The sequence below is a fragment of the Chromobacterium sinusclupearum genome (assembly GCF_002902845.1).
Lineage (GTDB): Bacteria > Pseudomonadota > Gammaproteobacteria > Burkholderiales > Chromobacteriaceae > Chromobacterium > Chromobacterium sinusclupearum.
In genome coordinates this window covers 220,825-274,960 of record NZ_PPTF01000073.1, presented here as the reverse complement: position 1 = coordinate 274,960, position 54,136 = coordinate 220,825, and the positions used below count along the sequence as shown (strand labels likewise).

General features: G+C 64.0%; 62 protein-coding genes (2 of these 62 running past the window's edge). 27 read left to right on the top strand and 35 right to left on the bottom strand.

From position 1 onward, the window contains the following. The 4 genes from C2134_RS17020 to C2134_RS17005 form a co-directional block, all read right to left on the bottom strand. A protein-coding gene (locus tag C2134_RS17020) for a sensor domain-containing phosphodiesterase (RefSeq protein WP_103321297.1) crosses the window boundary here: on the bottom strand, positions 1–347 show its beginning. The gene continues 856 nt to the left of window position 1, outside the view; the window shows 347 of its 1,203 coding nt (coding positions 1–347); its start codon is at positions 345–347; its stop codon lies off the left edge, out of view. Between the two features lie 167 nt (positions 348–514). After that, positions 515–1,501, bottom strand: a complete 987-nt coding sequence (locus C2134_RS17015) for a Tim44 domain-containing protein (protein WP_103321296.1) — start codon at positions 1,499–1,501, stop codon at positions 515–517. A gap of 52 nt (positions 1,502–1,553) precedes the next feature. Further along, positions 1,554–2,252, bottom strand: coding sequence for a tRNA (N6-threonylcarbamoyladenosine(37)-N6)-methyltransferase TrmO (gene tsaA, locus C2134_RS17010; RefSeq protein WP_103321295.1), 699 nt, complete (start codon positions 2,250–2,252; stop codon positions 1,554–1,556). Positions 2,253–2,322: 70 nt separating this feature from the next. Then, on the bottom strand, positions 2,323–3,081 hold the full coding sequence (locus C2134_RS17005; RefSeq protein WP_103321294.1) for a GNAT family N-acetyltransferase: 759 nt from the start codon (positions 3,079–3,081) through the stop codon (positions 2,323–2,325). A 191-nt stretch (positions 3,082–3,272) separates the two neighbouring features. Between C2134_RS17005 and mnmG the strand changes: the two genes are divergently transcribed. The 14 genes from mnmG to glmU all read left to right on the top strand — a co-directional run bounded on the left by mnmG (position 3,273) and on the right by glmU (position 16,084). Continuing rightward, positions 3,273–5,171 (top strand): tRNA uridine-5-carboxymethylaminomethyl(34) synthesis enzyme MnmG, encoded by a 1,899-nt coding sequence (gene mnmG, locus C2134_RS17000; RefSeq protein WP_103321293.1) that lies wholly within the window; start codon positions 3,273–3,275, stop codon positions 5,169–5,171. After that, positions 5,168–5,797 carry a 16S rRNA (guanine(527)-N(7))-methyltransferase RsmG gene (gene rsmG, locus C2134_RS16995; protein ID WP_043620377.1) on the top strand — a complete coding sequence of 210 codons (630 nt, stop codon included), beginning with the start codon at positions 5,168–5,170 and terminating at the stop codon, positions 5,795–5,797. The genes mnmG and rsmG overlap by 4 nt, the downstream gene beginning before the upstream one ends. After that, positions 5,794–6,585, top strand: a complete 792-nt coding sequence (locus C2134_RS16990; RefSeq protein ID WP_103321292.1) for a ParA family protein — start codon at positions 5,794–5,796, stop codon at positions 6,583–6,585. Before rsmG ends, C2134_RS16990 begins: the two co-directional genes overlap by 4 nt. A gap of 4 nt (positions 6,586–6,589) precedes the next feature. Beyond that, the gene (locus C2134_RS16985; RefSeq protein ID WP_103321291.1) at positions 6,590–7,447 is read left to right on the top strand and encodes a ParB/RepB/Spo0J family partition protein; all 858 of its coding nucleotides are present in this window, start codon (positions 6,590–6,592) and stop codon (positions 7,445–7,447) included. Positions 7,448–7,538: 91 nt separating this feature from the next. Next, the gene (locus C2134_RS16980; protein ID WP_103321290.1) at positions 7,539–7,901 is read left to right on the top strand and encodes an ATP synthase subunit I; all 363 of its coding nucleotides are present in this window, start codon (positions 7,539–7,541) and stop codon (positions 7,899–7,901) included. Between the two features lie 10 nt (positions 7,902–7,911). Then, positions 7,912–8,724: a F0F1 ATP synthase subunit A gene (gene atpB / locus C2134_RS16975; RefSeq protein ID WP_103321289.1), complete on the top strand. Its 813-nt coding sequence runs from the start codon at positions 7,912–7,914 to the stop codon at positions 8,722–8,724. A gap of 65 nt (positions 8,725–8,789) precedes the next feature. Then, positions 8,790–9,077, top strand: a complete 288-nt coding sequence (gene atpE / locus C2134_RS16970) for a F0F1 ATP synthase subunit C (RefSeq protein WP_021474885.1) — start codon at positions 8,790–8,792, stop codon at positions 9,075–9,077. Between the two features lie 58 nt (positions 9,078–9,135). Beyond that, on the top strand, positions 9,136–9,606 hold the full coding sequence (locus tag C2134_RS16965) for a F0F1 ATP synthase subunit B (protein WP_043620360.1): 471 nt from the start codon (positions 9,136–9,138) through the stop codon (positions 9,604–9,606). 7 nt (positions 9,607–9,613) lie between these two features. Further along, positions 9,614–10,150, top strand: a complete 537-nt coding sequence (locus C2134_RS16960; RefSeq protein WP_103321288.1) for a F0F1 ATP synthase subunit delta — start codon at positions 9,614–9,616, stop codon at positions 10,148–10,150. A gap of 8 nt (positions 10,151–10,158) precedes the next feature. Further along, positions 10,159–11,703, top strand: a complete 1,545-nt coding sequence (gene atpA / locus C2134_RS16955; RefSeq protein ID WP_043620354.1) for a F0F1 ATP synthase subunit alpha — start codon at positions 10,159–10,161, stop codon at positions 11,701–11,703. Between the two features lie 39 nt (positions 11,704–11,742). Then, positions 11,743–12,609 (top strand): F0F1 ATP synthase subunit gamma, encoded by an 867-nt coding sequence (gene atpG, locus C2134_RS16950; protein ID WP_103321287.1) that lies wholly within the window; start codon positions 11,743–11,745, stop codon positions 12,607–12,609. 41 nt (positions 12,610–12,650) lie between these two features. Further along, the gene (gene atpD / locus C2134_RS16945) at positions 12,651–14,048 is read left to right on the top strand and encodes a F0F1 ATP synthase subunit beta (RefSeq protein ID WP_103321286.1); all 1,398 of its coding nucleotides are present in this window, start codon (positions 12,651–12,653) and stop codon (positions 14,046–14,048) included. A gap of 11 nt (positions 14,049–14,059) precedes the next feature. Then, positions 14,060–14,482, top strand: coding sequence for a F0F1 ATP synthase subunit epsilon (locus C2134_RS16940; RefSeq protein WP_043620348.1), 423 nt, complete (start codon positions 14,060–14,062; stop codon positions 14,480–14,482). A 237-nt stretch (positions 14,483–14,719) separates the two neighbouring features. Then, a complete protein-coding gene (gene glmU, locus C2134_RS16935) occupies positions 14,720–16,084 on the top strand; it encodes a bifunctional UDP-N-acetylglucosamine diphosphorylase/glucosamine-1-phosphate N-acetyltransferase GlmU (RefSeq protein ID WP_103321285.1) in 1,365 nt (454 codons plus the stop codon). A gap of 120 nt (positions 16,085–16,204) precedes the next feature. On the opposite strand, the gene C2134_RS16930 is transcribed toward glmU, so the two are convergent. Then, on the bottom strand, positions 16,205–16,588 hold the full coding sequence (locus tag C2134_RS16930; RefSeq protein WP_103321284.1) for a nuclear transport factor 2 family protein: 384 nt from the start codon (positions 16,586–16,588) through the stop codon (positions 16,205–16,207). Positions 16,589–16,721: 133 nt separating this feature from the next. Between C2134_RS16930 and C2134_RS16925 the strand changes: the two genes are divergently transcribed. Beyond that, positions 16,722–17,513, top strand: a complete 792-nt coding sequence (locus C2134_RS16925; RefSeq protein ID WP_103321283.1) for a DeoR/GlpR family DNA-binding transcription regulator — start codon at positions 16,722–16,724, stop codon at positions 17,511–17,513. Beyond that, a complete protein-coding gene (gene glmS, locus C2134_RS16920) occupies positions 17,514–19,343 on the top strand; it encodes a glutamine--fructose-6-phosphate transaminase (isomerizing) (protein ID WP_103321282.1) in 1,830 nt (609 codons plus the stop codon). A 193-nt stretch (positions 19,344–19,536) separates the two neighbouring features. Here glmS and C2134_RS16915 read toward each other — a convergent pair whose 3' ends face one another. Further along, on the bottom strand, positions 19,537–19,995 hold the full coding sequence (locus C2134_RS16915; protein WP_103321281.1) for a hypothetical protein: 459 nt from the start codon (positions 19,993–19,995) through the stop codon (positions 19,537–19,539). Positions 19,996–20,173: 178 nt separating this feature from the next. On the opposite strand from C2134_RS16915, the gene C2134_RS16910 reads away from it, so the two are divergent. The 3 genes from C2134_RS16910 to C2134_RS16900 all read left to right on the top strand — a co-directional run bounded on the left by C2134_RS16910 (position 20,174) and on the right by C2134_RS16900 (position 21,932). Continuing rightward, positions 20,174–20,632 (top strand): MarR family winged helix-turn-helix transcriptional regulator, encoded by a 459-nt coding sequence (locus C2134_RS16910; protein WP_103321280.1) that lies wholly within the window; start codon positions 20,174–20,176, stop codon positions 20,630–20,632. 189 nt (positions 20,633–20,821) lie between these two features. Next, the gene (locus C2134_RS16905) at positions 20,822–21,529 is read left to right on the top strand and encodes a pirin family protein (RefSeq protein WP_103321279.1); all 708 of its coding nucleotides are present in this window, start codon (positions 20,822–20,824) and stop codon (positions 21,527–21,529) included. Positions 21,530–21,548: 19 nt separating this feature from the next. After that, positions 21,549–21,932 carry an OsmC family protein gene (locus tag C2134_RS16900; protein ID WP_103321278.1) on the top strand — a complete coding sequence of 128 codons (384 nt, stop codon included), beginning with the start codon at positions 21,549–21,551 and terminating at the stop codon, positions 21,930–21,932. Between the two features lie 6 nt (positions 21,933–21,938). On the opposite strand, the gene C2134_RS16895 is transcribed toward C2134_RS16900, so the two are convergent. The 5 genes from C2134_RS16895 to C2134_RS16875 form a co-directional block, all read right to left on the bottom strand. Continuing rightward, a complete protein-coding gene (locus C2134_RS16895) occupies positions 21,939–22,853 on the bottom strand; it encodes a LysR family transcriptional regulator (protein WP_103321277.1) in 915 nt (304 codons plus the stop codon). 142 nt (positions 22,854–22,995) lie between these two features. Then, positions 22,996–23,724 (bottom strand): substrate-binding periplasmic protein, encoded by a 729-nt coding sequence (locus C2134_RS16890; protein ID WP_158248797.1) that lies wholly within the window; start codon positions 23,722–23,724, stop codon positions 22,996–22,998. Between the two features lie 115 nt (positions 23,725–23,839). Further along, positions 23,840–25,033, bottom strand: coding sequence for a DUF3734 domain-containing protein (locus C2134_RS16885; RefSeq protein ID WP_103321275.1), 1,194 nt, complete (start codon positions 25,031–25,033; stop codon positions 23,840–23,842). A 9-nt stretch (positions 25,034–25,042) separates the two neighbouring features. Next, on the bottom strand, positions 25,043–25,825 hold the full coding sequence (locus tag C2134_RS16880) for a 3-hydroxybutyrate dehydrogenase (protein ID WP_103321274.1): 783 nt from the start codon (positions 25,823–25,825) through the stop codon (positions 25,043–25,045). A 187-nt stretch (positions 25,826–26,012) separates the two neighbouring features. Continuing rightward, a complete protein-coding gene (locus C2134_RS16875) occupies positions 26,013–26,885 on the bottom strand; it encodes a LysR substrate-binding domain-containing protein (protein WP_103321273.1) in 873 nt (290 codons plus the stop codon). A gap of 224 nt (positions 26,886–27,109) precedes the next feature. Here C2134_RS16875 and C2134_RS16870 point away from each other — a divergent pair, with 224 nt between their 5' ends. The 3 genes from C2134_RS16870 (at position 27,110) to C2134_RS16860 (ending at position 29,561) form a co-directional block, all read left to right on the top strand. Beyond that, positions 27,110–28,303, top strand: coding sequence for an MFS transporter (locus C2134_RS16870; protein WP_103321272.1), 1,194 nt, complete (start codon positions 27,110–27,112; stop codon positions 28,301–28,303). A 49-nt stretch (positions 28,304–28,352) separates the two neighbouring features. Beyond that, on the top strand, positions 28,353–29,156 hold the full coding sequence (gene dkgB, locus C2134_RS16865; protein ID WP_103321271.1) for a 2,5-didehydrogluconate reductase DkgB: 804 nt from the start codon (positions 28,353–28,355) through the stop codon (positions 29,154–29,156). A 63-nt stretch (positions 29,157–29,219) separates the two neighbouring features. Next, positions 29,220–29,561: an FKBP-type peptidyl-prolyl cis-trans isomerase gene (locus C2134_RS16860; RefSeq protein WP_103321270.1), complete on the top strand. Its 342-nt coding sequence runs from the start codon at positions 29,220–29,222 to the stop codon at positions 29,559–29,561. A 60-nt stretch (positions 29,562–29,621) separates the two neighbouring features. On the opposite strand, the gene C2134_RS16855 is transcribed toward C2134_RS16860, so the two are convergent. The 4 genes from C2134_RS16855 to C2134_RS16840 all read right to left on the bottom strand — a co-directional run bounded on the left by C2134_RS16855 (position 29,622) and on the right by C2134_RS16840 (position 35,631). Further along, positions 29,622–31,256 (bottom strand): hypothetical protein, encoded by a 1,635-nt coding sequence (locus C2134_RS16855; RefSeq protein WP_146042192.1) that lies wholly within the window; start codon positions 31,254–31,256, stop codon positions 29,622–29,624. Positions 31,257–31,462: 206 nt separating this feature from the next. Then, positions 31,463–33,007 (bottom strand): DHA2 family efflux MFS transporter permease subunit, encoded by a 1,545-nt coding sequence (locus C2134_RS16850; protein WP_103321268.1) that lies wholly within the window; start codon positions 33,005–33,007, stop codon positions 31,463–31,465. Between the two features lie 7 nt (positions 33,008–33,014). Beyond that, the gene (locus C2134_RS16845; RefSeq protein WP_304529173.1) at positions 33,015–34,157 is read right to left on the bottom strand and encodes an HlyD family secretion protein; all 1,143 of its coding nucleotides are present in this window, start codon (positions 34,155–34,157) and stop codon (positions 33,015–33,017) included. Between the two features lie 34 nt (positions 34,158–34,191). Continuing rightward, positions 34,192–35,631: an efflux transporter outer membrane subunit gene (locus tag C2134_RS16840; RefSeq protein WP_103321267.1), complete on the bottom strand. Its 1,440-nt coding sequence runs from the start codon at positions 35,629–35,631 to the stop codon at positions 34,192–34,194. 112 nt (positions 35,632–35,743) lie between these two features. On the opposite strand from C2134_RS16840, the gene C2134_RS16835 reads away from it, so the two are divergent. Continuing rightward, positions 35,744–36,352, top strand: a complete 609-nt coding sequence (locus C2134_RS16835; protein ID WP_103321266.1) for a TetR/AcrR family transcriptional regulator — start codon at positions 35,744–35,746, stop codon at positions 36,350–36,352. Between the two features lie 31 nt (positions 36,353–36,383). On the opposite strand, the gene C2134_RS21755 is transcribed toward C2134_RS16835, so the two are convergent. The 10 genes from C2134_RS21755 to C2134_RS16785 all read right to left on the bottom strand — a co-directional run bounded on the left by C2134_RS21755 (position 36,384) and on the right by C2134_RS16785 (position 43,897). Further along, positions 36,384–36,518 (bottom strand): TIGR02450 family Trp-rich protein, encoded by a 135-nt coding sequence (locus tag C2134_RS21755; RefSeq protein WP_199179966.1) that lies wholly within the window; start codon positions 36,516–36,518, stop codon positions 36,384–36,386. A gap of 350 nt (positions 36,519–36,868) precedes the next feature. Continuing rightward, entirely contained in the window at positions 36,869–37,405 is a 537-nt protein-coding gene (locus C2134_RS16825) for a lipocalin family protein (RefSeq protein WP_083340924.1), read from the bottom strand. A 67-nt stretch (positions 37,406–37,472) separates the two neighbouring features. After that, positions 37,473–38,744, bottom strand: a complete 1,272-nt coding sequence (locus tag C2134_RS16820; RefSeq protein WP_103321264.1) for a DASH family cryptochrome — start codon at positions 38,742–38,744, stop codon at positions 37,473–37,475. After that, the gene (locus tag C2134_RS22230; protein ID WP_103321263.1) at positions 38,741–38,899 is read right to left on the bottom strand and encodes a DUF2256 domain-containing protein; all 159 of its coding nucleotides are present in this window, start codon (positions 38,897–38,899) and stop codon (positions 38,741–38,743) included. Before C2134_RS22230 ends, C2134_RS16820 begins: the two co-directional genes overlap by 4 nt. Next, complete coding sequence (locus C2134_RS16810; RefSeq protein WP_103321262.1) at positions 38,896–39,333, bottom strand: nuclear transport factor 2 family protein; 438 nt, start codon at positions 39,331–39,333, stop codon at positions 38,896–38,898. The genes C2134_RS22230 and C2134_RS16810 overlap by 4 nt, the downstream gene beginning before the upstream one ends. Continuing rightward, entirely contained in the window at positions 39,333–40,109 is a 777-nt protein-coding gene (locus C2134_RS16805; RefSeq protein WP_103321261.1) for an SDR family NAD(P)-dependent oxidoreductase, read from the bottom strand. The genes C2134_RS16810 and C2134_RS16805 overlap by 1 nt, the downstream gene beginning before the upstream one ends. Continuing rightward, entirely contained in the window at positions 40,106–40,639 is a 534-nt protein-coding gene (locus C2134_RS16800; RefSeq protein ID WP_103321260.1) for a DUF3833 domain-containing protein, read from the bottom strand. The genes C2134_RS16805 and C2134_RS16800 overlap by 4 nt, the downstream gene beginning before the upstream one ends. 3 nt (positions 40,640–40,642) lie before the next feature. After that, positions 40,643–41,845, bottom strand: coding sequence for an SAM-dependent methyltransferase (locus tag C2134_RS16795; protein ID WP_103321259.1), 1,203 nt, complete (start codon positions 41,843–41,845; stop codon positions 40,643–40,645). Beyond that, positions 41,842–42,618 (bottom strand): DUF1365 domain-containing protein, encoded by a 777-nt coding sequence (locus C2134_RS16790; protein ID WP_103321258.1) that lies wholly within the window; start codon positions 42,616–42,618, stop codon positions 41,842–41,844. The genes C2134_RS16795 and C2134_RS16790 overlap by 4 nt, the downstream gene beginning before the upstream one ends. 1 nt (position 42,619) lies before the next feature. Continuing rightward, entirely contained in the window at positions 42,620–43,897 is a 1,278-nt protein-coding gene (locus C2134_RS16785) for an NAD(P)/FAD-dependent oxidoreductase (protein WP_103321257.1), read from the bottom strand. Between the two features lie 120 nt (positions 43,898–44,017). Between C2134_RS16785 and C2134_RS16780 the strand changes: the two genes are divergently transcribed. The 3 genes from C2134_RS16780 to C2134_RS16770 all read left to right on the top strand — a co-directional run bounded on the left by C2134_RS16780 (position 44,018) and on the right by C2134_RS16770 (position 47,346). Then, complete coding sequence (locus tag C2134_RS16780; RefSeq protein WP_103321256.1) at positions 44,018–44,638, top strand: TetR/AcrR family transcriptional regulator; 621 nt, start codon at positions 44,018–44,020, stop codon at positions 44,636–44,638. 53 nt (positions 44,639–44,691) lie between these two features. Next, on the top strand, positions 44,692–45,198 hold the full coding sequence (locus C2134_RS16775) for a DinB family protein (protein WP_103321255.1): 507 nt from the start codon (positions 44,692–44,694) through the stop codon (positions 45,196–45,198). Between the two features lie 129 nt (positions 45,199–45,327). Beyond that, positions 45,328–47,346: a methyl-accepting chemotaxis protein gene (locus tag C2134_RS16770; RefSeq protein WP_103321254.1), complete on the top strand. Its 2,019-nt coding sequence runs from the start codon at positions 45,328–45,330 to the stop codon at positions 47,344–47,346. A 349-nt stretch (positions 47,347–47,695) separates the two neighbouring features. Here C2134_RS16770 and C2134_RS16765 read toward each other — a convergent pair whose 3' ends face one another. Continuing rightward, positions 47,696–48,334 (bottom strand): NAD(P)-dependent oxidoreductase, encoded by a 639-nt coding sequence (locus C2134_RS16765; RefSeq protein ID WP_103321253.1) that lies wholly within the window; start codon positions 48,332–48,334, stop codon positions 47,696–47,698. Between the two features lie 133 nt (positions 48,335–48,467). On the opposite strand from C2134_RS16765, the gene C2134_RS16760 reads away from it, so the two are divergent. After that, the gene (locus C2134_RS16760) at positions 48,468–49,385 is read left to right on the top strand and encodes a LysR family transcriptional regulator (protein ID WP_233196488.1); all 918 of its coding nucleotides are present in this window, start codon (positions 48,468–48,470) and stop codon (positions 49,383–49,385) included. On the opposite strand, the gene C2134_RS16755 is transcribed toward C2134_RS16760, so the two are convergent. The 9 genes from C2134_RS16755 to C2134_RS16715 form a co-directional block, all read right to left on the bottom strand. After that, positions 49,346–50,302, bottom strand: a complete 957-nt coding sequence (locus C2134_RS16755; RefSeq protein WP_103321251.1) for a LysR family transcriptional regulator — start codon at positions 50,300–50,302, stop codon at positions 49,346–49,348. The two genes, C2134_RS16760 and C2134_RS16755, sit on opposite strands and share 40 nt — an antisense overlap. 409 nt (positions 50,303–50,711) lie before the next feature. Continuing rightward, entirely contained in the window at positions 50,712–51,038 is a 327-nt protein-coding gene (locus C2134_RS16750; protein WP_071109856.1) for a RebB family R body protein, read from the bottom strand. A 29-nt stretch (positions 51,039–51,067) separates the two neighbouring features. Next, positions 51,068–51,391 carry a RebB family R body protein gene (locus tag C2134_RS16745; protein ID WP_071109857.1) on the bottom strand — a complete coding sequence of 108 codons (324 nt, stop codon included), beginning with the start codon at positions 51,389–51,391 and terminating at the stop codon, positions 51,068–51,070. Between the two features lie 23 nt (positions 51,392–51,414). Further along, positions 51,415–51,738, bottom strand: a complete 324-nt coding sequence (locus C2134_RS16740; protein ID WP_071109858.1) for a RebB family R body protein — start codon at positions 51,736–51,738, stop codon at positions 51,415–51,417. Between the two features lie 31 nt (positions 51,739–51,769). Then, the gene (locus tag C2134_RS16735; protein ID WP_103321250.1) at positions 51,770–52,096 is read right to left on the bottom strand and encodes a RebB family R body protein; all 327 of its coding nucleotides are present in this window, start codon (positions 52,094–52,096) and stop codon (positions 51,770–51,772) included. 332 nt (positions 52,097–52,428) lie between these two features. Next, complete coding sequence (locus tag C2134_RS16730; RefSeq protein WP_071109860.1) at positions 52,429–52,752, bottom strand: RebB family R body protein; 324 nt, start codon at positions 52,750–52,752, stop codon at positions 52,429–52,431. Between the two features lie 77 nt (positions 52,753–52,829). Continuing rightward, positions 52,830–53,546 (bottom strand): hypothetical protein, encoded by a 717-nt coding sequence (locus C2134_RS16725; RefSeq protein WP_071109861.1) that lies wholly within the window; start codon positions 53,544–53,546, stop codon positions 52,830–52,832. Next, positions 53,539–53,739: a hypothetical protein gene (locus tag C2134_RS16720; RefSeq protein ID WP_071109862.1), complete on the bottom strand. Its 201-nt coding sequence runs from the start codon at positions 53,737–53,739 to the stop codon at positions 53,539–53,541. Before C2134_RS16720 ends, C2134_RS16725 begins: the two co-directional genes overlap by 8 nt. 95 nt (positions 53,740–53,834) lie before the next feature. Then, a protein-coding gene (locus C2134_RS16715; protein WP_103321249.1) for a lysozyme crosses the window boundary here: on the bottom strand, positions 53,835–54,136 show its 3' portion. Its footprint extends 139 nt past the window's final position; only the last 302 of its 441 coding nucleotides appear in the window; its start codon lies beyond the right edge, outside the window; its stop codon occupies positions 53,835–53,837.

The window sequence follows — 54,136 nt, the reverse complement described above, 5'->3', positions numbered from 1 at the left end:
ACTACTTGGTGCGGTTCCAGTCCGGCCTGGCGGATGTTGTTGACCAGCGCCATCGCCCGGTCGGGACGCGACAGCGAAGCGGCGTCGATGTTCAGGAACAGCCAGCGCGGGTGCTCGGACTCCAGCTTGAGGAAGCGCTGGATGTGGGCCAGGCTGACGGCGACGTCCAGCTGATGCCGCTGCTCGGGGGATATGGCGGTGTAGAAGGCTTCGGCGGGCGTGAGCGCGTCCTTGCCTTGCTCGGCTCGCAGCAACGCCTCCACGCCTATGCTGCGTCGATGCGCCAGGCTGTAGACGGGCTGGAAATGGCTGCCGATTTTCAGGCCGGCGTGCTCGAAAGCTGTCATCGCGATGCGGTCTCCCTGTCAGCGGGTTCTTGTTTGACCCGTCCCGCCTTACAAGCAAGCGGCATTCCAGTTTAGTGCATGGACATGAAAATAAAAAACGGGCCTCACGGCCCGTCGTCAACGAGTGTTAAGCGCGACCGGAACGCAACAGCGTCCGCGCGCCGCGTTTAGTCCTGCTGAATGCCCGCCACCAGCCAGCGTCCGCCGGTGCTGCCATCCTTGATGTAATGCCAGATTTCGCTGAACGGCACGACCGGCGCGCCCACTTCCTCGCTCACCTGGCCGGAGAAGCGCACGCTGGCGATGTAACGGCCGTCTTCCACCGTGGCGTCGGCCAGCTGGCAGTCAAGCTGCGAGAAGTCCGCCACGCCGCTGTTGCTGGAGATGTCGCCGATCAGCGCGTTGAACAGGTCCGGCGTCATGTACTTGCGCACTTCTTCCATGCTGTCCGGCGTGTTCAGGCTTTGCAGGTGCAGGAAGGTGGCCTTGGCCTGGCGCAGGAAGTTCGGCGTTTCGGTGCCGTCGGGCAGGCGAGTCTGCGGCGCCGCCTGCGCGGCGTTGAAACCGCCGCCGAAGCCCTGGCTGTTGCCGCCGTTCATGCCGGAGCCGATTTTCGGAATCGGATCGAAGCCGCGCGGCTGTTCGGCCATGCCTTGCGGCATGCCGGCCGGTTGCGGCGCATTGGCGCCCGGCGCGCCGGCCTTGCGGCGGAAGAACATGAAGCCGCCTACCAGCAGCAGGCCCAGCAGGGCCAGCATGCCCCACGGCATGCCGCTATCCTTTTGCTGTTGCGCCGGCGCGGCGTTGCCTGCCGCGTCCTGAGGCGCCGCTTGCTGATTGGCGTGCTGCTTGTCGCTGCCGGCGGAGCCCAGCATGTAGCCGGCGGCCGCGCCTGCCGCGCCTGCGGCCAGCGCGGTGCCGATGCCCGGGCCGCTCTTCTGCGGTTGAGCCTGTGCCGGGGCGGCAGCCGGAGCCGGCACGCCGGCGGACTGCGGCGCCTGGGCCGGCGTGCTCGGTTGATAGGTACGGGTGGGCGTGGAGCGCTGCATGCCTGCGCTCTTGCCCTTGCCCAGGCGCGCGGCCTCGGCAAACGGTGTAGCCAACACGGAAACCATGGTGAAGGCGAGTACGATCGTCTTCGCGCGAGTGGTCATTTTCTTTGTCCTGAGTGGTTTAGTTGCCCGAGTAAGACCGGGAAGATGCGATTTAGTTTTGGTTTTCTTGCAGAATTTCAAGCACCGTCGCCTTGTTGGCAACGATGCCGAAGCGGACATTGTAGCAATACAGCATCACGCCGTAGACGCGTTGCGGATCGTCCTGATAGGCCGGGCGCGGGTCTTGGGCCAACACTTGCTCCACCAGCGTCGCGAAGCCGGGCGGCGGCTCAAGCTCGGTCAATTGGCGCAGGGCGGCGTCGCTCCATTCTACCCGCAGCAGCGGCGGCGGGCCGTCTACAAAGCCGCCTGCCGCATCGGGGCGCGACTCGACGAAGGGAATGTAAGGTTTGATGTCCAGCACCGGCGTGCCGTCCAGCAGGTCGGCCCCGGCCAGTTGCAGCGACACGCCGCCTTCCGTCGAGACCGAAACCAGCTCCACCAGCGACAGCCCCAAGGGATTGGGGCGGTGGGTGGAGCGGCTGGCGAACACCCCCACCTTGGCGTTGCCGCCCAGCCGCGGCGGCCGCACCAGCGGCTGCCAGCCGCGTTCCAGCGTCTGGTGGAACACAAAGCTGATCCAGACATGGGAGAAGGCCTCCAGCCCGCGCACGCAGTCTGGATGGTTGTAAGGCGGCAGCAGCTGCAGTGTGACGCCGGCAGCCGTCGCCAGCGAGGGCTGGCGCGGGATGCCGAATTTTTCCCGATACGGCGAGTGGATCACGCCTATCGGTTCAAAGGTGTAGTTCATGCCGCGATTGTAGCATTCCGTCTAGGCATGAACCCCGTCGCCGTCCGTCTGGCGTTGCCCGCTGGCTGGCTCAGGCGGCGGCGCCGACAAAATGCTTGTTGTAGCGCGCGTTCAGCCGGCTCATCGGTAGCAGCATGAAGAAGTCGGCGCAGTTGAAGTCCGGGTCCCAGGCCGGTTCGCCGCAGACATGGGCGCCGGCGCGCAGATAGCCCTTGATCAGCGGCGGCAGCGGCACCGGGGCGCTGTCGTCGACAACGCGGTCCAGCTGCAGCGGCAGGTGGGGGAAGACGCGCCATTCCGGCGGCGACAGGTACTGGCCTTCCAGCTGGCGGTAGAGGCTGACCGCCTGATGCCCGCCGTCGGTCAGCGACACGCTGGCGCAGCCGGCCAGATAGGCGCCGTTCTGGCTGGCGACGTAATCGGCCAGGCCGGACCACAACAGCGCGATCACCGCGCCGGAGCGGAAGTCGCGGTGCACGCAGGAGCGGCCCACTTCGATCAGGTTGTCGCGCAGGTGGGACAGGCGGGAGAGGTCGAATTCATGTTCGGAATACAGGCTGGGCGCGCGGCGGGCGGCGGTAGGAGAGAGCATGCGGTAGGTGCCCACCACCATGCCGGTATTGTGGTCCTCTACGATCAGGTGGTCGCACAGCTCGTCGTATTCGTCGCAGTCTATGCCCAGATCGTGGGAGGCCAGTTCGGCGCCCATTTCGCCGGCAAACACTTCGAAGCGCAGTTTCTGCGCGCGGCGAATATCTTCGGCGCTCTGCGCCAGGCGGACCGCCAGTCGCGGTTTGCTTCTGCTTGCAAGTTGTTCATTTAGCAGCATGTTTTGCCCCTCGTCGTGATGAGCTTATGCTAGGTGTCGAGTTTGACAATGCGATGTCCAAAACATGACCTTGTGGTGACTGTGGCTTGACGATATGGTGACGGCCGCGGGTTTATTGAAATCAAGGACTTATCAGTCAAACGGATTTGGCGTAAAATAGGCCGTTTTTCCGCTTGATTTGCTCTTTCGCCATGATTTATCCGACAAGCTACGACGTGATAGTGGTGGGCGGCGGTCACGCCGGCACCGAGGCCGCGCTGGCCGCAGCGCGCATGGGCTGCAATACGCTCCTTCTGACGCACAACATCGAGACCCTGGGGCAGATGTCGTGCAATCCGTCGATCGGCGGCATCGGCAAGGGCCATCTGGTGAAAGAGGTGGACGCGCTGGGCGGCGCCATGGCGCTGGCCACCGACATCGGCGGCATCCAGTTCCGCACGCTGAACGCGTCCAAAGGCCCGGCGGTGCGCGCCACGCGCGCCCAGGCCGACCGCATCCTGTACAAGGCCGCCATCCGCGAGATGCTGGAAAACCAGCCCAATCTGACGCTGTTCCAGCAGCCGGTGGATGATCTGCTGATCGAAGGCGACCGCGTCGCCGGCGCCATCACCGCCATCGGCATCACTTTCCGCGCCAAGACCGTAGTGCTGACCGCCGGCACCTTCCTGTCCGGCAAAATTCACGTCGGCATGGAAAACTACACAGGCGGCCGCGCCGGCGACCAGGCCGCCAGCACGCTGGGCGCGCGTCTGCGCGAGCTGGACCTGCCGGTGGGCCGGCTCAAAACCGGCACGCCGCCGCGCATCGACGGCCGCAGCGTGGATTTCAGCGTGATGGAAGAGCAGCCGGGCGACACGCCTGAGCCGGTGTTCTCCTACCGCGGCAAGCGCGAGATGCATCCCAAGCAGCTGCCGTGCTGGATCACCCACACCAACGAGCGCACGCACGACATCATCCGCGGCGGCTTTGACCGCAGTCCGATGTTCACCGGCGTGATCGAAGGCGTGGGCCCGCGCTACTGCCCGTCCATCGAAGACAAGATCAACCGCTTCGCCGACAAGGACAGCCATCAGGTGTTCCTGGAGCCGGAAGGCCTGACCACGCACGAGTTCTACCCCAACGGGATTTCCACCAGCCTGCCGTTCGACATCCAGCTGGCGGCCGTGCGCTCGATCCGCGGCATGGAAAACGCCCACATCCTGCGTCCCGGCTACGCCATCGAATACGATTATTTCGACCCGCGCGGCCTGAAGGCCTCGCTGGAAACCAAGGCCATCCAGGGCCTGTTCTTCGCCGGCCAGATCAACGGCACCACCGGCTATGAAGAAGCCGCCGCGCAGGGCCTGCTGGCCGGCCTGAACGCCGGCCTGTTCGCCCGCGAGCAGGACGCTTGGTGCCCGCGCCGCGACGAGGCCTATCTGGGCGTGCTGGTGGACGACCTGATCACCAAGGGCGTGTCCGAGCCGTACCGCATGTTCACCAGCCGCGCCGAGTTCCGCCTCCAATTGCGGGAAGACAACGCCGACCTGCGCCTGACCGAGATGGGCCGCAAGCTGGGCGTGGTGGGCGACGCGCAGTGGGATGCCTTCTGCAGGAAGCGCGATGCGGTGGAGGCCGAGAAGGCGCGCCTCGCCGCCACCTGGGTGCATCCGGCCAAGCTGCAGGACCCGGCCGCCTTGGAAAAGGTGCTGGGCAAGCAGATCGAACGCGAATACACGCTGCAGGACCTGCTGAAGCGCCCGAATGTGCCGTACCGCGAGCTGATGACGGTGCCGGAAGCCGCCGCCGGCGCGCCGGAACTGGCCGACGAGGTTGCCGAGCAGGTGGAAATTCAGGTCAAATACCAGGGATACATCAATCGCCAGAACGAAGAGCTGGCGCGCCGCGATAATCTGGAAGACATCCGTCTGCCGGGCGACATCGATTATGGCCTGGTCAAGGGCCTGTCCAAGGAAGTGCAGCAGAAGCTGAACCAGCAGCGTCCGGAGACGCTGGGCCAGGCTTCGCGCATCCAGGGCATCACCCCGGCCGCCATCGCCCTGCTGATGGTGCACCTGAAGCGTGGCTTCACCGACGCGAAGACCGCATGACACAACATATTGCCGAATTGAAACAAGGGCTGGCGCAACTGGCGCTGGAGCTGACCGAACCGCAGCTGGACCTGCTGGAGCGCTACCTGGCGCTCTTGGTCAAGTGGAACCAGACTTACAATCTCACCGCCATCCGCCAGGAAGAGCGCATGGTCAGCTATCATCTGTTGGACAGCCTGAGCCTGGTGCCGCATCTGCAGGGCGGCAGCCGCATGCTGGACGTGGGCTCCGGCGGCGGCATGCCGGGCATCCCCACCGCCATCGCGCGGCCGGACCTGCAAGTGGTGCTGCTGGATTCGAATCACAAGAAAACCACCTTCCTGCGCCAGGTGGTGCTGGAGCTGGGCCTGCCGAATGTGCAGGTGATGACCGACCGGGTGGAGGCGTACCAGCCGGAGCAAAAGTTCGATCGCATCACCAGCCGCGCGTTCTCGGAGCTGTCCGAGTTCGTCAAGCTGACCCGCCACTTGATGGCCGAAGGCGGCCAGTATGTGGCGATGAAGGGCGTGTATCCGTATGAGGAAATCGCCTTGCTGCCGCAAGGCGTGGCGGTTTCGGAGGTGCTGCCGGTAACGGTGCCGGGGCTGGACGCCGAACGCCATCTGGTGAGGATGGTGCTGCAATGAATCCACGCGTGATCGCGGTGGCCAACCAGAAGGGCGGGGTGGGCAAGACCACCACCGTCGTCAATCTGGCGGCCGGTTTGGCCGAGCTGGGCCGGCGGGTGCTGATCGTCGATCTGGACCCGCAGGGCAATGCCACGATGGGCAGCGGCATCGCCAAGCAGTCGCTGGAGAAATCCGGCTACGACGTGCTGCTGGGCGAGGCGACTGTCGAGGAGGCGCGGCAGGACGCCAAGGCCGGCGGTTTTCATGTGTTGCCGGCCAACCGCAATCTCGGCGGCGCCGAACTGGAGCTGGTCAACGAGCTGGCGCGCGAAGCGCGGCTGAAGAACGCCTTGGCCGAGGTGGCCGGCCAGTACGATTACGTGCTGATCGACTGCCCGCCGTCGCTGAACCTGCTGACGCTGAACGGCCTGGTGGCCGCCGACAGCGTGTTGATCCCCATGGTTTGCGAGTACTACGCGCTGGAAGGCTTGTCCGATCTGGTGGCCACCCTGCGCAAGGTTCGCACCGCGGTCAATCCTAGGATCGAGATCATGGGTTTGCTGCGCACCATGTTCGACGCCCGCAACAATTTGTCGCAGCAGGTATCGGAACAGCTGGCGCGCCACTTCGGCGACAAGGTGTTCCAGACCGTCATCCCGCGCAATGTGCGCCTGGCCGAGGCGCCCAGCCACGGCCTGCCGGGTTTGTCGTATGACCGCAATTCCCGCGGCGCGCAGGCCTATCTGGCGCTGTCGCAGGAATTGGTTGAACGACTCGAACCCGCCACCGCAACTCCCACCGTCTGACACTATGGCCAAACTCAAAGGATTGGGGCGCGGACTCGACGCGCTCCTGTCCACCGTTGATGCGGTGGACGACAGACTTTCCACGCTTCCGATAGACAGCATCCGCCCCGGCAAGTACCAGCCCCGCAGTTTCATGGATGAAGCGGCGCTGGATGAGCTGGCGGCCTCCATTCGCGTGCAGGGCATCATCCAGCCGCTGATCGTGCGCGAACTGGGCCTGGGCGACTACGAACTGATCGCCGGCGAGCGCCGCTGGCGCGCCTCGCGCAAGGCCGGCCTGGTCGAAGTGCCGGTGGTGATCAAGAGCGTGCCGGACGAGGCCGCGCTGGCGATGGCGCTGATCGAGAACATCCAGCGGCAGGAACTGGACCCGATCGAAGAAGCGCAGGGCATCAAGCGCCTGATCGACGAGTTCGGCCTGACCCACGAAGCGGCCGCCGACGCCGTTGGCCGCTCGCGCAGCGCGGTGTCGAATCTGCTGCGCCTGTTGGTGCTGCCGCAGCCGCTGCAGCAGATGATGCACGAGGGCAAGTTGGAGATGGGCCACGCCCGCGCGCTGTTGTCCCTGCCCACGGTTTCCCAGCTGGAACTGGCGAACGAGGTGGTGCGCAAGGGCATGTCGGTGCGCGAGGTGGAGCGCCGGGTGCAGCAGCGTGTTGCGCAAAAAGAGACAGTTTCTCCGCAGCAAAAGCACGCCGATCCAGACGTTTCCAGGCTGGAGGAGCAGGTTTCGGACGCCATCGGCGCCCGGGTCAGCATTCGTCATGCCAACGGCGGCAACGGCAAGCTGATCATAGAATATGCCAGCCTGGACGAACTCGATTCGCTATTGGCCAAGCTGCAAAAAAATCCTCAAAAATGAGCTTGTTGCAGCGCAAAAAACACTATTGCGCAAAGTTGACGCAACGCAAATGCGAAGCCTATAATCCAGCGGTTTTTTTGCACTGGCGATCATGGTCTATCAGGAAGTGAAGCGGGTGCTGCGACTACAAGCCAGCCTGGTCGGTCTGGCTGTAGTCGTTTCGCTACTCCTCAGTGGCGGCAATGTGGCCGTCGCCGTGTCCGCGGTGTTGGGCGGACTGGCGGTGCTCGGGCCGGCGCTGGTTTATGCCAGGATTGCTTATGCCAAACGTCATGTGCCGCCCGCGGCCTTGATCAAAGCGCATTTCCTGGCCGAGGCGGTGAAGTTTTGCCTGACCGTACTGATAAGTGCTGCGGTTTTGGCCAGTTTCAAGGATTTGTCCGTGGCCGGTTTTCTCGGTGGGTTCATTGCCGCCACCTCCGGCTACGGTTTCGGGCTTCTAATCAAAAATTGAGAAAAGAGCGATGGCAAGCAACGCAACCGATTACATCAAGCACCACCTTACCTTCTGGAACTCGGATCCGTCAGCCGGCTTCTGGAGCCTGCACGTTGACACCTTCTCCATCTCGCTGCTGTTGGGCTTCCTGTTCGTAGGCGTGTTCGCCATGGTGGCGCGCCGCGCCAGCATCGAAGCGCCGGGCCGTCTGCAGCTATTCGTCGAAATGATCATCGAGCTGGTGCAAACCCAGGTCAAGGAAGTGTTTCATGGCCAGAGCAAGGTTATCGCCCCGCTGGCGCTGACCATTTTCTGCTGGGTGTTCCTGATGAACTTCATGGACTTGTTCCCGGTGGATCTGTTCCCGATGGCCGCGCAGTGGATCGGTTACACCTTCTTCGGCCTGGAGCCGCATCATGTGTATTTCCGCGTGGTGCCGTCCGCTGACGTGAACGCCACTTTCGCCATGTCGCTGTCCGTGATGATCCTGATCATCGGCTTCTCCATCAAGGCCAAGGGTCTGGGCGGCTGGGGCAAGGAACTCTTGACCGCGCCGTTCCATAGTTCCAACCCGATCGGCGCCATCATCCTGGCTCCGCTGAACTTCGTGTTCCAGCTGGTGGAACTGGCGGCCAAGCCGATTTCGCTGTCTCTTCGTTTGTTCGGCAACCTGTACGCCGGCGAACTGATCTTCATCCTGATCGCGCTGCTGCCCTGGGGCCTGCAGTGGGTGCTGGGCGCGCCGTGGGCGATTTTCCACATCCTGATCATCACCCTGCAGGCTTTCGTGTTCATGATGCTGACCATCGTGTACCTGAGCCTGGCAGTGGAAGCGCACTGATTTACCTGTAGATTCACCATACTTTTTTACCAACCATCCTTGCTTTAAGTCTTAGGAGATACACAATGGAAGCACTCGTTTCTCAGATCCAGTCGATGACCGCTATCGCTGCAGCCCTGATCATTGGTCTGGGCGCTCTGGGCACCGCTATCGGTTTCGCCATTCTGGGTGGCAAGTTCCTCGAGTCCTCCGCTCGTCAGCCGGAAATGATCCCGGTTCTGCAAACCAAGCTGTTCATCATCGCCGGTCTGCTTGACGCGATCTCCATGATTGGTGTTGGTGTTGCCATGCTGTTCACCTTCAACAACCCGTTCCTGTCCGCTGCCCTGGCTATCGTTAAGGCTGCTCACTAATCCGTTTTCTACGGATCGGTAAACGGTTGTTGTAGTCATACTCTGGAGGAAAACAAGCGTGGAATTCAACGTAACACTACTGGGCCAGGCGATCACGTTCGCCATCCTGGTATGGTTCACCATGAAGTTTGTTTGGCCTCCGCTTACCAACATGATGGATGAGCGGGCCAAGCGCATTGCTGATGGCTTGGCCGCTGCGGAACGTGGCAAGCAGGATCTGGAAGCGGCTGAAAAGCGCGTAGCGGACGAAATCCGCAAGGCGAAGCAGCAGGCTACCGAGATCGTGGTTGCCGCCGAAAAGCGTGCCAGCCAGATCGTGGATGAAGCCAAAGACGCGGCACGCACTGAAAGTGCGCGCATCGTGGCTGACGCCAAGGCTGAAATCGACCAGGAAGTGCTGCGCGTGAAGGAAACTTTGCGCACTCAAGTAGCCGACCTGGCCGTTGCCGGCGCCGAGAAGATCCTGCGCAAGGAGATCGACGCCGCTAAGCACGCCGACCTGCTTGCCTCCATCAAAGCGGAGTTTTAATTAACTCATGGCAGAACTCATTACCGTCGCAAGGCCCTACGCCGAAGCGGTATACAGCCTCGCCACGGAACAGGGCACCCTCGGCCAATGGTCGGAAGCGCTGTCGTGGCTGGCTGCCATGGTGAATAACCCGGATCTGGTGCAAGTCATTACCAATCCGAAACATACCGCACAAGAGGTTGAGGCGCTGATGCTGGATGTGCTCGGCGGCCGTGGCAACGAAGACGTAAAACGCTTCATCGCCGCGCTGATCGAGAACGCCCGTTTGACGCTGCTGCCGGAAATCGCCGCGCAGTTTGAACTGCTGAAGGCGCAATCGGAAGACATCGTGGACGCCCTGGTGGAGTCCGCTTTTGTCATGTCCGATGACCAGAAAGCCGAACTGACCCGCACGCTTTCCAAGAAGTACGGCAAAACCGTGCGTCTTGATGTGCGTGAGAACGCCGACCTCATTGGCGGCGTTCGCGTGTCGGTGGGCGACGATGTCATCGACGCTTCCGTGCGCGGCAAACTGCAAGCCATGGCAGCAAGCCTCAAGAATTAGGAGAGATCATGCAGTTGAACCCCTCTGAAATCAGCGATCTGATCAAGGCCAAGATCCAGAATCTGGCTGAAGGCGCTGAAGTTCGCACCAAGGGCACGGTTATCTCCGTGACCGACGGTATCGTCCGCATCCACGGCCTGGCCGATGTGATGCAGGGCGAAATGCTCGAATTCCCGGGCAACACCTTTGGCCTCGCCATGAACCTGGAGCGCGACTCTGTCGGCGCCGTGGTGCTGGGCGAGTACGAGCACATCTCCGAAGGCGACGAAGTCAAGTGCACCGGTCGCATTCTGGAAGTGCCGGTTGGCCCGGAGCTGGTTGGCCGCGTGGTGAACGCGCTGGGTCAGCCGATCGACGGCAAGGGCCCGATCAACGCCAAGCTGTCCTCCCCGATCGAAAAGATCGCCCCGGGCGTAATCGCCCGTAAGTCGGTATCGCAACCGATGCAAACCGGCCTGAAGTCCATCGACTCCATGGTTCCGGTTGGCCGCGGCCAGCGTGAGCTGATCATTGGCGACCGTCAGACCGGCAAGACCGCCGTGGCGCTGGACGCCATCATCAACCAGAAGGGCAATGGCGTCATCTGCATCTACGTAGCCGTAGGTCAGAAGGCTTCCTCGATTGCCAACGTGGTACGCAAGCTGGAAGAGCACGGCGCGATGGGTCACACCATCATCGTGGCCGCCACCGCTTCCGAAGCCGCCGCGCTGCAATTCATCGCCCCGTACGCTGGTTGCACCATGGGCGAATACTTCCGCGACATCGGCGAAGACGCGCTGATCGTATACGACGACCTGTCCAAGCAAGCCGTCGCTTACCGTCAGATCTCGCTGCTGCTGCGCCGTCCGCCGGGCCGCGAAGCTTACCCGGGCGACGTATTCTATCTGCACTCCCGTCTGTTGGAGCGCGCTGCGCGCATCAACGAAGAGGAAGTGGAAAAGCTGACTGGCGGCGCCGTAAAGGGCAAGACCGGTTCGCTGACCGCTCTGCCTATCATCGAAACCCAGGCCGGCGACGTTTCCGCGTTCGTGCCGACCAACGTGATTTCGATTACCGACGGCCAGATCTTCCTGGAAACCGACTTGTTCAACGCAGGTATCCGTCCGGCCATCAACGCCGGTATCTCGGTATCGCGCGTGGGCGGCGCCGCTCAGACCAAGGTCATCAAGAAGCTCGGCGGCGGTATCCGTCTGGCGCTGGCTCAGTACCGCGAGCTGGCTGCGTTCGCGCAGTTCGCTTCCGATCTGGACGAAGCCACCCGCAAGCAGCTGTCCCACGGTGAAGTCGTGACCGAACTGATGAAGCAGAAGCAGTTCGCCACCCTGTCCACCGCGGAAATGGCGCTGACCCTGTGGGCCGTGAACAAGGGCAGCTACGAAGACGTTCCGGTGAAGAAGGCTCTGGCTTTCGAAGCCGAATTCCTGGCCTACGTGCGTGCCAACCACGCCGAAGTGCTGCAGGCTGTGAACGCTTCCGGTGATCTGTCTGCCGACAACGAGAAGGTACTGGCCAAGGCGATGGAATCGTTCAAGGCTGGCTACAGCTTCAACTGAGCCTTCGACTCACGTCGTAGCTAGAGAAAGGTTCAGGATATGGCAGTCGGTAAAGAGATTCTCACCAAGATCCGCAGCGTGCAAAACACGCAGAAGATCACCCGCGCTATGCAGATGGTGTCGACCTCGAAGATGCGCAAGACGCAAGAGCGTATGCGCGCTGCCCGTCCTTACGCCGAGAAGGTGCGCACGGTTATGGCGCACCTCGCTCAGGCGAACGCGGAACTTGGTCACCCGCTGCTTGCCCGTCGCGAGACGATCAAGCGCGCCGGCATCATCCTGGTTTCCTCCGACAAGGGCCTGTGCGGCGGCCTGAACGTGAACACGTTCAAGCGCTTCTTCGGCAAGGTCAAGGAACTGCAGGATCAGGGCGTCGAAGTCGACGTCTGCTGCCTGGGCCAAAAAGGCCTGGCGGCTGCCCAGCGCGCCCGTCTCAAGGTGGTGGCCAGCGCGATCCATCTCGGCGACGTGCCGAAGATGGAAAAACTGATTGGCCCGCTTACAGTTCTGTTCAGGCAGTACGCCGAAGGCGAACTGGACGCGGTCTACATCGTTTACTCCAGCTTCGTGAACACCATGAAGCAGGAGCCGGCACTTGAACAGCTGCTTCCGCTGACGCCGCACCATATGGTGGTGGAGCATTCGCACTCGTGGGATTACCTGTACGAGCCGGATGCGCCGACGCTGATGGAATTCCTGGTGCGTCGTTACCTGGAGTCGGTGGTGTATCAGGCTCTGGCCGAGAACATGGCTTCCGAGCAGGCCGCGCGGATGGTGGCGATGAAAGCCGCCACCGACAACGCGGGCAACACCATCAAGCAGCTGCGCCTGGTATACAACAAGGCGCGTCAGGCGGCGATTACGACCGAGCTGTCGGAAATCGTGGCAGGTGCCGCGGCGGTGTAACCGTCAACGGAACTGTAAAAGTTTATTTTTAGGAAGCGATAATGAGCCAAGGCAAAATCGTACAAATCATTGGCGCGGTGATCGACGTGGAATTTCCGCGCGACGCCATGCCGAAGGTTTATGATGCCCTGAAGCTGGTAGACGCCGACCTGACGCTCGAAGTTCAGCAACAGCTGGGCGACGGCGTGGTCCGTACCATTGCTATGGGTAGCTCCGACGGTCTGAAGCGTGGCATGCTGGTTGCCAGCACCGGCGCACCGATCTCGGTGCCGGTGGGCACCGCCACCCTCGGCCGCATCATGGACGTGTTGGGCAACCCGGTGGATGAAGCCGGTCCGGTTGCCACCGACAAGCGTCGTGCCATTCACCAGTCGGCTCCGAAGTTTGACGAGCTGTCTGCCGCCACCGACCTGCTGGAAACCGGCATCAAGGTGATCGACCTGCTGTGCCCGTTCGCCAAGGGCGGCAAAGTGGGTCTGTTCGGCGGCGCCGGTGTGGGCAAGACCGTGAACATGATGGAACTGATCAACAACATCGCCAAGGCGCACTCCGGTCTGTCCGTGTTCGCCGGCGTGGGTGAGCGCACTCGTGAAGGTAACGACTTCTATCACGAGATGAAGGACTCCAACGTGCTGGACAAGGTGGCGATGGTTTACGGTCAGATGAACGAGCCGCCGGGCAACCGTCTGCGCGTGGCTCTGACCGGCCTGACCATGGCCGAGCACTTCCGCGACGAGAAGGACGAAAACGGCAAGGGCCGCGACGTTCTGCTGTTCGTGGACAACATCTACCGCTACACCCTGGCCGGTACCGAAGTGTCCGCTCTGCTGGGCCGTATGCCGTCCGCGGTGGGTTACCAGCCGACGCTGGCCGAGGAAATGGGCCGTCTGCAAGAACGTATTACCTCGACCAAGGATGGTTCCATTACCTCCATCCAGGCCGTATACGTCCCTGCGGATGACTTGACCGACCCGTCCCCGGCGACCACCTTCGCCCACTTGGACGCTACCGTGGTACTGTCGCGCGACATCGCCTCGCTGGGTATCTACCCGGCCGTGGACCCGCTCGACTCCACTTCGCGTCAGCTGGACCCGCTGGTGGTTGGCGACGAGCACTACTCCGTTGCCCGCGGCGTGCAGTCCACTCTGCAGCGCTACAAGGAACTGCGCGACATCATCGCGATTCTGGGTATGGACGAACTGTCCGAGGAAGACAAACTGGTCGTGGCTCGCGCCCGTAAGATCCAGCGCTTCCTGTCCCAGCCGTTCCACGTGGCAGAAGTGTTTACCGGCTCCCCGGGCAAATACGTTCCGCTGCGCGAAACCATCAAGGGCTTCAAGGCCATTCTCGCTGGCGAATACGACCACCTGCCGGAACAAGCGTTCTACATGGTGGGTTCGATCGAAGAAGCTGCCGAGAAAGCCAAGACCCTTAACTAAGGAGAGGGCGGATGTCCAAGATGCGTGTGGAAGTGGTTAGCACCGAGCAACTCATCTTCTCCGGCGAGGCGGAATTTGTCGTCGCGCCGGCAACGGAAGGCGAGATCGGCGTCTACCCGCAACACGTGCCGCTCCTGACCCGTATCAAGCCCGGCGTGCTTCGTTTGAAGGTGCCGGGCAGCAAGGAAGAAGTACTGGTGGCGGTGTCCGGCGGCATGATGGAAGTGCAGCCGACCCTGATCACCGTGCTTGCCGATACGGCGATTCGCGGCGAGGATCTCGATGAGGCCCGCGCCAATGAGGCGAAACGCGCTGCCGAGGATGCCCTCAAGCACGCGACCGACGACATGAGCACGGCCAAGGCCCACGCCGCCCTGGCGGTGGCCATTGCCGAGCTCAAGACGCTGGATTACCTCAAGAAGCGCGCTCACTGATTGCGTGATATGTAATCGTGTATAGTGCTAGGCTGCCACGCAAGTGGCAGCCTTTTTCATTTTTGCCGATCTGTAAAACGGTTTTTTAGCCACGAAATCCACAAAAAACACGAAATAGCAGTGCTCGGAGCATTGCGTTACTCTGGCCAGCGCGACGCGCGGCTCGGACGAATCGGCTGCGGCAAGCGTTGGTCTTCGTGTGTTTTCGTGGCCTGATATGGTTTTAGGATTTTTGATATGGATAGTTTGAGTATCGTCATCCTTGCCGCGGGCAAGGGCAAGCGCATGTATTCCTGCATGCCCAAAGTGATGCACCCGATAGGCGGCGAACCGATGCTGGCGCGCGTGATCCGCACCGCGCGCGGCTTGAACCCTTCCCGCCTGGTGGTGGTGTACGGCCACGGCGGCGACCAAGTGCGCGCCCGCATTAACGATGCCGACCTGATCTGGGCTGAACAGGCCGAGCAACTGGGCACCGGCCATGCGCTGAAAATGGCGCTGCCGCACTTGCCGGCCGACGGCAAGACCCTGGTGCTGTACGGCGATGTGCCCTTGACCAAAACATCGACGCTGCAAAAGCTGGTGGATGCCGCAGGCCAAGGCATGGCGGTGCTGACCGACGTGCTGGCCGACGCCACCGGCTATGGCCGCATGCTGCGCGGCGCCGACGGCAAGCTGAAGGCCATCGTCGAACACAAGGATTGCACGCCGGAACAGCTGGCCATCCGCGAGATCAACACCGGCATGATGGTGCTGCCGAACGCGCAACTGGCCGGCTGGCTGAATGCGCTGAAAAACGGCAACGCCCAGGGCGAATACTATCTGACCGATGTGCTGGAGCTGGCGGTGAAGGCCGGCGTGGCGGTGGAAAGCGCCAGCGTGGACGCCAGCTGGGAGGCGTCCGGCGTCAACAACAAGCTGCAACTGGCCGAACTGGAACGCATTCTGCAGGCCAACCAGGCGCGCGCGTTGCTGGAAGCCGGCGTGACGCTGGCCGACCCGGCGCGCATCGATATCCGCGGCGAACTCAAGCATGGCATGGACGTCAGCATCGACGTCGGCTGCGTATTCGAAGGCGCGGTGGAGCTGGGCGACAACGTTGAAATCGGCGCGCACTGCGTGCTGAAGAATGCGCGCATCGCCGCAGGCGCCAAGATCGCGCCGTTCTCGCACCTGGAAGACGCGGTGGTCGGCGAGGCGTGCAAGATCGGCCCGTATGCCCGGCTGCGTCCGGGGGCCGACCTGGCCGCTCATGTTCACATCGGCAACTTTGTCGAAGTGAAGAAGAGCAAGATCGGCGAAGGCTCCAAGGTCAATCACCTGACTTATATCGGCGACGCCGAGATCGGCCGCAAGGTCAATGTCGGCGCCGGCTCGGTCACCTGCAACTACGACGGCGTCAACAAGTTCAAGACCATCATCGGCGACAACGTTTTCGTCGGCTCCGGCACACTGATGGTGGCGCCGGTGGTGCTGGAGAAGGACTCGACCATAGGCGCCGGTTCCGTGATCAGCAAGAACACGCCGGCCGGCGAGCTGACCGTGGCGCGCGCGCGCCAAGTGACCATTCCGGGTTGGAAGCGGCCAGAGAAGAAAAGCTGATAGGCCTGAATAGCGCTGTTTTGAATTCGCGGCTGAAGCCGTTCCTACACCTCAATCTGTAGGAGCGGCTTCAGCCGCGAAGCGTTTGGCGCAGGGCATGGCTCAAGCCGCGCGACCGCTTCAGGCCATCGCAAATGGCTCGGTGACGGTGCCCTGATGAAACACCATCTGCCAGCGGCCGTCGCGGCAACGCCAGATGGAGCTGCGCAGCGTATAGCGCGGCGCGCTGGAGGCGGGGTCGCGGACGGATTTGAAGGTGATCTGAACCACGTCTTCTCCCAGCTGCCGGGCCTGGAAATCCTGGGCCTGAATGGCCGAGCAATCGTCCTTGGGCAGAATTTTCAGCAAATGGTCTTTGCCGAAAGCGGCGCCCGATGCGCCGAACTCCAGAAAATCGTCGGCGATCAGCCGGTCCAAAGCCGCCACGTCGCGCCGCGTATCAGCCGTCAGCAGAGCCGTTTCATGCTCGATCAGTTGTTGATAAAGACTGGCCGTCGCTTCCATTGAATCTTTCCCATTTTGAAAAAGTGAAACAGTGGAAACACCTTAGCCTAACGGTATATTTGCGGCAAGCCACAGCCTTGCGTCCTCGATTTGGCGCTGCTATCATTGCAAAACTTTCGAATCGAAACTTGTGATGACTAAACGAAACACTCAGCAGCGCCGCCATGCCATCGCCACGCTGGTGCAGGAGCGGGGCGAAGTCAGCGTGGAAGAACTGACCCAGCGTTTCTCCACATCTGAAGTGACTATCCGCAAAGACCTGGCATTGCTGGAGACCGGCGGTTTGCTGCTGCGCCGTTACGGCGGCGCGGTGTCGCTGCCCAGCGAGATGGTGGCGGAGCCGGATGTCGAACAAGTTTCGAAGCGAAAGCAAGCGATCGCCCGCGCCGCCGCCGAGCGGCTGCGCGACCACAACCGCGTGATCATAGACAGCGGCACCACCACCAGCGCGATGATTCCGTTATTGGGCAACAAGCGCGGCCTGGTGGTGATGACCAACTCGCTGAACGTCGCCGGCGCTCTGCGCGAGCTGGAAAACGAGCCGATTCTGCTGATGACCGGTGGCACCTGGGACCCGCATTCGGAATCGTTCCAAGGCCAGGTGGCGGAGCAGGTGCTGCGTTCCTACGACTTCGACCAATTGTTCATCGGCGCCGACGGTATCGACCTGGAACGCGGCACCACCACCTTCAACGAGCTGGTGGGCCTGTCGCGCGTGATGGCGGAAGTGGCGCGCGAGGTGATCGTGATGGTGGAGTCGGAAAAGATCGGCCGGCGCATCCCCAATCTGGAACTGCCCTGGGCAAGCGTGCATACGCTGGTGACCGATGACGGTTTGCCGCAGGCGGCCAGAGACCTCATTCAAGCGAAGGGCGTGACGCTGATTTGCGCGCCCACCGTTCAAGACAGCCCAAGGAGAAAGTAAATGTGTGGCATTGTTGGCGCCATCGCCCAGCGTAATATCGTTCCCATTCTGGTAGAAGGCCTGAAACGCCTGGAATACCGCGGCTATGACTCGGCTGGCGTGGCCGTGCTGGCCGGCGATGAGATCCGCCGCGTGCGCCGCGTCGGCCGTGTGGCGGAAATGGAAAGCGCCGCCGCCGAAGACGGCCTGCAAGGCCAATTGGGCATCGGCCACACCCGCTGGGCCACCCATGGCGGCGTCACCGAATACAACGCCCACCCGCATATCTCCTTCGGCAAGATCGCCGTGGTGCACAACGGCATCATCGAGAACCACGAACAGCAGCGCCAGCGCCTGAAGGACCTGGGGTACGCCTTCGAATCCCAAACCGATACCGAAGTGATCGCCCACCTAGTGCATCACTATTACCAGTCGGGCAGCAGCCTGTTCGACGCAGTGAAGCAAGCCACCCGCGAACTAACCGGCGCTTACGCCATTGGCGTGATCGCGCTGGACCGCCCGGACGAACTGGTGTGCGCCCGCATGGGTTGCCCGCTGCTGGTGGGCCTGGGCGAGGGTGAAAACTTCATCGCTTCCGACGTTTCTGCCATCCTGTCCGCCACCCGCCGCGTGATCTTCCTGGAAGAAGGCGACATCGGCCACCTGACCCGCGACGGCGTCAAGCTGATAGACAAGAATGATCAGCCCATCGAACGCCCGGTGCATCTGTCCGACGTGTCGCTGGCGTCCCTGGAACTGGGGCCGTACAGCCACTTCATGCAGAAGGAAATCCACGAGCAGCCGAAGGCGCTGTCCGACACCATCGAAGCGGTGCAGGACTACGGCTTCAACCCCGAGCTGTTCGGCGACGCCGCGGCCGGCATCCTGCCGCAACTGGAAGGCGTGAAGATCCTGGCTTGCGGCACCAGCTACTACGCCGGCATGACTGCCAAGTACTGGATCGAAAGCATCGCCGGCCTGCCGTGCGACGTGGAAATCGCCAGCGAATACCGCTACCGCGACGCCTTCGCCAATCCCAAGCACTTGATCGTCACCATCTCCCAGTCCGGCGAAACGCTGGACACCATGGAGGCGCTGAAGTACGCCAAGGAGCTGGGCCACCAGTACGCGCTGTCCATCTGCAATGTGCGCGAATCCGCCATCCCGCGCGCCAGCGACCTGGTGTTCTACACCCGCGCCGGCGCCGAAATCGGCGTGGCCTCCACCAAGGCTTTCACCACCCAGCTGGTGGGCCTGTTCGCGCTGGCCGTGACCTTGGGCAAGACCCGCGGCCGCGTGTCGGCTGAAGCCGAAGCGCAATATCTGGACGAACTGCGCCATCTGCCGGGCAGCGTGCAGCACGCGCTGAATCTGGAGCCGCAGATCAAGGCCTGGTCCGAACGCTTCGCCGCCAAGGACGACGCGCTATTCCTTGGCCGCGGCCTGCATTACCCCATCGCCCTGGAAGGCGCGCTGAAGCTGAAGGAAATCTCCTACATCCATGCCGAGGCTTATCCGGCAGGCGAGCTAAAGCACGGCCCGCTGGCGCTGGTGGACGAAAACATGCCGGTGGTGGTGATCGCCCCGAATGACGCGTTGCTGGAAAAAGTGAAGTCGAACATGCAGGAAGTGCGCGCCCGCGGCGGCGAGCTGTTCGTATTCGCCGACGCCGATAGCCACTTCAGCGAGTCCGACGGCGTGCACGTGATCCGCACCCCGCGCCATGTCGGCGTGCTCAGCCCCATCGTCCACACCATCCCGGTGCAGATGCTGGCCTACCATGTGGCGCTGTCGCGCGGCACGGATGTGGATAAGCCAAGAAACTTGGCAAAATCTGTGACAGTTGAATAATTCAAATAAATAAAATATGCATTTCGACTGGAGTGAATAAAGTCTGTTACGGCAATGACGTGATCAGTCTGTCGCTAGCAGCGTTAAACGAAGAGGCCCAACAGGGCCTCTTTTCGTTTGGGGTTTCTTTGGTAAGGGGTGGTGTCGATGGGCTGCTACGTGCTCAGTCGCATAAGTCCGGGTTGTTGGCTTTTTAAATGCGGGCGGCACTGGCGCGGAGCCGGCCAGCTATTCGCAGACCCGCCCTGAAGTTCTTCCCCATCAGCAGTAACTGGATCAGCCCGATGCTCAGCTCGATGGCCTGTACCAGATAGAATGCGCGGTCAAACTGTCCCAAGGACGCTTTGTGGTACAGGAAAAGCGCCGAGGGAATCATGATCAGCAGCCCATTGATGGCAATGATGGGCATGCGCTTTTTCTTTTCATCCAACAATCGCCCCTTTCTTTCTCGCCCGATCAGGTTGCCGGTTGCCCCGGTCATGATCATGGCCAATACCAGGATGGGGATTCCGGTATAAGCAATCGCGTGTTTGACTAGGGTGATGGCCTCATGATCGAACAACAGTTCGGACACGAGGGTTGAGGTCCAAAAGCTCGCAATGGACAGCATGGCGATAGACCCGCTGATGGCGTGGAAAGCGCTTCTCTTCATGGTTAATCCTTATCGGGGTTGTCACGACCTCTCGCACCAGCGGGTGCCGTCTTGTTTATGTTTGGCGCTTTTTTAGTCGGCATGTACATGGCACAGGTATTCGAGTAAACTTGGTTCAATGATTTCATATTGACAATATAGTGTCAACTTGGTTTTTTGATGACTTTGTGAAAATCCTATGCCTAACGACAAACACACAACAGCGGGCGCCGCGCTGTCCGCGGTGATCCTGGATCTGTTTCGTGTCAGTAACAGCTTGCTGGTTGAGGGCGATCGCTTGGTTGCCCCCCTCGGGCTGACCAGCGCCCGGTGGCAAGTACTCGGAACAATCATTGCGGCGGGAACGCCCCAGCCGGTTTCCTGGCTGGCGCGGGATATGGGAGGGAACCGCCAGAATGTGCAGCGGATCGTGAATGACCTGGCGAAGGAAGGGTGGATCGAGTTCGCGGATAATCCGCATCACCGCCGCGCCTCGCTGGTGGTGCTTACTGAAGCGGGGCGCAGGGTTTTTGACTCAGCGATGGCGCTGGAAGCACCGTGGATGAATCATCTGGCAGAAGGCTTTGCGCTATCTGATATAGAGAAACTGGCTGGCATGTTGAGCGCGTTGCGAAGCAAGTTAGAGCAAGATGCATAGCCGCAGTATTGCCCTGGACTCTAAATCCCTGCGCTGCTGAAAACGGGGGAAGGTGTCGGCGACTGCTGCATGGAGTGGAGTTAATTGATTAATAAATTCGATTGATTTCTGCTATTTTTTGCGTTTTCCATTCAATTAATTAGGGTTCAAACTACAGCCATCAACCCCTTGCCTGAAAGGAAAACGACCATGCTGCAAGTCCTCAAAGCCAATCAACGCGGCCACGCCAACCATGGCTGGCTCAACAGCTGGCATACCTTTTCCTTTGCCCATTACTACAACCCAGAGCAGATGGGCTTCAGCGTTCTGCGGGTGATCAATGACGATACGGTGGCGCGCGGCGCGGGTTTCACTACCCATTCGCATAGCGATATGGAGATCATTTCTTATGTGTTGGACGGCGCGCTGGAGCATAAGGACACCTTAGGCACCGGTTCGGTGATCCGCCCCGGCGACGTGCAGATGATGGAAGCCGGCCATGGCATTTCCCATAGCGAGTTCAATCACTCGCACGCCGAACCGGTGCACTTCCTGCAAATCTGGATTTTGCCGGACCGTAAGGGCCTGACGCCGAGTTATCAGCAACGCCACTTCAGCAGCGAAGAGAAGCGCGGCAAGTTGCGCCTGGTGGTTTCGCCGGATGGGCGGGATGATTCCTTGCGCATTCACCAAGATGCCAGCCTGTATGCGGCGCTGGTGGACGGCGAGGAAGAGATCGAATGGTCGCAACAGAACGGGCGCAATGGCTATTTGCACGTGGCGCGCGGCAGCGTGCTGCTGAATGGTTATCCGCTGGAGGCCGGTGATGGCGTCAAAGTGTTCGGGGGCGCCGATTTGAAGCTGAGCGATGGCGCACAGGCCGAGGTGTTGTGGTTCGACCTGCCGCCTAGCAAATGACAGCCCATAGGAGCGTGCAATGGAAGTGAAAGTGACTCGCGGCAGCGGAAAACTGCAACAAGTGGTGACGGCAGGAAACCATACCCTGCTGGCGGACGAGCCGCCGGCGATAGGCGGCGAAGACACCGGCTTTACTCCGCATCAGTTGTTGGCGGCTTCGCTGGGCGCCTGCACAGCGCTGACCCTGGCCTTGTACGCCAAGCGCAAGGCATGGGATTTGGCGGATGTCGACGTGCGGGTAGCATATGCCGAGCGGGATGGCGCTTTCGTGTTGGAGAGGCATATGCGCTATATCGGTCAGCTCGACGCAGAGCAGAAGGCGAGGCTGACCGAGATCGCCAACCAATGCCCGATTCACAAGGTATTGTCCGGTCAGATCCGCATTGTCAGCACGGCCGAATAGCGCGGCCTAGGCCTCGGTATGGCAGCGTTCGCGCCATGCCGCGGTCGTTTCTTGCAATAGCTGGCCAAATGCCCGCGTGGCCGGCCCGGTGGCGGCCGGGTCCGCGTAAATCAGGTACAGCGAGGCGAAGCGGCGCTGTCCTGCCGCCAGCGGCAGCGGCCGCAGCGCGCCCGTCTCCAGCTCCTGAGCGATGCGATGCTTGGGCAGCCAGGCATAGGCGAGCCCGGCGCGCACGGTTTCAATCGAAGTTTCAACCCGGCTCACGGTCCAGCGCTGCTTGGCGCCGAGCCAGCCGGCGTCGCGCGGCTCGCGCGAACCGGAGTCCCGCACCACGACTTGGGTATGCTCCGCCAGCTCGTCCATATGCAGTTCGCGCCCGAGTTGGTGCAAAGGATGCTGAGGCGCGGCCACGGCGATGAATTCGGCATCCAACAACCAGTCCCCCAGAAAGCCGGGCGGCGCCATGCCGCCAATGGCCAAGTCGACCTTGCCGTTGAATAGGGCGTCATCGGTGCCGGACATGACGGTTTCGTGCAGCTGCAGCCGCGTTCCGGTATGCAGAAGCGCAAATTGCTCGAGCGTCTTGAGCAGCGGTTCGGTTGGGTACAGCGAATCGACGGCCAGGCGTATCTCGGCCTCCCATCCTTGACGGAGCGTCTGCGCGCGTTCCTCCAGCTTGACCAAGCTATCGGCAATCGGAATGGCATCGCGCAACAGCGCGGCGCCGGCTTCCGTCAGCCGCATGCGGCGTCCCTCTTGCTCCAGCAAGGCGACGCCGATTTGTTCTTGCAGGCGCGCAATGGTGTAGCTGATGGCGGATTGGCTGCGATACAGCTGCTGCGCGGCCTGGGCGAAGCCGCCATAGTCCACGACGGCCTGGAGGATTCGCCATTGCTCGATGCTGGTTCTCGGTAGTTTCATCGTATCGGCATCTTCGTTTGTCGCCGGTTAAATGTCTAGCGGCGGTTGACGTTTGACGAGCGCTTGCGCTGAGGTGCGTTTCACGACGAATCATGGCGTGGCGCATGCCGCATAATATTCTCTGCCCGTGCGAAACACGGCTTTACTGCGAGGCCAGGTAGCGTTTCTTCAGCGCGTCGATGAAGCCATCATGCCGCATGGCGTCCAGAGCGGCATTCAGCCGCGCCAGGGTGGCGGGCGGCGTTTGCGGGTGGCAGGCCAGATACAGGTAACTGGACGAGAAGGTCGCCACCTGGCGCAGAGGGCCCAAGCGCTCACGTTCGACCAGGAAGTGGGCGTGATAGATGCCGGAGGCCCAGAAGTCGATATGGCCGGCCATCAGCTTGCGCAGGTTCAGCACATCATCCGAGGTGTATTCGATTTTATACCCGCGGTTTTGCAGATACTGCGCCACCGCGTCGCCGCGATAGCCGCCTATGCTGAAGGATTTGAGGGCGGCCATGTCCTGCACGCTGGCCGGGCTGTGCGGTCCGGCAAACACGGCCCAGTCGTTTTTCAGCAATGGGCCTACCCACTGGAACAGTTTTTCGCGTTCATCGTTGCGGGTGGTGGAGTAGAGGCAGGTTTTCGAGTCGACCTGGGCCAGGTTATAGGCTCTGAGCCAGGGCATGATCTCAATCGAGTAGGGAATGCCGGCGCGGCGAAAGGTTTCCGTCACCATCTCGGTGGAAATGCCGGTGACGCCGCCATGTTCGTTCGGGTAGTTGAACGGCGGATCGTCCTCGGTGAGCAAGCGTACGGCTGGTTCGGCTGCCGCGATTTGCAGACACAAGCTCATCCCCAGCAAGCACCATTTCATCCATCCCGTCACACCGCTATCCATTCCATCGTGACTACCCGCCCTGTCGCACTGCTCAAGCATAGCAAATTGCCTGGGTACGGCAGCAAAAAGGCTCCCGGGCGGGAGCCTGCAAGCGCTTGCAAGATCAGGCGCGGCGATGGACGTCGTGGGTGACGAAGGGATGCTCCTGCGGCGGCATGCGCAGCCATTCCGGATGCGACAGGCTGGAGCGGATGTCGTCGAGGCCGCTGCTCCAGTGGTCGCGCATGGTGCTGGCGCTGAACTGGTAGTCCTTGTAATGGCCTTCGAAGGGTTTGTCCTGATAAATCAGGTGCACCACGTTGAACAAGCGGCTGCAAGCCTGTTCGGCGGCGCGTCGGTAGGCCGGCGCCTGCCGCTGTTCCTCCGGCACCAGCTCCATCACGGCGCGCAGCATCTGGCGGAACTGCTGCGTTTCCTTCATATAGCCGGTGATCATCCGAGTGCGGCTGGAGAACTGGATGTCTTTCTGCCGGATCGCCACTTTGGACAAGTCCTCCGGCAGCGCGCCGCGCGCATTCCACAGGTCCACCTGGAATACCAGCGAATGCTTGCGCGGTTTGGCCGCCAGCACTTGCTGCAGCGGGGTGTTGGACACTATGCCGCCGTCCCAGTAGTACTCGCCGTCTATCTCCACCGCCGGGAAGCCCGGCGGCAAGGCGCCGGAGGCCATCAAGTGTTCGGCGCGCAGCTTGTCGCGGGTGTTGTCGAAATAGACGAAGTTGCCGCTCTTCACATTGACCGCGCCCACCGATACCCGCATCTCTCCGCTGTCGTTCAGCCGGTCGAAATCCACCAGGCTCTCCAGCGTGCTCTTCAGCGGCGAGGTGTCGTAGAAGCTGGCGGTGCCGCCGGCGTGGCGCCGCAACGGCGAGCGCGGCACGAAGAAGCCGTTCTGGCCCTCGGTCAACGCGCGCCAGGCTTCCAAGCCATTCAGCCAGCCCTGGACGACCGGAGGCAGCGGATGGCTCGGCTCCAGCAGATTGTGCGGGCTGGGCGGCAGCAGCGGCTGGCGGCTGATGGTGGTCCAAAACTGTTCCAGCCGCTCGGCGCGTTTCTCCGGCGGATTGCCGGCGATGATGGCGGCGTTCAGCGCGCCGATGGAAATGCCGGCCACCCAGTTCGGGTGTAGCTTGGCCTCGGCCAGCCCCTGGTAGACGCCAGCCTGATAGGCGCCCAGCGCCCCGCCGCCCTGCAGCACCAGCGCCACCACTTGATAGCGGTGGTCGGGCGGCAGCGCCGGGCTATGGTAGATCCCGGCGTCGGCGTGGCAGGCCGGATTGAGTTTATCCAGCGCCATGATGGCTCCTTATTGCATGAACCAGCCGTGGCTGACCACGAACGATTGGCCGGTGAGGGCGGCGCTGGGGAAGGCGGCCAGGAACAGCGCGGTCTGCGCCACGTCGTCCACCGTGGTGAACACGCCGTCCACGGTGTTGCCCAGCATCACGCGCTTGATCACTTCGTCCTCGCTGATGCCCAGCTCCTTGGCCTGTTCCGGAATCTGCTTGTCCACCAGCGGGGTGCGCACGAAGCCGGGGCAGATCACATGCGAGCGCACATTATGCGGCGCGCCTTCCTTGGCCAGCACGCGGGCCAGACCCAAGAGCGCGTGCTTGGCGGCGACGTAGGCGGACTTCAGCGGCGAGGCTTCGTGCGAGTGCACCGAACCCATGTAGATCACCACGCCGCCGCGATCATCCTTGTACATGTGCGGCAGCGCGGCCTTGGTGGTGAGGAAGGCGCCGTCCACATGGATGGCCTGCATTTTCTTCCAGTCGGCGAAGCTGTAATTGACGATGGGGTTGACGATTTGGATGCCGGCATTCGACACCAGGATGTCCAGCTGGCCGAAGGCGTCCACCACCTGCTGGGTGCCCTGGTTGACCGCGTCCTCATTGGTGACGTCCATCGCCACTCCGATGGCTTTGCCGCCGGCGGTGACGATCTCGTCGGCCGTCTTGCGGGCGGCGTCCAGATTGATGTCGGCAATGGCCACCGCCGCGCCGGCGCGGGCGTAGACCAGGGCGATCTCCTTGCCGATGCCGCTGGCGGCGCCGGTAATCAGTGCGACTTTTCCGTTCAATTGCATGGCGCTTCTCCTGTCATTTCTGGAAAGGGGAACAACTGCAAACTGCGGTAGCCGACGGGCGAATGTCGCGCCTGCCGGGCAAAACGGTACGCTGGGTATGAGACCGGCGGGGCAGGGGAGTTCCCCGGTCCTGGCTTATTCTAATGGCATTGCGTGTCGGTGGTTTGAAAATCTCCGCAGGCTGGATTCAAGCCAGCGCCGCCGCCAGATAGTCCACCAGACAGGCAATGCGCGGCAGCGGGCGGCCTTGTTTGTAGAACACTGCCCAGATCGGCTGTTTCCAAGCTTGGCGCTCGGGCAGCAGGATGGCTTCCAGCCTTCCGGCCGCGATGTCCGGCCCCACCAGGAAGTCCGCCAGACAGGCGATGCCGCAGCCCTGCAGCGCCAGCGCGCGCAAGGTGGCGCCGCTGGATGCGGCCGGCGACGGCGTCACGCGCAGGCCGTTTGGCCCCAGGGGCCACAGGTTCAGCGTGGCCGGGCTGGTGAAGCCGAGCAGCCTGTGGCTGGCCAGGTCCGCCGCCGTTTGCGGCCGGCCGCGCATCTGCAGATAGCCCGGCGCGGCAACCAGGCGCAGCGGGCTTTCGCACAGCAGGCGCGCGTTCAGGGTGGAGTCGGCCAGCGGGCCGACGCGTATCGCCAGATCCGCGCCTTCGGCGATCAGATCCACCACCGCCTCCGCGCCGGTCAGCTCCAGCCGGATATCCGGATAGCGCGCCTGGAAACCGGCCAGATGAGGCGCCAGCAGATGATCCAGCACCGGGATGGCGGCGTTGACGCGCACCAGGCCGGAAGGGCGGGCGGCGGCGGCTTGCAGCTGCTGCTCGGTGTCGCTCAGGTTCTCCACAATGGCGCGGGCGCGTTCCAGCAGCCAGGCGCCTTCCGCTGTCAGGTCCAGCCGCCGCGTGGTGCGGGTCAGCAGCCGCACGCCCAGCTGCTTTTCCAGCTGCGCCAGGCTGCGGCTGACATTGGAGGCCGTGACGCCAAGCTTGTCGGCGGCGGCGGTGAACGAGCCGCAATCCATGATTGCAATAAACGTAATCAGGCTTTCCGTGCTGAGCATTATCAATTTCCACGCAAAAGACCTTCTCACTACACCCCATTTTTCCGTACCGGGCAAGCGCGGACAATCGGTGTCCTGATTTCAAACCCACCCATTCCAGTTGGAGCCGAGGACGCGAAGGCAAGCGAGCAGGGCCGCAGACAGTACATCCAGTACGGCAAGGCCCGAGCAGCGCAGCCGACAAAGTCATCGGCTCTAAATGGGATGGGAAACAGGAGCACAGCATGCCTCTCGCACTATGGGCGCTCACCCTCAGCGCCTTCGCCATCGGCACGACGGAATTCGTCATCGTCGGCCTGATTCCCACCATTTCCGCCAGCCTCCAGGTGTCGCTGCCGTCGGCCGGCCTCTTGGTCAGCCTGTACGCGCTGGGCGTGGCCGTCGGCGCGCCGCTGCTGACGGCGCTGACTGGCCGCCTGCCGCGCAAGTGGCTGTTGAGCGGTCTGATGGCGCTGTTCACCGTCGGCAACCTGGTGGCCTGGCAGGCGCCGGGCTATGAGGCGCTGATCGCCGCCCGCGTGCTGACCGGCCTGGCGCACGGCGTGTTCTTCTCGATAGGCTCGACGCTGGCCACCAGCCTGGTGCCTAAGGACAAGGGCGCCAGCGCCATCGCGCTGATGTTCTCCGGACTGACCGTGGCGCTGGTGACCGGCGTGCCGCTGGGCACCTTCATCGGCCAGCATTTCGGTTGGCAGGCCACTTTCCTGGCCGTCGCGCTGCTCGGCGTGCTGGCTTTGCTGGGCAGCCTGATCCTGGTGCCGGCCAACCTGCCCAAGCCGGCGCCCACCTCTTTCGCCAGCCAGATGGCCGTGCTGGCCCAGCCGCGTCTTTTGCTGGTGTATGCGATGACCGCGCTGGGTTATGGCGGATCATTCACCGCCTTCACTTTTCTGGCGCCGATGCTGGAGCATCAGGCTGGCTACGCGCCGGGCGCGGTGGCGCTGATCATGCTGTTGTACGGCGTGTCGGTGGCCGTGGGCAATATCTGGGGCGGCCGCCTGGCCGACCGCAAGGGAGCGGTGGCCGCCTTGAAGATCATCTTCGCCGGCTTGGCGCTGGTGCTGCTGGCCCTGACCTTCACCGCCGGCTCCAAATGGCTGGTGGCGCTGACGGCGCTGGCCTGGGGCGCGGTGGCCTTCGGCAATGTGGCTGGCTTGCAGCTTTACGTGGTATCGCAGGCCAAGGCGCGTGTGCCGCACGCGGTGGATGTGGCGTCCGGCCTGAACATCGCGGCCTTCAATGTCGGCATCGCCGGCGGGGCCGGCTTGGGCGGGCTGGTTGTCGAGCGGCTGGGGCTGATGGCCACGCCGTGGGTGGGCGCCTTGATCGTGTTGGCGGCTTGGCTGTTGACGGCCTGGTCCGGTAGGCTGGACGCTGTCGATGATGAAAGCATGCCGATCGCGGCCGACCGTATCTGATTCTTGCGCCGGGCGCTCCCCGCCCGGCTTCACAATAAGGAAACGCATCATGCAAATGCCAAAACTGGGCGCGGGGACTTTCCGCCTCAAGGAACAACAGGCCGAAGACGCCGTCGCCATGGCGCTGGAGTTGGGCTACCGCCATATCGACACCGCGCAAATCTACCGCAACGAGGCGGACGTGGGGCGCGCCATCGCCAAGAGCGGCCTGCCGCGCGGCGAGCTGTATGTCACCACCAAGATATGGACCGACCAGTTTGCCCAGGGCAAGCTGATTCCCAGCCTGCGCGCAAGCCTGGACAAGCTGGGGCTGGAGCAGGTGGACATGACGCTGATCCACTGGCCGTCGCCTAAGGACGAAGTGCCTATGGCGGTGTATATGGAGCAACTGGCCGAGGCCAAACAATTGGGGTTGACCCGCGAGATCGGCGTATCAAACTTCACCATCAAGCATCTGGAGCAAGCCATCGCCGTCGTCGGCGCGGGCGCCATCGCCACCCACCAGCTGGAAGTGCATCCGTATCTGCAAAACCTGAAGGTGCGCGCCTTCTGCCGCCAACACGCCATCGCGCTGACCGGCTACATGCCGCTGGCCTACGGCCGCGTGATCCAGGATCCGGTGCTGCTGGACATTGCCCGGAAGCATGGCGCCACGGCGGCCCAGGTGGCGCTGGCCTGGCAGTTGCAGCAGGACATCGCGGTGATCCCGTCGTCCACCAAGCGCGCCAATCTGGCGGCCAATCTGGAGGCGCTGACGCTGCGGCTGGACGACGCGGACATGGCGCGCATCGCCGGCCTGGAAGACGGCGGCCGCATCGCCGATCCGGACTTCGCCCCGGCCTGGGACGCCTGAGTCCGCCGCGCGGGTTACAATACGGTTTTGTCGCCCGCGCGGGCCAAGCAGTGGATGAAGAGCATGAGCGAAGAACTGAAGATGGAAGACCTGGTGGTGGGCGAGGGCAAGGAAGCCGTGCGCGGCGCGCTGATCACCACTCACTACACCGGCTGGCTGGAGGATGGGACCAAGTTCGACTCCTCCGTGGACAAGGGCCGCCCCTTCCAGTGCGTGATCGGCACCGGACGCGTGATCAAGGGCTGGGACCAAGGCATGATGGGCATGAAGGTGGGCGGCAAGCGCAAGCTGTGGGTGCCGGCGCATCTGGCCTATGGCGAACGCCAGATCGGCGACCGCATTCCGGCCCATTCCAATCTGGTGTTCGAGATCGAGCTCTTGGAAGTGCTGACGCGGGAGGATTGATCCTCGGCGGGATCAAAATGAAAGAGGCCCATCCGGGCCTCTGGTCGTTTCAGCCGGCTATCAGTAGCCGATGTTCTTCACCGCCTGCGGCCCCAGCCGCTGGCACAGCTGCATCAGATACAAGCTGTCCGGTCCGACGCGCACGCCCGGCGAGTCCACCGCGCCGAGTTTGGGCGCCGGGTCCAGTTGCTTGGCGTCCGGCAGATACGGCGTCAGCTGGCCGCTGCTGCCTATCGCCCAGTTGGTGCCGCCGGGCGGCGCGGCGATGGCCAGCTGATCGGCCTTGGCGTTCCACGCCACGCCCCAGCCCATGCTCCAGCCGTGGCCGCTGCCGTCGGTGCCGCGGTTGCCCAGGCCGATCGCGCCGCTGACGTCGGCGTTGTCCACCAACAGGCCGGTGGCCCAGCGCTGGTGCGGTTCGATATTGCCGCAGGCTTCCGCCCGGCCGGTGAAATGCAGCAGCACATTCGGCCCGCCTGCCTGCGACTGGGTGGCGTAGTAGAACGATTTCTTGCTGCCGGTGGACGAGCTGCGGTCCACCAGCACCTGGCTGCCGGCGATGCTGAATTCAAACTCCTTGGCGCCCTTGCAATCGACGTTGTTGTGGTCGTGATTCAGCGCGATGCTTTCCAAGGTGAGGCGGCGCGCCTGCTTGCCCACCACCACGCCGGTGGTGAAGTTGTGGGCCTGGATGTCGTTGAGCCAGCCATCGGCCAGGTTGTCCAGCGTGGCCACGCCGTAGTCGGCGCCCGCGCCGCGCGGCAGGCCTTCCAGCGCCAGATGCTCGACGCCGATCTGGCCGGCAAAGCCGCTGGCCTGGTATTTCTGCACGCTGCCGCCATTCGGTCCCAGATAGCCGCTGTCGAAGGAGTCGGACAGCGGGATGTCCAGCGTCAGTTGCTTGCCGTTGACTGCGGTGACGGTGCGCAGCCAGTACTCGTTGTTGTTGCCGGCATTGATCCAGGTTTGCGGCTTGCCGTCGCGCACCAGGGTGTCCATGTTCATGAAGTGTATCCACTCGGCGCTGGCGCGGCGGCGCACCATCACCGCGTCGCCGGGCTGGAAGCCGGAGGCGTCGGAGACATGCAGGACTTGGCCGCCGGAGGGCAGATAGCTGTCGGTGATGGCGGCCGCGGCGCCGCTGGGCGTCAGGCTGCCATTTGCGCCGCCCAGGCTCAGCATGAAGTGGCCGTCGCCTGCGGCCTTCAGCACGGTGCCGCCCGCTCCGGAACCGCTGCCGCGCAGCACCACGCCGTCCTGGTTGAGTGGGATCGGCTCATTCAGCAGAAACGTGCCGGGCGCCAGCAGCACCGCGCCGCGCACGCCTTTGATTGCGGGCAAGGCGGCCACCTTGGCGAGGGCGGCCTGGATGTTGGCGAGGTCGCTGGCCGCGCTGCCGCTGGGTTTCACTGTCGCCTTCACCGGCGCGGCCGGCAGCGCCACGCCGCCGCCCATATAGCCGGCGCTAGAGAAGTCCATGATGCGGTCGCCGTTGCCGTTCAGCGGCGCATAGGCCAGGCCGCCGCGGCCATCGTCTTTGACCCACTGGCTGCGCGCGCTTTCGCCGCCCCATTGCGCTTGGCAGGCCTGGGCGAAGGTGTGCTGGCGGATGGGCAGGAGGGGGTCGGCCTGGACAGCTTGGCCGGCGAGGGCGGCGGCGAGCGTCAGCGCCAGCCGCGTCATAGCGTGTTTCATGTGTAAGGGGTGTCCTGTCTGTAGGTGTTGGGGGACGAAGGCGCCGGCCGGTCATGCGACCGTTTGTCATATTGATACCCCGCACTATATGTAAAGGTCTGTTACAGGAAGGTGTCGATATGTAAGGGCTGGTCTTGTAGACAGGATGAAAAAAGCCCCGGCCACAAGGGCGCGGGGCAAGCTGGTGAAATCGGCAGCCAGGCGTCTTAGTGCGCCTGGCTGGTGTCGGCCACGCGCTTAGGCTTGGGCGCCAGCCAGATGGCGCAGGCGGCCACCACGAAGGACAGGCCGGCCAGCCAGAAGATCTGGTTGGTGGACAGCATGATGCTCTGCGTCTGCAGCGCATGCTCGATGGTGCCCCAGGCCGCGCCATCGCTCATGCCGCCGCCGGTCAGCGCGCGCAGTGCGTCGCCGCTCGAATCCACCATGCCGGCTAGCTCGGCGTGGTTGTAGCTGGCCTTGTCGTCCCAGGCGGTGGTGACCAGCGAGGTGGCGAAGGCGCCGGACAGCGTGCGCATGAAGCTCATCAGACCGGCGGCGGACGCCATCTCCGCCGGTTCCACGCTGGCCATGGCCAGCCCGGTCAGCGGCACAAAGAAGAACGGCATGCCCAGGCCCTGGAACAGCAGCGGCAGCGCCACTTGCCAGAAACCCATGTCGGTGGTGGAGAGACTGCGGTACAGCGTGACGCAGCCCAGCCACATCACGCCGCAAAACACCAGCTTGCGCGGGTCCAGCCGGGTGGACAGCTTGGCCGCGATCGGCGCCACCGTCACCGCCAGGATGCCGCTCATCGCCGTGGCGTAGCCGGCCTGGGTGGCGGTGTAGCCCATATAGGTCTGCAGCCATTGCGGCGTCAGCACGGTGGCGCCGAAGAAGGAGCCGAAGGCCAGGGAGATGGTCAGCACGCTGGCCCAGAAGCCGCGATGGCGGAACACCCTGAGGTTGACGATGGGCTGGGCCTCGGTCAGCTCCCAGATCAGGAAGGCGGCGAAGCCGACCAGCGCGGTAATGGCCAGCGCCACGATCAGCGGCGAACCGAACCAATCCAGCTCCTTGCCCTTGTCCAGCATCAGCTGCAGCGAGGCCACCCATACCATCAGCAGCGCCAGCCCCATCACATCCACGCGCAGCTTCACCACCTGGCTCTGGTAGCGCTTGAGCAGATTCCAGCCCAGCATGCCGCAGCCCAGGGCGATGGGGACGTTGATGTAGAAGATCCACGGCCAGCTGGCCTGATCGCACAAGGTGCCGCCCAGGATCGGCCCCATGATGGGAGCGATCAGCGTGGTCATGCTCCACAAGCCTATCGCCGCGCCGGCCTTATGCTTGGGAAAAATCTGCAGCAGCAGCGTCTGCGACATCGGCATCAGCGGGCCGCCGGCCAGGCCTTGCAGCACGCGGAACAGCACCAGCATCTCCAGCGAGCCGGCCAGGCCGCACAGGATGGAGAACACGCCGAACAGCAGCATGGAGCCGACGAACAGCCGCACGGTGCCCAGCCGCGCCGCCAGCCAGCCGGTCAGCGGCACGGTGATGGCCTCGGCCACCGCGTACGAGGTGATGACATAGGTGCCCTGGCTGGACGACACCGCCAGGCCGCCGGCGATATTGGGCACCGACACATTGGCGATGGTGGTGTCCAGCACCACCATGAAGTTGGCGGCGGCCAGCACCAGCGCCGCCAGCCACAGCATATTGCCGGTCAGCGGCTGTTGGATGCCGCCGGCCGCGGGATTCGCGCTAGACATGGCGGCCTCACTCGCTGACGTCGACGGTGGCTTCCATCGACAGCCCCACCTGCAGCGGATGGGCCTTCAGTTCGGCCGGGTCCAGCGCGATGCGCACCGGCAGCCGCTGCACCACCTTGATCCAGTTGCCGGTGGCGTTCTGCGCCGGAATCATGGCAAACGCCGCGCCGGAGCCGCCAGACAGCCCGGCCACTTTGCCGTGGTACACCACCTTGCCGCCGTACAGGTCGGCGGTCAGCTCCACCGGCTGTCCGACGCGCACCTTGCTCAATTGCACTTCTTTGAAGTTGGCGTCCACATGCGCGTCCTGCAGCGGCACCACCGACATCAACGGCGTGCCGGACTGCACGCGCTGCCCCACCTGCGCCTGGCGCTTGGCCACCACGCCGTCCACCTGGGCGCGGATCACCGTGCGCGCGAGGTCCAGCTTGGCTTGGTCGCGCTTGGCGCGCGCCAGCGCGACTTCCGGGTTGCTGTCCACCGTGCTGTCGGCGGTCAGCGTCTGGTTGGCTTTCAGGCTGCCGACGGCGGCGCGGTAATTGGCCTCGCTCTGGCGGCTGGCGGCCTCGGCGGCTTTCAGATTGGCCTCGGCGGTGGCAAAGGCATTCTGCGCGTTGCTCAGCTCTTCGCCGGACACCGATCCGCTTTTCGCCAGCGCCTGGCGGCGCTGCAGGTCGAGTTTGGCGCGTTGCAGATCGGCGCGGGCCGAAGCCAGCTGCGCCGCGGAGCGGGCCTGGTCGGCGCTGCGCGCCTGGGCCTGGGCCGACAGGCCTTCGTCGTTGGCGAAATAGCCTTTGACCCGGCGCTCGGCGCGGGCAAGGTCGGCTTCGGCCTGGGCCAACGCCAGTTTGGCGTCGCTGTCGTTCAACACCACCAGCACGTCGCCGGCTTTCACCGGCTGGGTATCGACGACTTTGACTTCCTTGACGGTGCCGGCCACTTCCGGCGTCACCTGGGCGATTTCGGCGGCGACGTAGGCGTTGTCGGTGCTGACATGGCGGGAGGCGATCAGCGTCCAGTAAGCGCCGTAGGCGACGGCGGCGGCGGCCACCGCGCCGAACAGAAGGGTGAACAGCTTCTTGCGTTGCATGGGGTTGCCGGCGGCGGCGGGCGCTTCGGAGGCCGGCAGGGCTTGTACGTTTTCGCTCATGTTGGGTAGTCCTTGTTTAGGTTTGCCTGCGGCCTCAGCGGGCGGGTTCGGATGGTTGATAGCCGCCGCCCAGCGCCTTGATCAGCGCGATGTCCAGCGACAAGCGGCGGGCTTCCAGCGAAGCCAGGCTGCGGCGGCTGGCGATGACCGTGTCTTCGGTGTTCAGCACGTCCAGATAGTTGGCCAAGCCGCCCTGGTAGCGGTTCTGGCTGACGCGGTAGGCCTCATCGGCGGTTTGCAGCGCCAGGCGGCGTTGTTCCAGCTGCGGCGTCAGCGAAGCCTGGCTGCTGACGGCATCGGCCACTTCGCGCAGCGCCTGGCTCAAGGTAGCGTCATAGCTGGCGACGGCGGCGTCGTAATCGGCGCGGGCCACGCGGTACTGGCCCTGCAATTGGCCGCCGCGGAAAATAGGCAGATTGATCGCCGGGCCGATTCCGGCTATGCCGGAACCGCTCTTGGCGAACAGGTCCAGCCCCAGCGACTGGGCGCCGACGAAGGCGGTGAGATTGACGTTGGGGTAGAACTGGGCCTGGGCCACGTCGATGCGTTTGCCCGCGGCTTCGGCGCGGAGGCGGGCGGCTGCCAGATCCGGTCGGCGGCCCAGCAGCTCGGCCGCCAGCGTGGCCGGGAGCTGTTGGCCTCGAAACAAGCCGGATGCCGGCCGGGCGATGGCCAGGCCGCGGTCCGGCCCGGCGCCGATCAAGGCCGCCAGGCTGTGGCGTTGCAGCGCGATGCTCTCGTCGGCTGCTTCCAGGTCGGCGCGGGCGGCGGCTTCGCGCGATTCGGCCTGGCGCACGCTGCCCAGCGTTTCCATGCCTTGCTGTTGCCGCTCCCGCATCAGCGTCGCGGTGTGGCTGCGCACGTCCAGCGCCTGGGCGGCGGCGTCGCGCTCGGCAAACAGCCGCGCCAGTTCGGCATAGCCGGCGGCCAGGGAGGTGGTCAGCATCAGCCGGGCCTCGGCCGCGTCGGCCTGGGCGGCGGTCAGCTCCGAGGTGGCGGCGGCGACGGCCGCGCGGTTCTTGCCCCAGAAGTCCAGCTCGTAGCTGAAGTCCAGCGTGGCGCGGCCGCTGGTGTTGAAACCCGTCGGCGCCGGCATGCCGTTGTTGTAGCTTTGTTTGTCGCGGTTGATCGCCGCGTTCAGGTCCGCGCCGGGCAGCAACGCGGCGCCGGCCTGCTGGGCCAAGCCCTCGGCGTGTTCGACGCGGGCGCGGGCGGCGGCCAGGTCCGGCGCTTGGCGCAGGGCCTCGTCCATCAACTGGTGGAGCTGCGCGTCGTCGTATTTCAGCCACCATTGGCTGTTGGCCCATTGACCCTGCCCGGAGGGCAGGCTTTGGGTATTCTGGTATTGTTGCAGCGGTTTGGGTTGCGGCGCCGGGCCCATGTCGGGCAGCGCGGCGCAGCCGCTCAACAGCGCCAATGCGGCCAGCAGGCCGATGGCGGGCAGCGGATGCGGCGAAGGATGGGGGATTCTCATGGTCTCTATCCGGGTGTTATTGGTTTAAACTGTACGGTACGGTATAGTTATATTTCGAGTGAAATGCCCTGTCAAGAAAAATTGAACTGTACGGTTCAGTTTAAAGGTGGATATGCGTACAAAAAGCGAAAGCAAGCGTCAGGCGATCGTCGCCGCGGCGACCGAAGTGTTTCTGGAGCGCGGCTACGAGGCGGCGTCGATGTCGGAGATTTCCACCCGCGCCGGCGGCTCCAAGGCCACGCTTTACAACTACTTCTCGTCCAAAGAGGCGCTGTTTCTGGAAGTGATGGCCTGTCTGGCCTCAGAGATGTCCCAGGTTTATGTCAGGCTGGTGCCGGGCGGCGACCTGCCGGCGGTGCTGCAGGATTTCGGCGAGGCGTATCTGGACAATCTGTTCAGTCCGGAGCTGCGCGCCTTGCGCGCCATCGTGATGGGCAGCGGCAGCCGCTCCGAAGTAGGGCTGCTGTTCTATGAAAACGGTCCCAAGGTCGGTTGGGGCAAGCTGGCGGAGTTCATGGCTGCGGAGATGCGGGCCGGCCGCCTGCGCGAGGCGTCGCCATGGACGGCGGCCATGCATTTTCATGGCCTGCTGCATGCCGAATGCCAGGTGGCGATGATCACCGGCCTGGTGGATGAGCTGGCGCCTAAAGAGGCTCGGCCTGCCTGGGTGGCGTCGGCTGTCGAGGTGTTCCTGATCGCCTACGGCAAGCCTGCCGCCTGAGGCTATCGATTTCGCCAGACTGGGGGCGAAGCTATCTCCAGCCTTGCAGCCATTGCGCGGCGTCGGTCAGCGCGCGCCACGGCAGTTCGGATTGGCGGCGGGTGTAGACGGCCTCCAGCGTCACCGTCTGCACCGGCCCGTCCGGCGCGGGGCGGTTCAGCGCCACCACTAGGGGCTGTTGACGTTTGGTGAGTGGATCGCGTTTGCGCCGATTTGGACCGGAAGCAAGGCGCGCAGTCCGACGCATAGTCATTCTATGCAAGGGCTGGGCAACGTGGCTCCCGGCCCAAAGCGGCCAAACCCGTAGGGCCGGGCGCCTTTCGCGCCGACTCTTCGTTGTTCCGCGCTGGCAGAGAATGACTATGCGGCGCGCGAAACGCCTCGATTCGCCGCGAAATGCGCTCCGGCGCGACCGCTCACCAAACGTCAACAGCCCCTAGGAAGTGCTTTTCCTTGTTTCGCGGCGCGGCGGCGGTCCATTTGCTGTTCAGCAGCTTGTCCGGATTCAGGCGCGTCTTAGTTGTCGGCACGGTTTTGCTCTACCCAGATCAGCTGATCGGCCGGCACCTTCAGCTTGGACGCCACCGCCAGCAAGGCCGTTTTGGCGGCCGCCGGCGGCTGCTTGTCGCGCGCGAGCAGCCATAGATAGTCCTTGTCCGGCCCCACCACCACCGACCAGCGGTAGTCCGGGTCCAGCGCCGCCACATGGTAGCCGCCGTAGAACGGCCCGAAGAACGATACCCGCAGCGAGGCGACATCGGACAGGCCATTGAACCAGGCCTTGCCCACCGCTTCGCGCCAGCCGGCGATGGCGGGGTCGTAGCCGCGGTTGACCACGCGGATGCTGCCGTCCGGGTTCAGGCTGTAGTCGGCGCTGACGGCGGTCAGGCCGCGCTCGAAGCGGTGGTCCAGCCGGGCGATCTCGTACCAGCGGCCCTCATAGCGCGTCAGTTGGAAGGGCCGCACCGGGGCGATGCCGGGCGGCGGCGCGGTGTCGCAACCGGCGAGCAGGGCGGTCGCCAAGGCGAGCAGCGTGATGCGTCGTTTCCACATATTGGTTCCCATCATCGGTCTGGAGGTTGGCGCGGGCGCGGGCGCGGATCGCGCCGCCTGCGCGCGCTCATGTGGTGCTCCACAGCGCGCGGTAGCGGCCTTGGGCATCGTGCTCCGCCGCCTGGCGCTCGGGATTGAAGCGGCGGCCGCCGCGCGGATCGGTGCCGCGGCCGGCGATATACAGCCAGTTGCCCTGGTTGCTGCATGCGTCGTAATCGATCAGCTGCGATTCAAACCAGGCCGCGCCGGCGCGCCAGTCGCCGCCGCACTCGTAAATCAGATAGCTGGCGGCCACCTGGCGCAAGCGATTGGACAGATAGCCGCTGGCGCTCAGCTCGCGCATGGCCGCGTCCACCAGGGGCTGGCCGGTTTCGCCTTTTCGCCAGCGCTGGAACGCCGCCGCATCATGCGCGGGCGGCGGCAGGGCTGACAGGCCCGCGGCGTGATAGAGCCGCGGCCCATGCCGCAGGTGCAGGAAGCGGAAGTAATCGCGCCACAGCAGTTCGAAGCCTATCCAGCCGCTGCCTTCGCTTGCGCCGTGCCTGGCTTCGAACGCTTTCAGCATTTGCCAGACCCGGCGTGGCGACAGCGCGCCGCTGGCTAGCCATGGAGACAACTTGCTGGAAAAGTCGACGCCGTACAGCCGGTCGCGCGTCGCCTTGTAGCGATGCGGCAGTCCGCGCGACAGGTATTGCTGGAAATGGGCGCGCGCCGCGGCTTCGCCGCCATGGCATGCCGGCAGATGGTAGGGAAAGGACGAGCGTGGTTCGATGGCCGCCGGCGTGCGGGCAGGCGGTTCGCGCGGTGTCCAGCCGGCCGGTAAGGGCGGTAAGGCGGCTGGGGCGTCTTGCGGCGGCAAGGGCTGTGGTCCGGTTTGCTCCAGCGCGCGGCGGAAGGCGGTGAACACCGGCGGCAGCCGTTCGATGGCAAACGGCAGCTGTTCCGGCAGGAACAGGCTGGATTGCCAGATTTCGCACACCTGCAGGCCGGCTTGGCGCAGCGCCAACGCTTCGGCCTCTTCCTCCGGCGCGGCGATGCGCTCGCATACCACGCGATCGGCGCCGACTTCGCGCGCCAGCGCCGGCAAGACGATTTCCGGCAGGCCTTGCAACTCGCACAGCGCGCTGCCGCGGCTGCTCAAGGCGGCGCGCAAGCTATCCAGGGCCTGGCCGATGAAGGCGGCGCGGTGGCGGCCCAGACGCGGGAAGTCCCAGCCGCTGTCGCGGGCGGGCCGGTGGCAATACACCGGCAGCAAGGCTGCGCAGCCGCAGGCGGCCAGCAAAGCCGGGTTGTCGTCCAGCCGCAAGTCCTGGCGCAGCCAGTACAGCGTTGCGCTCATGGCTGGCCTGCCCGCTGGCGGCGGCAGCGTTCGGAACAGTATTTGACTGCGTTCCAGTCGCGCTGCCATTTTTTGCGCCAAACCATGGTTTTGCCGCAGGCGGCGCAGGGCTTGGCCGGCAGCGCGGCCTTATTGCCGCGGAAAGCCGGCTTCATGCCGGCACGCGCAGCTTCCTGCGCATCCAGGCGATAGGCAGTCCCAATAGCGGAATCTTTTCGAACAGCTCTTCCGCCGCGTCCCAGTAGTCGCGGTGCAGCATCACCTTGCCGTCGGCGTCGAAGCGCAGATGGCTGCCGCCATGGATGTTGACGCGGCGGCCGGAATAGGCAAAGTCGAAATCCCAGGTGATGAAGGCCTGATCGCCATCGCGCAGCGCATGCAGCACGGTGAAGCGCGGCTCGTCCACGGTCTTGAACATGTGGCGGAACACCGCTTCGATGGCGGCGACGCCGCGCACATCGTTGAACGGGTCTTTGAAGCGGGCTTCGTCCGCGTAATAGCGGCTTATCTCGCCAAGGCTGTCCGGCGTCAAGGTCTGGAACCAGTCCAGCAACGCCTGCCAGGCGTCGGGAGAAGGGATGCGTTTCATCAGCGTGCCAACCTCGTCAACAAGGGTAGCCGCAGCCAGTACGGCAGCAGCTGCAACAGCTTCAGCCACAGGGTGAAGCGCCAGGGAAAATGGATTTCGAAACGGCCGCGGGCCAGGCCGCGCATGATGTTGCCGGCGGCTGCGCGCGGCGATAGCAGGCCGGGCATGGCGAAGTCGTTCTTGGCGGTCAGCGGCGTGGCGACGAAGCCGGGATTGACCAGATACACCGCCAAGCCCAGCGGTTTGAGTTCGGCGTACAGGATTTCCGCCAGGTTGATCAGGGCCGCCTTGCCCGGCCCATACACGACCGCGCCCGGCAAGCCGACATAGCCGGCGACGCTGGCGATCAGCGCCACGCCGCCGCGGCCCTGCCGCGCCATCGTCGGCAGCACCACCTCCAGGCCAAGGTAGACGCCGAGCAGATTGGTGTCGAGCAAGCGGCGGGTTTCCTCGGCATGCAGGTCCAGGCTGGTCTGCGGCCGGTAGTCGGCGGCGCAGAACACCACCAGGTCCGGCAGCGCGGCGGCATCCTCCAGCCGCGCCCAGGCCGAGCGCCAGGAAGTGGGATCGGTCACGTCCAGCGTTTCCACCCGCGCGCCGGGGCGGCCGTCGGCCAAGGCATGCATCGGCGCGGCGCGCCGCGCCGACAGGATCACTTCCGCGCCGGCGTCCAGCAGTTCGGCGGCCAGGGCGGCGCCGATGCCGCTGGACGCGCCTATCACCCAGACCCGGCGCGCTCGCCAGTCCGGTATCGCCGGGTTCAGGCGCAGTTTCATCGCGCAGACTCCGGCTTGCGGAAAAACAGCGTGACTTCGCCGAGCGGGAAGCCGAACTTGCTCATGGTGGCGCGGTTGAGCAGGCTGTTGTCGTCCTGCAGGAACATCCAGTCGTCAAACTGGACGTCGTATTCCTTCCCGTCCACCGGCAGCCGCAAGGTATAGCGCCAGCGCAGCGCATTGCCGGCCGCTTCGCCCTGAGCCTCGCCCACCACGTCGGCGGCTTGGCCGCGCCAACGGCCGCCGCCTAGTGGCTGCAAGCGCCAGACACGTTGCTGCCGCGTGCCGTCGCTGTACTGGAAGCGCTCGTTCAGCACTATTTCATCGCCGCGGCGTTCGCCGTCCATCGCCACGGTAAAGCGCTTCACCAGACGGCCCTGTCGGTCCTGAAACATGCCCCAGGCCTCGGTCTTGCCGAGGAAAAACTGGCCCGGGTCCAGCAGCGGGCGGTTGGCGGCGTAATCGCTGACTGCCGGGCCGGCGCAACCGGCCAGCAAGGCGACCATGGCGAGCAGGGGCGGGCGGCGCATGATTCAGCTCCTTTGCAGCAAGAATTGCGACACGCCGATGCGGTTTTCGTCGAAACCGGCCTCGCAATAGCACAGATAGAGCCGCCACAGGCGGATGAAGGGCTCGTCGAAGCCCTGGGCGCGCACCTCCTGCAGCCGCGCTTCGAAGGCGGACCGCCAGCGGCGCAGCGTCTCGGCGTAATCGGGGCCGAAGTCCAGACGGTTGCGGCAGGCCAAGCCGCGCTGTTCCGCGGCGCGCTGGAAGCGTTCTCGGCTGGGCAGCATGCCGCCGGGGAAGATATAGGCCTGGATGAAATCGGCTTCGGCGCGGTAACGCTCAAAGCGCGCTTCTTCGATGGTGATGCTTTGCACCAAGGCGCGGCCGCCGGGCTTCAGGCAGCGGCGCAGCGTGTCGAAATAGCCGCCCCAGTAACGCTCGCCCACCGCCTCGAACATCTCGATCGATACGATGGCGTCGTACTGGCCGCGGAGATCCCGGTAGTCCCGCCACTCCAGCCTCGCCAGCGGCTCATGGGCCAGCCGGCCTTGGGCGAAGTCCAGCTGCGCCTGGGAGATGGTGATGCCATGCACGGCCACGCCGCGCCGGGTCGCATGCTCGGCGAAACCGCCCCAGCCGCAGCCGATTTCCAGCACGCGCATGCCAGGCTTCAGTTGCAGTTCGTCGCAGATGCGTTGGTATTTGGCGGCCTGGGCGTCGGCCAGCGAGCGGCGGTAATCGCCGTCGAACCAGGCGCTGGAGTAGGTCCAGCTCGGGTCCAGCCACAGCCGGTAGAAGTCATTGCCGATATCGTAGTGGGCATGGATGTTGCGGCGGCTGCCGCGCCGGCTGTTGCCGCGCAGCGCGTGGCGCAGCCGGTGCCACAGCTGGCTGGCCAGCCGCCCCAGCGCGCCCAGCTGCAGCGCGTCCTCGTTGCGCAGCGCCAGCCGCAGCAGGGCGGTCAGGTCCGGGCTGTTCAGCCAGCCGTTTCGGTAGGCCTCGGCGAAGCCGATATCGTCGCCCTGCAGGATGCGGGCGCAGGCGCGCCAGTCAACCAGGATCAGGCTGGCATCGGCCGGCTGCTTTGGCTGGCCGAACCATAATTCCTCTCCATCCGGCGTGGTCAGTCGCAGGCTGCCGTGGCGCAGCTTGGCCAGCAGCGACAGCAGCATGCGGCCGGCGGCGGGGAGGTCGGGACGGGGTTGAGCGAGGGGTTGGCTGGCGCTCATGGGGCGGTCTCCTGGCCGCGGCTGAGCGTCGCGGCGGGGGGATGGGGTTTGCGGAAAAACGGCACGCGCTTGAGCCACAGCCGCAGCGCCTGCCAATGAATGCGGGCGACCACCCCCAGCGTGAGCAGCGGCTGCCGCAGCAGCGCGCGCAGGGCGCGGCCGGAGGTCAGCGCGGCCATGCTGCCGGACAGCGCGGTGTGGAGCAGCGCGCCGGCCTCGTCGTGATAATCGATGCGCACCAGGGCATGGCCGGCTTGCTCGACGAAACGGAAGCGGTAATGGCCCTCGACGCGGCAAAACGGCGAGACATGCAGCAGTTTGCGGCATACCAGCTGGCTGGCGGGCTGGATGGTCCCGCCGCGCTCGGCGCTGAGCAAATAAGCATGATGTTCGCCGAAGGTATTGTTCACTTCGGCCAGCACCGCGCGCAGCTCGCCTGCGGCGTCGTGGCAGTACCAGAAGCTGACCGGGTTGAATACGTGGCCGAATACGCGCGGGAAAGTCTGCAGCCACACTTCGCCGTCGGCCGGCAGGCCGGCCTCTGCCAGCCGGGCCCGTATCCACGGCAGCAGCGGGCTGCCGTCGCGCGGGCCGTAGTCGGCGGTGCGCAGCATCAAGGGCCGCCAGCGGTCGACGCCGAAACAGAGGCTGGACAGCCGCTCCAGCGCCGACAGCTTCAGCCGCAGGCAGAACACCGGGTAAACGAAGCGGTTGCGCGCCGGGCGCAGCCGGTGATGCATGACCTGTCCGGTGATCAGATAGGCGTCGGCCATGTCAGATCCTTGCCCAGTCCGGCGCCAGGCCAAAGTCCGCAGCCACCCGCAGTCCCGACTTCAGCCCGTCCTCGTGAAAACCGTAGCCGGTCCAGGCGCCGGCGAACCAGCAGGCATGGCGGCCCTGGATGCCGCGCAACGCGCGCTGCGCGGCGATGGCGTTGTCGTCCAGCAGGGGGTGCTGATAGGCGAAACGGCCCAGCACCTTGTCCGCCGCCGGTGGCCGCGGCGGGTTCAGGGTGACGATGACCGGCGTGTCCAGCGGCAGCGGCTGCAGCCGGTTCAGCAGATAGCTGACGCCGACGGCCTGGCCGTCGTCGTGGCTGTCGCCGATGAAGTTCCAGGCGGCCCAGGCGCGGTGGCGGCGCGGCAGCAGGGTGTCGTCGCAATGCAGCACGGCCTCGTTGGGCTGGTAGCGCACGGCCTGCAGCACCGCGCGCTCGCGTTCGTCGGCGTCCACCAGCAAGCGCAGCGTCTGCGGGGCATGGGTGGCGAACACCACCGCGTCGAAGGTTTCCTCGCTGGCCTGCGTCAAGACACGGGCTTGGCCGTCCACCCGGCTGACGCGCAGCACCGGGGTGCCCAGACGGATGTCGTCGAGGCCGGCGGCGATCTTGTCCACATATTGCCGCGCGCCGCCCGGCACCGTGCGCCATGGCGGGCGGTTGCGGATCTGCAGCAGGCCGTGGTTCAGGCAAAAGCGCAAAAAGGTTTCCGCCGGAAAGTCCAGGATGTCGCGGCAGGGGCTGGACCAGATGGCGGCCGCCATCGGCAGCAGGTAGTGATCTCGGAAGCGGCGCCCGTAGCCGCCGGCGTCCAACAGCTCGCCCAGCGTCAACGGGGACTGCACCGCACGGGCCAGATTGCGCTCGGCCTCCCGATTGAAGCGCAGGATGTCGCCCAGCATGCCCCAGAAGCCGGCGGACAGCAGATTGCCGCGCTGCGCGAACACGGTGTCCAGATTGCTGCCGGCCCATTCCAGCCTGCTGTGGTCCAGCGACACGCTGAACGACATCTCGGTGGGATGGCTGGGGATGTCCAGCTCCCGGAACAGCGCGATCAGATTGGGATAGGTGCGTTCGTTGTACACCAGGAAGCCGGTATCGACGGCGAAGCGCAGGCCGTCCACCGCCACATCGACGGTATGGGTGTGGCCGCCGAGATAGTCGTTGGCTTCAAACAGGGTCACCAGATGCCGGCGCGCCAGAAAATGCGCGGAGGCCAAGCCCGAAATGCCGCTGCCGATGACGGCGATGCGTTGTCGCTGCTGTGTGTTCACCGTGAATCCTGTATGGAAAAAGCGGGTGCAAGCCTTGCTTGGCAGCCTGGGTCGGCTGCTTTATATTCAGAATATAACTGGTAAGAAAAAAATGCTACTACTTAGTAAAAGGTGTTACTGATGGGTATTCTCGGCAGGCTCAGCTTTAAGGATCAGGCATTCAAGCTGAGGGAACAGGCGGTGCTGGATGCCACCACCCGCATGCTGGCCAGCAAGGGCTTCGACTTGATGACCATGGACGACGTGGCGGGCGAAGCCGGCATCTCCAAGCCCAGCCTGTACAAGCATTTCAAGTCCAAGGACGAGCTGGCCACCGAGGTGATGATCCGCCTGCTGGACGATGCCCAGGCTTACCTGGCCGCGCAGGACGCCGCGCTGAGCCCGCTGGGCCGGCTGCGCGATTTGCTGGCCTGGGCGCTGCGGGTGCGTTTGTCCGGCGGCCTGCCCTTTTTGCCATCCACCAGCCCCCAGGTGCGCGGCATGCTGACGCGGAGCCTGCGTTACGTCAGCCGCGCCATCAAGCTGCACAAGACTTTGCAGGGCATCGTGGAGCAGGCGAAAGAGGCCGGCGAGCTGCGCGCCGAACTGCCAGCCGACGTGATCCTGTACAGCTACTACGCCCGCACCTGCGATCCGGCGGTGGAATACCTGCGTGTCTACGGCAAATACGCGGACGAGGAGATTATTCGGCACATGCTAGGGGTTTGTTTTGAAGGGATGGCCGATAGGGCAGGGGGATGATCTTGAAATGACATGTGAGAGAATGGCGTTTTCATCCCGACCGGACACTTTCGATGAACACCGCGCTGTTTCACTCGCTGTTTCGCTGCAAATCCTGGGCCGATGAAGAGCTGTACGCGATGGTGGCGACGCTTGACGCGGCGGCTCACCCAGAGAAGCGCCATGCCGCCATCCGCATCCTCAACCATATCCACGTGGTGGACCGCATCTTCCGCGGCAATCTGACCAGCCAGCCGCATGGCTATGCCGCCACCAATACGCCAGACACGCCGGAACTGGCCGAGCTGCTGGAAACCGCGCGCGACACCGATGCCTGGTATCTCGACCATGTGGCCGGCTTCAGCGCCGAGAGGCTGTCGGAAACCATCCATTTCGCCTTCACCGACGGCGGCCACGGCCGGATGAGCCGGGCCGAGATGCTGCTGCAGGTGATTACCCACGGCGGCTACCACCGCGGCGCGGTGGGGCGCATCCTGGCCGATTGCGGCATCCAGCCGCCGCGCGACATCTACACCCGTTACCTGCACGACAACGAGCCGGCGCGCCGTCAGCCGAGCTGAATCCGCCGTGGGTGTGGTAATTACTCCACATCAAGATATCTCTCGCAAAATATTCATCTTGCGCTTGTACAGCCTTGTTACAATTGCCGCCAATATTCCGCCGGTATGGGTTCAAGGTGGATTCCGTGAGTGAATCCGCTGCTGTATCGTCGTTTCGCCCGGCAAGTGGGTTGGCCGGGCTTTCCCTTTTTTTCATGTCAGGAAGCCAGCAAGATGTTCAAGAACTGGTCGGTCAAACAGAAAATCCTGGTCAGCGTGGCGCTGATCCTGCTTGTTTCGCTGGCGATCGCCGGCGTGGTGTCCACCCGCATGTTCAAGACCGCGTTGACCGAGCGGCTGGAGCAGCACGAACTGAAGGCGACGGTGGAAGCCATCCGCAACGAACTGGACGCGTCCATCTCGCTGCCCTTGAGCCAGACCCGCCAGATGGCGGCCAACACCTATCTCTTGGACTGGACCGCCGCCGGCGAGCCCGAATCCGGCGTGGCCGCCTGGCAGCATTACGCCAAGGCGCTGATGCAGACCTCCGGCGCCTCCATCATCTCCTGGACCTCCGAGGCGACGCTGAACATCTACATCGATCACGGCACGGTCAAGGCGGACCCCAAGGGCAACGACAAGTGGCTGGCCGACTTTCTGGCTTCCGGCCGCGACAGCCAGTTCACGCTGGGCTCGGAAACCGGCAAGCAGCAGGTGATGATGTTCGTCAACGTGCTGGCCAACAAGGACAAGCCGGGCCATCGCGCCGTGGCCGCCCTGGGTTTTGACGTGACCCAGATGGCCGAGCGCGTGCGCAAGATGGCCGTGGGCGAGCATGGCCAGGTCTATGTGGTGGACGCCAGCGGCCAGGTGCGCCTGCATCGCGATCCGGCGCTGATGCAGAATAAGACCCTGCTGCCCGGCCTGCCGGGCATGGCCGAGGTGGCGCCGCAATTGCTGAACAAATCCGGCTTCAATCTGGCGCATTTCAATGGCCCGGGCGGCCCCACCATCGTCGCTTCCAGCTATATGCCCAGCGCCGACTGGTTCGTGGTGGTGGAAATGGACGCGGACGAAGTCTACGGCGCGGTGACGCGCACCATCGCCTGGGTGGTGGCGGTCGACGCGGTGGTGATGGTGTTGTCGCTGCTGTTGATCTGGTGGGTGTCCGGCTTCATCAGCCGTCCGCTGGTGGAACTGCGCAACGCGATGCGCTCGCTGAGTTCCGGCCACGGCGATCTGACCCTGCGCCTGCCGGTGCAGAGCGGCGATGAAACCGGCCAGGTGGCCGAAGCCTTCAACCGCTTCATGGAGCAGCTACGCGCCATGTTCCTGCAAGTGCGCGAGCAAAGCGCGCAGCTGCACCGCAGCGCCGGCGAGTTGACGCGCATGACGCAAAGCCTGTCCGAGGGCTCGCGCTACAACGCGGACCTCAGCGAAACCACCGCCGCCACCATCGAACAGCTGTCGGTCAGCGTCAGCCATATCGCCGGCAACTGCCATGGCACGGCCGAGGCGGTGGAACAGGCCGGCGCGCTGTCCTCGCAGAGCGCGGAGGCGGTGGGCAAGGTCAGCGTGGAGATCGGCTCCGTCGCCGCCTCGATGGATGAAGTGAAAACCGTGATGGAACAGCTGGAGCGCCGCTCCGCCCAGGTGGGCAGCATTGCCGGCGTGATCAAGGATATCGCCGACCAGACCAATCTTTTGGCCTTGAACGCGGCGATCGAGGCTGCCCGCGCCGGCGAGCAGGGCCGCGGCTTCGCCGTGGTGGCCGATGAAGTGCGCAAGCTGGCCGAACGCACCAGCCAGGCCACGGTGGAAATCGATGAGATGGTGGACGGCATGCAGCAAGGCTCCGGCCAGGCCCGCGAGCGCGTGGCCAAGACCTATGGCGCGGTGCAGGGCGGCGTGCAATTGGCCGAGGAAGCGCAGCGCCAGATCGCCGAGATCCAGTCCAGCATGCAGCTGGTGGTGCGGCAGGCGGCGGAAATCCGCGACGCGGCCAGCGAACAGTCCAAGGCCACCGAAGACATGGCGCGCACGGCGGAGCAGATGTCCAATCAGGCCTCCCAGTCCGACGCCGAGATCAGCCGCGCCGGCCAAGTGGTGGCCGATCTGGAAAAACTGTCGCAATCGCTGGAGCAGGTGGTGGGGCGGTTCAAACTTTAACCACCTGCACACAGCGTTTTGTGGGGAGCAGTGCGTTTGTGATGCGCCCCAGTCCCTTCAAGCCTGCCGCTGGGTGGCAGGCCCGAGGTTTTAAGCGGCTGCCTGTTTGAGCCCCGCGACGTTAGCGCGGGGCGAGTTCAGCCGCGCCTCGGGCCTGACGGGACCCGGCGGGAAGCCGCAGGCCAGGCTTGCAGGGTGGCCTTTAGGGGTGGAGGGGATATTTGGCCACACAAATATCCCCTCCCTGCATGCCGGGCAGCCCCGGCATTGAAAATCATCATCCGCGAGGCGGATTCGAACAAAAAGCCGCTACGGTCAACCGTAGCGGCTTTTTCATTAACGGGATAAATCAGTAACCCACAGTGAAGCGGCTGCGCGGATGCGCGCCCTTTTCCAGCTCATCTATCATGGCGACGGCGTAGTCTTCGACCGAGATGTGGCTGTTGCCTTCGGCGTCGACCAGCAGCTGATCCTTGCCGAGGCGAAACTGGCCGGTGCGCTGGCCCGGCTGCAGCATCGCCGACGGGCTCAGCAGCGTCCAGTTCAGCTCAGTTTCGGCGCGCAGCAGGTTCAGCGCTTCGCGGGCGCCCAGCGCCGAGGCCTTCCATTGTTCCGGAAATTCCGGGGTGTCCACCAGCTGTACGCCGGGCGCCACTTCCAGGCTGCCGGCGCCGCCGACCACCAGCAGGCGCGGGGCTTGCGCGGCCTTGGCGGCGGCGATGATGGCGCGCACGCCCTTGACGTAGTAGTCGAATTGCTCGGCCTGGGCGTGGCCGCTGAAGGCGCTGATCACGGCATCAAAGCCTTTCAGCTGCTCGGCCAGCGCCGCGCTGTCCTGCACATCGGTTTTCACGGCGGCGAGGTTGGCTTGCGCTTCGATGCGTTCCGGGCGGGAAACCAGCGCGGTGACGTGGTGGCCGCGGGACAGGGCTTCTTTCAACAGGGCGGAACCGACATAGCCGCTGGCGCCGATCAGTGCGATTTTCATGGTGAGACTCCTGGTTTGATATTGGATTGGGGCGCCGCGACGCAGCGCTGATGGAGTGCATGATGCGCTTTTGAATTGATTCGATAAACGGCTGAAACCATAATTGATTGTTATTGGAAAATTGACAGTTGATATGGCGAGAGGCGTAGAGAACAATCTGGAAGGGCTGCAGATCTTCGTGGCGGTGGCGGAAGCCGGCGGCTTCACCGCCGCCGCGGAACGGCTGGGCATGACCAAGGCGAATGTCAGCCTGCAGGTGGGCCGGCTGGAGTCGCAGCTGGGCGCGACGCTGTTCACCCGCACCACCCGGCGGGTGAAGCTGACCGAAGCCGGCCAGGCCTTGTATCTTGACGCCCAGCCGGCGCTGGCGGCCTTGCGCGACGCATTGCTGCAGGCCGGCCACGGCGCGGCTGAGCTGTCCGGCGTGTTGCGGCTGACCGCTCCGGTCAGCCATATGGCGGAGTCCGTCGCGCCGGCAGCCACCCAGTTCATCCGCCAGCATCCCAAGCTGCAACTGGAGCTGCACGCCAGCGACCACATGGTGGATCTGGTGGCTGCCGGGATGGACTTGGCGATCCGGCTGGGCACTTTGCGCGATTCCTCGCTGCGGGCGCTGAAACTGGGGGAGTTCGCCCAATTGCCGGTTGCCTCGCCGGCTTATCTGAAAGCGCGCGGCACGCCGGCGCGGCCGGAGGAACTGGCCGATCACGACTGGGTGGCGCTGACGCTGTTGAAAACGCCATTGAGCTGGCCGTTTAGCGGGCCGGCAGGCGAGGAGGCGACAGTCAGGACGCGGGCGCGCATCAAGGTGGACTCCGCGGCCTCGCTGCGCACGCTGCTGCTGGCTGGGGCTGGCGTGTCGGTGCTGGATTCGTTCAGCGTGCAGGACGACATCCGCCAGGGGCGGCTGGTCCATCTGTTGCCGCAGTGGACCCTGCCCAAGGGCGGCGTCTACGCGGTGTTTCCGCCGGGCCGCCACGCGCCGGCGGCGGCGCGCGCCTTTGTCGAGTTCTACCGCGTATTGCTGGCGCGGCCGTCGCTGTCCGGCTGAGCCCGGTTATCCGGCAGCGCGGCGGCCACCCGCGGCAGCACGAAGTCGATGAAGGTTTGGTACTTGCGCGACAGCGGCGTGCGGAACGGATGCACCAGATAGATGGGCCAGTAGTCGCAGTGCCAGTCCGGCAAGACCCGCACCAGCTCGCCGCTTTGCAGATGGCGCGCGACCGCGTAGTCGGCCAACAGCGTGATGCCGTGACCGGTCAGCGCCAGGTCGGCGCGCAGCGGATAGTCGTTCAGATACAGTTGCGCGCCCACTGGCTGGCGCAGCAGCTGCTCGCCCTTTTTCAGCAGCAGGCCATCGCGTTGCTCCGATTCCATCACCAGCAAGCGATGCGCGGCCAGGTCCGATGGCTGGCGGATGGCCGGGTGGCGGGCCAGATAAGCCGGCGACGCGTACAGGTTTTCGCTGGCATAGCCGGCCAGCCGCGCCACCAGGCTCTCATCATGCACGGTGTGCGAGCGCGCCGAGCGCAGGCAGAAGTCCAGCACATCGGCCACCGGGTCCTGCAGGCGGTTGTTGACCTGCAGCGACAGCTGCAATTCCGGATACAGGGCGGCCATCTCGCTCAATGCCGGCCCCAGCACGTATTGGGCCAGCGACGAGGTGGTGCTGATGGTCAGCGGCCCGGCCAGATCGCTCTGGGTCTGGTCCACCGCCATCCGGGCCTGCGCCATGGTTTCCCGCAGCCGCGCCGCGTGCGGCCGCAGCCGCTCTCCGGCCTCAGTCAGCGCCACCTTGCGCGTGCTGCGCAGCACCAGCACCGCCCCCAGCTCACGCTCCAGCGCCTTGACGCGGGCGCTCACCAGGCTCTTGTGGCAGTCCAGCAGATCGGCCGCGGCGGTGAAACTGCCGGCGCGCGCCAAAGCATCGAAAGCCAGCAGGTTGTCGGGCGAGGGAATTGTTTTCATATCAGGACAATTGGTCCGGGATTACGTGTTTATCCCGCACATTGTAGCGCCTATTCTGGCATGCATCATCAACCTGACATGAAGGCGAGGCGCCAGATGCGCTACCTCTACCGCTTGTACCCGTGGCTATTCCAACGCGAAATCGCCCAGCGTTACCGTTTCAGTCGGCGACGTCATTGGGAGATGGAGGCGCGGCGGGTCATTTTTTGATTGAGCCTCACGGGATTGGTTGCGGCCTTGGTGTGGTAGGCCAAGGCGGTTGGACCATCTGGGCATGTGGCTGGTCTCATGTATAGAAGGCGGTTCTGATACCGGCGGTGTGGATGGATTGAGGGGGAGTTTTGAAGTAGCGCTAACAAAAAAGACGCCCCGTTTCCGGGGCAGAACAAATGAGGAGAACGGGGGAGGCTCAGCGGTTCTGGAAACTTTGCAGCACGGTCAGCAGGCTGGTCAGATTATCCGCTACGCCGCCTTGCGATACTTTTTCGGTGCCGGCGGCGGCGGCCATGGTGTTCATGCTGTAGATCTGCATCACGCCCATATTGGCGGCGGCTTGCGCCAGCGTGTTTTGTTGCTGTTGGGCCGACACGGCGTTCTCGAACAAGATGCCGGTCGAATGCGCCATGGTCTGGTACATGGAGCCCATGGCCATGGCCGGCGCCTCGCCCAGCACTTTGACGTTGGATTGGGTGACGGCGTCGGTGATCTGATTATTGACTGCGGTCGGGAATGCCATTGCGTATCTCCTGGTTTAGGTTATGAAAATCAGCGGTTCTGGAAGGCTTGCAGCACGGTCATCAGGCTGGACAGATTGTCCGGGATGCCTGCTTGGGACACTTTTTCAGTGCCAGCGGCGTCGGCCATGGTGTCCACGCTGTAAATCTGCATTACGCCCATATTGGTGGCGGCCTGGCCCAGCGTGTTCTGTTGTTGTCGGGCGGATACCGCGTTTTCGAACAGGATGCCGGTGGAGTGGGACGCGGTTTGGAAAAGAGAACCCATGGCCATGGCCGGGCCTTCCGCCAGCACTTTGACGTTGGTTTGGGTGACGGCGTCGGTGATCTGGTCATTCACGGTGGTGTACGCCATGTATTAAATCTCCTTGTGTACGCTTAGCGGCGGAACGACTGCAGCACGGTCATCAGGCTGGACAGGTTGTCCGGAATGCCGGCCTGAGACACTTTTTCCGTGCTGGCGGCGTCGGCCATGGTGTCCACGCTGTAGATCTGCATCACGCCGGTATTGGCGGCGGCCTGGCTCAGCGTGTTTTGCTGTTGCTGCGCCGAGACCGAGTTCTCGAACAGGATGCCGGTGGAGTGGGACGCGGTCTGGAACAGCGAGCCCATCGCCATGGCCGGGGATTCGCCCAGCACTTTGACGTTGCTCTGGGTGACGGCGTCGGTGATCTGGCTGTTGACGGAGGTGTTGTAAGCCATGATTTAGCTCCAGTTGTGGATTAGGGACCGATCAGCGGTTTTGGAAGCTTTGCAGCACGGTCATCAGGCTGGACAGGTTGTCCGCAATGCCGGCTTGGCTGACTTTTTCGGTGCCGGCGGCGTCGGCCATGGTGTCCATGCTGTAGATCTGCATCACCCCCATATTGGCGGCGGCTTGCGCCAGGGTGTTCTGCTGCTGCTGCGAGGACACGGCGTTCTGGAACAGGATGCCGGTGGAGTGCGACGCGGTCTGGTACAGCGAACCCATGGCCATGGCCGGGGATTCGCCCAATACCTTGACGTTGCTCTGGGTGACGGCGTCGGTGATCTGGTCGTTGACGGAAGTGGGGAAGGACATGCGTTTCTCCTTGCTGGAAATGAAAATGGGCGGATTGGGCAGCCGGTAAGGGCTGGGTCGGGTTCGCCGATTTGCCGGCGCCGGCGGCCTGCCCGAGCCTAGCCCCGCCGCCACGCGAGCAGCGGGCGGAACCGGTGGCTGAGGTTGAGCGGCCGGTTGTCTAGGCGGCGGTGCGAAGACCGGGGGCCGTGGCGCGGCAAACTGCGGCCTGACGACGGCCGCCGGGAAGCGATTGGCGACGGGGCGTCGGGCAGACCGCTTTCTGCGCCGGCTGAACCACGAGCGTATCCATCTGCTGAATGACATGGCTCAGCTCCGTGGCCGGGCGCGGCTTAGCGACGGAAGGACTGCAGCACGGTCAGCAGGCTGGTCAGGTTGTCGGCAATGCCGCCTTGACTGACTTTCTCGGTGCCGGCGGCGGCGGCCATGGTGTTCATGCTGTAGATCTGCATCAGGCCCATATTGGCCGCGGCCTGGCTCAGCGTGTTTTGTTGCTGCTGCGAGGACACGGCGTTCTGGAACAGAATGCCGGTGGAGTGGGCCATGGTTTGATAGATGGAACCCATGGCCATGGCCGGGGATTCGCCCAGCACCTTGACATTGGACTGGGTGACGGCGTCGGTGATTTGGTCATTGACGGAAGTCGGGAAAGACATGCGCAGCTCCTTGTTTTAGATGAGAGAAATAAGACACCGGGTGGAGGGGGCGGCCGGCTGGCCGTCCTCCCCAGGTGTTACTGCATGGACGGCGGCGCGGGCGGGATGTGAACGTCCGCAGTGGGCGCATTTGCGGCGGGGGCGGGCGAGGCATCGGCCATGTTTTGCGTTGCGGATATGGCTGGAGTGCTGGTCGGAGCCATTTGCGCATTGGGCGCGGCGGGCATCTCCAGCGCTGTCGGCTGCGGGGCAGGGGCTGGAGGAACCGCAGGCGCAGCGGAATTTGGCACCGCATCCTTGATCTGCAATTTCATCACCACCTCCTGCAACTGCGCGGACAGTGGGCCGAAATACTGCTGGAAGCATTGTTCCACTTCCTGCCGCGCTAGGTTGGACAGATGCTCGGCGATCTGGCTGAGCGCCAGCTGGCTCCCCGGCTGCAGGGCGTTCATTGCTGGCTGTAGCGACGATGGGCGCAGCTCGGCCAGGCTTTGCGTGCCTTCCAGTAGCTTGAGGATGGCCTGCTCTTCCGCCTCCTGCACTTGCAGCGCCTGGCTGGAGCTGGCCTGGATAGAGGACAACAGATCGCGCATATTGGCGTTGGCGTGATGATGGCCATTCGAGATGGCATGCTGGGTCTGTTGCCGGGCTTGCTGGATGGGTGCTTGGGCTGAGGGATTTTGCGTCTTCTGCTGAAACGCCATCAGCGTTTGCGCCTCTTGCGGCAGCAAAGAACGGCCCAGGTATTGTTCCGCTACCTGGCGCAAAGCGGGGTTGAGCGGCGCGTCAGCCATGGCTGGCATCCTGGGCTTGGCTCACCAGCGGGGCCAAGGCGCTGCGCATGGCCAAGAGCGCGTGCAAGACCGACAGGCAGCGGCTGTCGTCATGGCCAGCGGTGGCGTTCATCAAATCATTGGCCCAGGCGCCCAGATGGTTGCCCAGCAATTGCGAAACCTGCTCGTGCAGATGGTTCAGTTCGTCTTGCATGGCGTTTCTCCGTAAGAAAAGAATGAGAAAACAGCCCGCGCGGCTACGCCGGCGGGCTGTTGCAAGAACGGGTGAACGCTGCGTTTGTGAAGGCGTCAGTTGGCGACCGGAGTCTGGAACAAAGCCTGCTCGGCCTGGCGGCGGCGCTGCAGACCTAGCACCACCTGTCCGCCAGCGTGGTCCCAGCGCAGGAACTGTCCCGCGGCGCCGGCATAGTCGCCTTGGTTCAACAAGCGCAACAGCGTGGAGCCTTGCAGACTGCGCAGGCCCAGGTTGTAGCTGAAGCTGACCAGGGCCGAGAACTGGTTGGCGTTCAGCGGCGCCGTGGCCAGCTTGCCGACGCCGGCCTCGAAAGTGGCGAGGTCCTTGGCCAGCAATTGGTCGGCCTGGGCTTGGG

Coding starts and splice junctions, on each gene's coding strand:
- C2134_RS17015 (WP_103321296.1), bottom strand. CDS start 1,501: ATGACCACTCGCGCGAAGACGATCGTACTCGCCTTCACCATGGTTTCC.
- tsaA (WP_103321295.1), bottom strand. CDS start 2,252: ATGAACTACACCTTTGAACCGATAGGCGTGATCCACTCGCCGTATCGG.
- C2134_RS17005 (WP_103321294.1), bottom strand. CDS start 3,081: ATGCTGCTAAATGAACAACTTGCAAGCAGAAGCAAACCGCGACTGGCG.
- mnmG (WP_103321293.1), top strand. CDS start 3,273: ATGATTTATCCGACAAGCTACGACGTGATAGTGGTGGGCGGCGGTCAC.
- rsmG (WP_043620377.1), top strand. CDS start 5,168: ATGACACAACATATTGCCGAATTGAAACAAGGGCTGGCGCAACTGGCG.
- C2134_RS16990 (WP_103321292.1), top strand. CDS start 5,794: ATGAATCCACGCGTGATCGCGGTGGCCAACCAGAAGGGCGGGGTGGGC.
- C2134_RS16985 (WP_103321291.1), top strand. CDS start 6,590: ATGGCCAAACTCAAAGGATTGGGGCGCGGACTCGACGCGCTCCTGTCC.
- C2134_RS16980 (WP_103321290.1), top strand. CDS start 7,539: ATGGTCTATCAGGAAGTGAAGCGGGTGCTGCGACTACAAGCCAGCCTG.
- atpB (WP_103321289.1), top strand. CDS start 7,912: ATGGCAAGCAACGCAACCGATTACATCAAGCACCACCTTACCTTCTGG.
- atpE (WP_021474885.1), top strand. CDS start 8,790: ATGGAAGCACTCGTTTCTCAGATCCAGTCGATGACCGCTATCGCTGCA.
- C2134_RS16960 (WP_103321288.1), top strand. CDS start 9,614: ATGGCAGAACTCATTACCGTCGCAAGGCCCTACGCCGAAGCGGTATAC.
- atpA (WP_043620354.1), top strand. CDS start 10,159: ATGCAGTTGAACCCCTCTGAAATCAGCGATCTGATCAAGGCCAAGATC.
- atpG (WP_103321287.1), top strand. CDS start 11,743: ATGGCAGTCGGTAAAGAGATTCTCACCAAGATCCGCAGCGTGCAAAAC.
- atpD (WP_103321286.1), top strand. CDS start 12,651: ATGAGCCAAGGCAAAATCGTACAAATCATTGGCGCGGTGATCGACGTG.
- C2134_RS16940 (WP_043620348.1), top strand. CDS start 14,060: ATGTCCAAGATGCGTGTGGAAGTGGTTAGCACCGAGCAACTCATCTTC.
- glmU (WP_103321285.1), top strand. CDS start 14,720: ATGGATAGTTTGAGTATCGTCATCCTTGCCGCGGGCAAGGGCAAGCGC.
- C2134_RS16930 (WP_103321284.1), bottom strand. CDS start 16,588: ATGGAAGCGACGGCCAGTCTTTATCAACAACTGATCGAGCATGAAACG.
- C2134_RS16925 (WP_103321283.1), top strand. CDS start 16,722: ATGACTAAACGAAACACTCAGCAGCGCCGCCATGCCATCGCCACGCTG.
- glmS (WP_103321282.1), top strand. CDS start 17,514: ATGTGTGGCATTGTTGGCGCCATCGCCCAGCGTAATATCGTTCCCATT.
- C2134_RS16915 (WP_103321281.1), bottom strand. CDS start 19,995: ATGAAGAGAAGCGCTTTCCACGCCATCAGCGGGTCTATCGCCATGCTG.
- C2134_RS16910 (WP_103321280.1), top strand. CDS start 20,174: ATGCCTAACGACAAACACACAACAGCGGGCGCCGCGCTGTCCGCGGTG.
- C2134_RS16905 (WP_103321279.1), top strand. CDS start 20,822: ATGCTGCAAGTCCTCAAAGCCAATCAACGCGGCCACGCCAACCATGGC.
- C2134_RS16900 (WP_103321278.1), top strand. CDS start 21,549: ATGGAAGTGAAAGTGACTCGCGGCAGCGGAAAACTGCAACAAGTGGTG.
- C2134_RS16895 (WP_103321277.1), bottom strand. CDS start 22,853: ATGAAACTACCGAGAACCAGCATCGAGCAATGGCGAATCCTCCAGGCC.
- C2134_RS16885 (WP_103321275.1), bottom strand. CDS start 25,033: ATGGCGCTGGATAAACTCAATCCGGCCTGCCACGCCGACGCCGGGATC.
- C2134_RS16880 (WP_103321274.1), bottom strand. CDS start 25,825: ATGCAATTGAACGGAAAAGTCGCACTGATTACCGGCGCCGCCAGCGGC.
- C2134_RS16875 (WP_103321273.1), bottom strand. CDS start 26,885: ATGCTCAGCACGGAAAGCCTGATTACGTTTATTGCAATCATGGATTGC.
- C2134_RS16870 (WP_103321272.1), top strand. CDS start 27,110: ATGCCTCTCGCACTATGGGCGCTCACCCTCAGCGCCTTCGCCATCGGC.
- dkgB (WP_103321271.1), top strand. CDS start 28,353: ATGCAAATGCCAAAACTGGGCGCGGGGACTTTCCGCCTCAAGGAACAA.
- C2134_RS16860 (WP_103321270.1), top strand. CDS start 29,220: ATGAGCGAAGAACTGAAGATGGAAGACCTGGTGGTGGGCGAGGGCAAG.
- C2134_RS16855 (WP_146042192.1), bottom strand. CDS start 31,256: ATGAAACACGCTATGACGCGGCTGGCGCTGACGCTCGCCGCCGCCCTC.
- C2134_RS16850 (WP_103321268.1), bottom strand. CDS start 33,007: ATGTCTAGCGCGAATCCCGCGGCCGGCGGCATCCAACAGCCGCTGACC.
- C2134_RS16845 (WP_304529173.1), bottom strand. CDS start 34,157: ATGAGCGAAAACGTACAAGCCCTGCCGGCCTCCGAAGCGCCCGCCGCC.
- C2134_RS16840 (WP_103321267.1), bottom strand. CDS start 35,631: ATGAGAATCCCCCATCCTTCGCCGCATCCGCTGCCCGCCATCGGCCTG.
- C2134_RS16835 (WP_103321266.1), top strand. CDS start 35,744: ATGCGTACAAAAAGCGAAAGCAAGCGTCAGGCGATCGTCGCCGCGGCG.
- C2134_RS16825 (WP_083340924.1), bottom strand. CDS start 37,405: ATGTGGAAACGACGCATCACGCTGCTCGCCTTGGCGACCGCCCTGCTC.
- C2134_RS16820 (WP_103321264.1), bottom strand. CDS start 38,744: ATGAGCGCAACGCTGTACTGGCTGCGCCAGGACTTGCGGCTGGACGAC.
- C2134_RS22230 (WP_103321263.1), bottom strand. CDS start 38,899: ATGAAGCCGGCTTTCCGCGGCAATAAGGCCGCGCTGCCGGCCAAGCCC.
- C2134_RS16810 (WP_103321262.1), bottom strand. CDS start 39,333: ATGAAACGCATCCCTTCTCCCGACGCCTGGCAGGCGTTGCTGGACTGG.
- C2134_RS16805 (WP_103321261.1), bottom strand. CDS start 40,109: ATGAAACTGCGCCTGAACCCGGCGATACCGGACTGGCGAGCGCGCCGG.
- C2134_RS16800 (WP_103321260.1), bottom strand. CDS start 40,639: ATGCGCCGCCCGCCCCTGCTCGCCATGGTCGCCTTGCTGGCCGGTTGC.
- C2134_RS16795 (WP_103321259.1), bottom strand. CDS start 41,845: ATGAGCGCCAGCCAACCCCTCGCTCAACCCCGTCCCGACCTCCCCGCC.
- C2134_RS16790 (WP_103321258.1), bottom strand. CDS start 42,618: ATGGCCGACGCCTATCTGATCACCGGACAGGTCATGCATCACCGGCTG.
- C2134_RS16780 (WP_103321256.1), top strand. CDS start 44,018: ATGGGTATTCTCGGCAGGCTCAGCTTTAAGGATCAGGCATTCAAGCTG.
- C2134_RS16775 (WP_103321255.1), top strand. CDS start 44,692: ATGAACACCGCGCTGTTTCACTCGCTGTTTCGCTGCAAATCCTGGGCC.
- C2134_RS16765 (WP_103321253.1), bottom strand. CDS start 48,334: ATGAAAATCGCACTGATCGGCGCCAGCGGCTATGTCGGTTCCGCCCTG.
- C2134_RS16760 (WP_233196488.1), top strand. CDS start 48,468: ATGGCGAGAGGCGTAGAGAACAATCTGGAAGGGCTGCAGATCTTCGTG.
- C2134_RS16755 (WP_103321251.1), bottom strand. CDS start 50,302: ATGAAAACAATTCCCTCGCCCGACAACCTGCTGGCTTTCGATGCTTTG.
- C2134_RS16750 (WP_071109856.1), bottom strand. CDS start 51,038: ATGGCATTCCCGACCGCAGTCAATAATCAGATCACCGACGCCGTCACC.
- C2134_RS16745 (WP_071109857.1), bottom strand. CDS start 51,391: ATGGCGTACACCACCGTGAATGACCAGATCACCGACGCCGTCACCCAA.
- C2134_RS16740 (WP_071109858.1), bottom strand. CDS start 51,738: ATGGCTTACAACACCTCCGTCAACAGCCAGATCACCGACGCCGTCACC.
- C2134_RS16735 (WP_103321250.1), bottom strand. CDS start 52,096: ATGTCCTTCCCCACTTCCGTCAACGACCAGATCACCGACGCCGTCACC.
- C2134_RS16730 (WP_071109860.1), bottom strand. CDS start 52,752: ATGTCTTTCCCGACTTCCGTCAATGACCAAATCACCGACGCCGTCACC.
- C2134_RS16725 (WP_071109861.1), bottom strand. CDS start 53,546: ATGGCTGACGCGCCGCTCAACCCCGCTTTGCGCCAGGTAGCGGAACAA.
- C2134_RS16720 (WP_071109862.1), bottom strand. CDS start 53,739: ATGCAAGACGAACTGAACCATCTGCACGAGCAGGTTTCGCAATTGCTG.